We start from the raw sequence: 57,671 nt of genomic DNA, 5'->3' as shown, positions 1-57,671 counted from the left end.
CAAAGTATGCCGATCCGAAAACTGATTGCTGAACTCTCGCCGGCAGGAGGCAACGCTCGAAAAGAAGGACGATCGGGATTGTTGAATCAACTTTTGGAAGGATAAACCAGTATTCAGTCGCAGTTAACAGTATTCAGGGAAAAGGAATACGAGATTAAAAGTATAATTTTAAATGGGGAGAAGCATCCAAAATCTTCTCCCCATTTTTTTATCTTACAAAGCGAATTCTCGGGAAATAGTTTGTTTCTTTTCCTTTATTAATTCTGAAAGTATTAAAAATAATCAACACCAAATTGTATAGATACAAGCCCCCTAAAGAAAGTATTTTGTAAACAGGATTTCCGAGAATAGCCGGGGAAATATCGCCCGATTGTCTTAGACGATAATAAGTACTGGCAATAAACCAGATATAAGTTATCAAAAGCACAATGGTCCAGGTTATTTGAAAATTAAGCACATTTTTTGCTAATTGATCAATTAGTTTGAGTTTACCTTTTTTCGAGATCCACATGATCAGTGGAATAATAATCCCCAGCAATGGAAAGATAATAAAGCCGAGTGAGGAGAGATTCAATGACATTAAGAAACCTTTGTCTTCTTCTATTTTCCATTCCATCAAATCTTCGGGAGCTACATCCAGTGCCTCCGATAGCCGAACCAAAGTATCACCGCGAGGTTCTGTTTCTCCGTTTTCGATTCGTTGTACCGTTCTCAAACTCACTCCCGATTTATCGGCCAGTAATTCCTGCGATATTCCTTTTCTTGTTCTTAAATTCCTGATGTTTTTTGCCAGATTTTGATTTCTCATTTTCTTAAATTTTGATTTTAGCAGCAAATGTATTTTGCAGCAAACCATCTGGTAACGTCAAGCCTGCGTCATTTCTACGTCATATATGCCAAAGCAAAATATCATGAATGGAAACTGCAACTGAACACTGCAAGCTAAACCACCCCGGGCAAACTTATCCCTCTGATTTTCCGGTACAGATCTAGCGCAAATATGTCGGTCATCCCGGCAACAAAATCTACAATCGATTGAATTTTTGAATAAGCTGAATCATCTGCCGGCTGGTACTGATCGGGTAACAACGAAAGAATTTTCCGGCTGTATCCTTCTTTCGGATTCATTATCGCCTCCACAAATTCGTCCAGCAAAGTCCCAATGATTTTATACCCCGCAATTTCAATTTCCACAACGCTCCGGTGATTGTAAACCTCGGCTACCGAAATCTTTTGAACGCGTTTCATTGCCGCATGCTGAATCGCCGGCAAATGATCGATCAGGCTTTTTTCGAAAGTCCCGGCCAGAATTGCCTCTTCATTTTCTTCGAAAATCCGAATGCATTCATAAATAAGCTTCCCAATCACTCCCGCACGCAGGAAACTAATTTGCTCGTTACGGTCGGTTACTTTCAGCAGAGTGCTTTCAATGCGTTCAAGTTGCGATTTTTCAGCATCGGGATCATAAAATCCGAGGAATAAATTGGTGATGGTATCGTAATTCAGGATGCCCAGTTTAAAGGCATCTTCCAAATCCACGATCTGATAACAAATATCGTCGGCAGCTTCCACCAGGTAAACCAGCGGGTGGCGGCAAAAACTTCCGTCTTCCTTTTGCTGAATCGAAAGTGCTTCTGCAATTTTCAGGTAGTTTTCCTTGTCCGATTGAAAAAATCCAAACTTTGATTTTGTGGCTGCCGTTGATTCAAACGGATATTTCACAATGCTTGCCAGCGTGGAATACGTTAAAGCAAATCCACCGTTTCGCTTCCCGTTAAACTGATGAGTTAAAGTTCGAAAGGCATTGGCATTTCCATCAAAATGTGTAAAATCTCTCCACTCTCCGTCGCTCAGCTCTTCCTCAAATTTCTTCCCGTTTCCTTTTAGGAAAAAATTGGAGATGGCTGCCTCGCCCGAGTGTCCAAAAGGAGGATTTCCGAGGTCATGTGCCAGGCAGGCTGTTGAAACGATGCTGCCAATTTCGTGAATCAAATGATTTTCCGGATATTTTTTCACCAAACGTTCCGCCAGAATACTCCCGAGCGACCGCCCCACACTTGCCACTTCCAGACTATGTGTCAAACGGTTATGCACAAAAACATGCTCAGGCAGTGGAAAAACCTGGGTTTTGTTTTGCATCCGTCTGAAGGGAGACGAAAAAATGATACGGTCGTAATCGCGCTGAAACTGTGTCCGGTCCTCATGAGCCGCCAGTGGCTGATGATCTTCCATTCCCAGTCGTTTGGCAGAAAGCAATTGGTTCCAATCCATCGTAATTATTTAAATCACGAAAATAATGAAATTCCACGATCAAGGAGGAAAAATCAAAACTATCAACCACCATACGGGTAAAGTAGAATGAATTTAGTCGCGCCAGAAAGTACGGGTAAAAATAATGATCACACTATAAATCTCCAGACGACCGATCAACATCAGCAAAGCAAGAAAATACTTGGCTCCGGCGGGCAAGTGCATAAAATTGCTCACCGGACCAACCGTTCCGAAACCGGGCCCGATACCCGCCATACTGGTTGCCACCGCACCAAACGAAGTCGCCAGATCCTCGGTCCACAACAACATGATCATGGTTCCCACGATTACGATGAAATAGTAAACAAAAATGAAGGTCATAATCTGTGTAACATGATTCTCTTTTACCCGTTGCCCGTTGTACTGCAATAGGCGAACCGTATTGGGCGAAATGATTTCCTTGAAAGTCAACTTCATTTTCTTAAAAGCAATCACATGGCGAATCACTTTCACTCCGCCCCCGGTCGATCCAGCAGAAGCTCCGATCAGCATCAGCATCCCGATTAAAAGTATGGCCTGAACCGGCCACTGAAGATAATCGGCAGTGGCAAAACCGGTTGCGGTGATTATTGAAACCACCTGAAAGAAAGAACTCCTGAAAGCACTTTCCAATCCGTATTCCTGATGAAGAGAATAAAGAATCAGTGTAATAACTCCACCAACGACCAGAATAATAGCCAGGTACGCCCTTAATTCTTCGTTGTAAAAAACAGATTTGAACCGCCGGCGAAGCATCATAAAATGCACCGTAAAATTCACTCCCGACAATAACATAAAAAGTGTTATCACATACTGAATGTAAGGCGAATACCCGGCGATACTGTCGTTTTTGGTAGAGAATCCACCTGTGGCAATTGTGGCAAAAGAATGACATACACTATCAAACAACGGCATGCCTCCGATACACAGAAAAATAACTTCAGCAAAGGTTAGTCCCATATAAATAAGCCACAGGTTCCGGGCCACTTTGCGAATTCGGGTCGAAATTTTTTCGTTGTCGACATTTGAAGCCTCAGAATAGAAAAGATAGATTCCGTGAATTTTCAGAAAAGGCATAATGGCCACCACCAGAACGATAATTCCCATCCCCCCGATCCAGTGGGTTTCAGAGCGCCAAAACAAAATACTTTTGGGCAGCGCTTCAATATCGGCCAATATAGAAGATCCCGTGGTGGTAAAACCTGAAATCGACTCAAAAAATGCATTGGTGAACGAAGGGATACTGTTGGTGATCTGATAAGGAATGGTACCAACGAGGCCCATCACTACCCAAGCCATACAAACGATCACAAAACTTTCACGAATCGAAGGTTCAATGTAACGTTGCCGGCGGGTACTAACATTCAATGCAACACCCGACACAAAAGTGGTCGCAAACGACAACAACATTTTTAAAGCGATCGCCTCGCGGTAAAAAAATGAAATCCCCACAGCCAGCAACATAAACAGGCTTTCGAATACCATCACGATGGAGATAAAATGCAAAAGAAGCGCAATATTAATCTTCGATCTCTTCATATTGAAATCAGGGAAACAGCGTGGCAGATCATCTTAAAATTAATGCAAGACGATGTACTGCACTATAAATTTAAAGAATTGGATTGAATTGTTAACTCTCAGGTAATTTACGCCATTCTAACGGGAGGGGGAAGATTTGTATAAAAAAATGCATTGATTTGCAGCGTACTGATGTGTTCCCAATACCAAGGCTCCAAACAGACGAAGGTTTGATCGGGTCGCGCATCGCTTATTTCGGAAGCGACCAAAACCGCCTCTTCCTTTTCCTGTATTTCTTCAACAAATGTCGGTTCATCGGCATTTACCGAATAGTCTTCCTGCTCGTATACCAACGTCGAAAGCTCTTCCACACCAATACGAACCGTACCGGCACAAACGGAAAAGATCACGTTCACGGGTAAAAACAGAACAAGTACAATAATCAGTCGAATCACAACCACTTTTCAGAATTTTCGCGACAAATGTAACACAGCCCCATTGAAGTTTTGCTTTTAACAAAATAAAAGACTCTAATATTGACCATTATTTAATTCATTAGCAATCAAAGCCGACCTACCGGAAAAAACACTAGACAACAATCAATTACGAGTTACAGGATATAAGTCGAAAATTTCCGAACCTGCCCGGCAAGTTCTTTGGCACGGTGGCCGGTAATTTCGTCCAGGCGTTGCCAGAATTTTGGCCCGTGATTTTTTACTTCGGTATGAACGAGTTCGTGCAATAAAATATAGTCGATTAAGGCATCCGGAAGTTTCATCATTTGCAGGTTCAAACTAATGTTGTTGGCCGAAGAACAACTGCCCCAGTTGCGCCGGTTGTCGCGAATGGTCACTTTATTATATTGAAAGCCGTGTTGTTTTGCCAGTTCAGCCAAACGGCCGGGTAATATTTGCTTAGCCTCAAAACGATAGATTTCTGTCAGGCATTTTTCGGCAAAAGCTTTTGACTGATCCGAGTCAAAATCAGCCAGCATAATCCGGATCACTTTCCCTTTTCTGCTTACCCGGTTGGCATCCGACTTCAGGAACTGAACCTGGTACAATTTGGTTTTCATCCCGGCTTCCGGATCAATCTTTGTTTTTCGGGCATCCAGCCGCGACTGTTGCTCCAAAATCCAGGCTTCGTTTTTCAAAACAAAATTCACCACTTCCTTTGATGAAACATAAAAAGGATAGGAGACCAATATTGATTTATCGGGTTTAATGCTTAGTTTTATGTTTTTAGAACGACTATTTTTCGAAAAAGTAACTTGACCAATATGTTTTAGTTGAACTACTTGGTTCGGCATCTGTTATTCTAATAAAAATTCGAAACCAAAGATATCAAACATGGACAATAAAAAAACGGAGGTTTTTGTAAACCTCACCAAAAATGACACTCTCGTTGCATTGGATGACAAAATCCTGAAAGGCAGTCTGGTTTTCGACTCTCTGAATCCGTTCCCGGGCTATTACCACGAACTTCCTACCGATGCCAGTTCGATGTATATATACATGGTATTGGGAAAACAATATCCGCTGGAAGAAATCCTTCGTGCAACGCAAAACATCGAAAAACAGTACGACTGGAATTTTGATGCAGGCAAAGCCTATATTACCATTGGGTCTACGAACCTGGATGCGATCAGGCTGAAGCATTTACCCGAACTTGATCTGGTGGAAAAAATACAGGAAGCCTATCTTAAGCAGGGAATTACTTTCCTGATGAACAAAAAACTAAGCGGGAAACTGGAAGCGCGCACCAAAATTGTGAAATTCCTCGTGTTGGAAGAACTGGCATCGGGCATTTACCAAAACGCCGAAGACGATACTTTTGCCTATATTTTTATTTCGCGCTACCTCGACGCTGAAGAATTTATTAAAGTTTCGATGGACGTGAAGTACAATTGGGAAGCCCACGAGTTTGATGCCGCCAGCGCTTCAATTTATTCAGATGGCAAACTTTATGAAGCCGTACGTATCCGCTCCGACAAAATGGATGTTGAATACTTAAGCGACATCCAAAAACTGTATGAACAGAAAATGAAATAAAATTTCAGCAAAATAATAAAACGAAGGTGGTTCTTTGAGCCACCTTTTTCTGTGAAAGTCTCCCTGTAAACGATAGCAGTAATTTTTAAGAAAATAATTTTCTGTCCGTGCTCTATGGCAACAATGATTTGGTCATTCAGTCTGCTATCAGTTTTTTCTGCGGGTTCCAAGACACCAAGAAAAGCTCGACCTATTTGGCTATACGACTTTCATACTGATTTGTGACAAAATATTGTCATGAAGGTTTTTTCTGAAAGTCAAATATTAAAAATATCCCATTCTCAATTTTGAATGTAAAATATTCAACAAAATCCTGAAAATTGGATATTGCGAATTCTACATTGGGTGTTCTGCATTAAAAATTGTAAACAAATCCCCGATAGAAGTAAAAATCTTTACTTTCATACCTGTTGATGATTCCAGAGAATCATGATTGTTTTATTTTCCAAACCTGCACGCAAAGCCTGAAGATTTTTCTTCATTTTTAATACCTTTGCTGATGCTCGGCAGTTAGTATTGATTGAAAACCTTATCCAACATCTCGATGGGAAATAAAACACGTTTCGTCTCGTTAATCTCGGTTACAATTGTTTTAACCGGAATAATTGTCGTTCTGTTAAGTGGGTGCAACAATCATTCGTCAACCCAAAGTCCATCCTACACAACCGACACCATTTCCAGGGGTGAGGTAGTTTCATCGATAAAGGCATTTGGAACGGTGGAATCAGAAAAAGACCGCATGGTTCTTTGTCCCGAAAGAAGCATCATCAAAAAAGTGTACAAAACGCCGGGTAATAAAGTTTCGAAAGGCGAACTGATCCTGGAGCTCGACGGAGAAAGCGTTCAAAATGAAATCGAAAGAATGACTTCTCAACTCGAAGTTAAAATCAATGCAGTGGAAAAGATCCAACTCAATACTGAAAGCACACAACTCGATCTTAAACAAAATGAAGAAGTCAAGAAGAACAGAATTGAGAAACTAAAAACGATGCTGACTGATCAGGAGAACCTGGTAAAAGCAGGCACGCTCACTGAAAACAGGATGGAAAGAACCCGCCAGGAAATTGACCTGGCTGAAAAAGACCTCCAGAAACTGATCGACAAAAATACGCTGCGTATTGCGCAAATGGAAGCAGACATTAACGGCCAGTTACTGCAGGTTGAAACACAGAAAGCCAACCTAAACGATAAAAAAGCACTGCTGAACAAACTCAAAGTTACCGCACCTGTTCCGGGAGTGATACTGGAAGTAGGAGGAGAAAACGGCTCACGGATAGAAGCCGGGAGGATGCTGGTGCGGATGTCGGATCTTTCATCCTTTAAACTGGTTGGAATGATCGACTCGAAATATTCCTTTCAGCTGAAAACAGGCAACAATGTAGTTGTTCATGCTGAAGGAGGCGATTTGAACGGTCAGATCGGAAAAATTATTCCAATTATGGACGAGCGGATGCAATTCGATGTTCATTTAACCGAAAAAAGTGATCCCAAACTTATTCCGGATCAAAACCTCCCACTCGATATAATCATCAGTGACCAGAAAAATGTACTCCGCTTAAAGAAACAGCCGGAATTTGGAAACACGACACGTCAGTCGCTTTATGTGGTGAAGGGCAAAAAAGCGATAAAAACCGAAGTGGTTTTTGGCACTGTTGGCAGCGACTGGTGCGAAATTGTTTCAGGACTAAACGAAGGTGACGTTATAATAACGAATGGTCCTGATCCGATTTTGGGCACCGATGTCATAGATTTAAAATAACCCGCCCGTCGACTGCTTTTCATTTAATACCGAAACTCCCAATCCGGATATTTCGCTTTATAGATTTGCGATCTGTCTGAAATTAAATCCGCACCCTTTCCTTTTTCTCACAATTTTCCTTTAAATTGTACAGAAACAAATGTTTATCACTCATTATTTCACTAAAAATCATTTTCATGAAAAAATTAGTTGCTGAATTTATTGGAACCATGTGGTTGGTAATCGGTGGTTGCGGAAGTGCAGTATTTGCTGCCGCCTATCCCGATCTCGGAATAGGTTTTGCCGGAGTAGCGCTTGCGTTTGGTCTTACAGTATTAACAATGGTATATGCCATCGGCCATGTATCGGGTTGCCATTTGAATCCAGCGGTATCGGTCGGTCTTTGGGCAGGTGGACGGTTTGATGCCAAAAATCTCCTACCCTACATCATTTCCCAGGTTCTGGGAGCAACCCTGGGTGCCGCCATCTTATACATTATTATTACCGGCTCCGGAAAAGAAATTGGCAGTTTTGCCGCCAACGGCTTTGGCGACTACTCCCCCGACGGATACAGTATGCTTTCGGGACTCGTTTCTGAAATCGTAATGACCTTTATGTTTTTGATTGTTATTTTGGGAGCCACTCATTCGAAGGCGCCAAAAGGATTTGCAGGAATTGCGATAGGTTTAGCTCTAACTCTTATCCATCTAATCAGTATTCCAATTACCAACACATCGGTAAACCCTGCAAGAAGCACCAGTCAGGCATTGTTTGTTGGCGATTGGGCGTTGGGTCAACTGTGGCTTTTCTGGGTAGCCCCGATTATTGGTGCATTGATTGCCGGCTTTGTGTACAAACTGGTTTCACCTGAAAAAAAATAGACCCAAAAATAAAGACATAAAAAAAGAGCGGCATTTTATGTCGCTCTTTTTGTGGAGAATATCGGAATCGAACCGATGACCTTTTGACTGCCAGTCAAACGCTCTAGCCAACTGAGCTAATCCCCCGTTTGAGGTTGCAAATATAAAAATATTTTTTTCAAAACATCCAATAAAAATTTGGTAAAGTTTTTGTTGTTCATTCAAACGGACAGATCTTAGATTTATTCATGAACAGTGTTCATTACGGGGAATTACATTCTACATTAAATTAAAGTATTTAGAGCTTGGAAATAAATATTATTTTCTATCTTTAAACCCCGTTTTTAAGGGACTAAAATTCGAATAAAACAAGTAAAAATAGCTAAGTATGGAACTTAAAAAATCGCCGAAAGCTGATCTCGAAGGCCGTAAGAATACTTACTGGTTGTTGGGATTGGTTGTGGCTTTAGGCATCACACTTGTTGCCTTTGAATGGACTACCAAGCCAAGCAAAGCTGATTCGCTGGGACAAGTTCAGGCACAGGAAGTGGAAGAAGAAATCATTCCGATCACTCGTGAACAGCAAGTAAAACCACCGCCACCACCACCACCACCAAAAGTTGTTGAAGTATTGAATATTGTAAGCGACGAGGTGAAAATTGAAGACGAACTCGAGATCGACTCAGAAGCAGACGAAAACACCGTGATCGATGTTGCTCCGGTAATTGAAACTGCTGAAGAAGAAGAAGAAGATGAAGCTCAGGTTTTCCTTATCGTGGAAGACATGCCTGAATTCCCGGGTGGTGACCTGGCATTGCGTAAATACATTGCCAACGCTATCAAATATCCTGTAATCGCTCAGGAAAACGGTATCCAGGGTAAAGTTTATGTAACTTTCGTTGTTGGAAAAGACGGAAAAGTAACCAATGCAAGTATTGCAAGGGGTGTTGACCCGTCGCTCGACAAAGAAGCGCTTCGCGTTGTAAACAGCCTTCCTACATGGAAGCCCGGAAAACAACGTGGCAAACCAGTTAATGTATCGTACACGGTGCCAATTAACTTCGTGTTGCAGTAATAACAGAAAGACAATATCTTTGCACTCCTGTTTCTTATGAAGCAGGAGTTTTTTTGTGATTAAAAATTAGACAATGATAGAAACAGCACCTATAACAGAAAAAGCAGTAATTGTTGGATTAATCAACTCTCAGCAGGACGAACGTCAGGTTAAGGAATATCTGGATGAACTGGAGTTTCTGGCCGACACAGCGGGTGCTGTTGTTTTGAAGAAATTTACCCAGAAAATGGATGTCCCCAACAAAGCCACCTTTGTTGGCCCGGGGAAACTTGAGGAAATTGGCAATTACATTAAAGTAGTGGAAGCCGATACTGTTATTTTCGATGACGAGCTTTCGCCCACGCAGCTTCGGAATATAGAACGCCAGCTGGAATGCAAAATTCTGGACCGGACCAACCTTATTCTGGATATTTTTGCCAAACGAGCACAAACCGCTCATGCAAAAACGCAGGTAGAACTGGCACAATATCAATACCTGCTCCCGCGACTAACAAGAATGTGGACCCACCTTGAGCGTCAGCGGGGAGGTATCGGGATGCGCGGTCCGGGGGAAACTCAGATTGAAACCGACCGCCGTATTATCCTCGAAAAAATTGCCCGGCTAAAGGAACAGCTGATAAAAATCGACAAGCAAAAAGCAACTCAGCGGAAAAACCGCGGGAAGCTGGTTCGGGTTGCTTTGGTCGGATACACCAACGTCGGAAAATCGACGATCATGAATATGATGGCCAAATCAGAAGTGTTTGCCGAAAATAAACTTTTTGCAACCCTCGATACCACCGTCAGAAAAGTAGTTATCGAAAATATTCCTTTTCTGCTGGCCGATACCGTTGGGTTTATCCGCAAACTTCCTCACGGACTGGTTGAATCGTTCAAATCGACCCTCGATGAAGTGCGCGAAGCCGACATTCTCTTGCACATTGTAGACATTTCACATTCCGGTTTTGAAGAACAGATCGAAACTGTTAACAATACCTTAAAGGAAATTGATGCCGGTGATAAACCGCTGATTTACATCTTTAATAAAATTGATGCGTTCTCGCACGAAGAAAAAGATGAAGATGACTTGACACCACGTACAAAGGCCAATTTCACCCTGGATGAATGGAAAAACTCGTGGATGGCAAAAAACAATACTCCTGCTTTGTTTATTTCTGCGATTGAGAAGGAAAACATCGATTCTTTCAAGCAGAATTTATACGAAGCGGTGAAAAAGATACATGTTCAACGTTTTCCGTTCAACGATTATCTGTATGAAATTACAGAGGAGTAATTATTTACTCCTTACAATTTTCATCGCCCTGCTTATTCAGGCAAACCGAATACAAGTCGGTTCTCCTGTCTTTTAAATTACGCACCGCGCCAAAAGAGTGGAGTTCTTTGAGCAGGTCAAGATCAGCATCGGCCACCAGAATCATTTCGGTGTTGGCTGTTGCTTCTGCTTTTATGCCGTTGGCAGGAAACGAAAAATCGCTGGGAGTAAATACCACCGACTGCGCAAACTGAATGTCCATGTTTTCGACCTTGGGTAAATTTCCAACCGAACCGGCAATGGCCACATAGCATTCGTTCTCAATAGCACGGGCACGGGCACAATAACGTACCCGCGAGTATCCGTTTTGTGTATCTGTCAGGAACGGAACAAATAATATATTCATCCCCTGCTGCGCAAGAATTCTTGGAAGTTCGGGAAACTCAACGTCATAACAAATCAACACCCCGATCGGGCCACAATCCGTTTCAAAAACTTCGACGGTGTTTCCTCCCGACAAGCCCCACCATTTTGCCTCGTCGGGTGTGACGTGAATTTTCTCGTACATTTCAGAAGTTCCGTTTCTCCGGCACACAAATCCGACGTTATACAGTTTTTCATCTTTCACCGCCGGCATGCTTCCGGTGATAATATTGATATTGTATGAAATTGCGAGTTTGGTAAAACGCTCTTTGATCTCATCGGTATATTCAGCCAGCTTCCGAATGGCCTTCGCCTCTGAAAGGTGATTGTAGTCGGCCATCAACGGAGCATTAAAAAACTCGGGAAACAAAACAAAGTCACTTTTATAACTCGAAACTGCATCCACAAAATATTCCACCTGGGTGAACAACTCACCAATATCTTTATAAAGCCGCATTTGCCATTGTATCAATCCAATGCGAACGACAGACTTGTGCGCTCCGGCTTTATCCGAAGTTTTCTGGTAATAAATATTGTCCCACTGAAGCAAAACAGCATATTCTTTCGATTCTTTATCACCCGGCATGTAACCCTTCAAAATTTTTTTAACATGGAAATCGTTCGAAAGCTGAAAAGTTAAGGTGGGATCATACAATTCGCGCAACTTCACCTTTTGAATGAATTCCTTCGGAGTTACTTCGCTGGCGTGCAGGTGATAATTTGGGATACGCCCTCCAAACACAATCGCTTTTAAATTGAGGTTTTCACAAAGCTCTTTCCGCGCATCGTACAACCGGCGACCAATACGCAGCCCGCGATAATCGGGACGGATAAAAACATCGATTCCGTAAAGTACATTTCCTTTCGGATTATGGGTGTTGAAAGTGTAATTGCCTGTTATTTCCTGGTAGGTATGATCGTCACCAAACAATTCGTATTTTACGATGATAGAAAGAGCACACCCGACAACTACATCGTTCACCAGCACAGCCAGCTGCCCTTCCGGAAAAATCTTTAACAGCTTTTGAAAATGCAGCTCACCCCAGTAAGCACCCGGCCAATTGGAGTAGGCCTCAATCATCGACTTCTTGAGTTCTTCGTAATCTCCCAGATTTAATTGTCGCAATTCAACGGTGTCAATTGGTTCCATAAATGCCTGTAATTTAGATCCGGTATAATTTACTAAAAATACGGAAGTCTCAAAAACAAAAAAAGTCCGGAGTTACCGGACTTTCTTGTAATATGATATGAGCTAACGTCTTATTTTACTTCTCCTTTGGCCACCAGCCATTCAGCAATTTGTACTGCATTTAAAGCCGCACCTTTTTTAATTTGGTCGCCTACACACCAGAAAGTGATTCCGTTTGGATTGGCAACGTCTTTGCGAATTCTTCCCACATAAACATCGTCTTTACCCGACACAAACAACGGCATCGGATATTGTTTTTCTGCAGGCTTGTCAACAACCGTTAATCCTTCGAAATTTTCGAATGCAGCTTTTACTTCTTCCACCGAAAGTGGTTTTTCGGTTTCCACCCAAACCGCTTCAGAGTGGGCACGGGCTACCGGGATACGCACACAGGTTGCACTCACTTCGGCATCGGTGTGCATAATTTTCTTGGTTTCCCAGTTCATTTTCATCTCTTCCTTGGTATAATCGTTATCCAGGAAAACATCAATTTGCGGGATGATATTCATCGCCAACTGATACGGAAATTTACTGATCGTTGGTTCTTCACCATTGGCTACTTCTTTCACCTGGTTTTCCAATTCGGCAATTCCCTGTGCACCTGCACCGCTCGCTGCCTGATAAGTAGCTACATGAATGCTTTTGATCGGAGAAAGATCTTCAATAGGCTTCAGCGCTACCACCATCTGAATGGTTGAACAGTTTGGATTGGCAATGATATTACGCGGACGATTCAAGGCATCTTCCGGGTTTACTTCGGGCACAACCAATGGTACGTCGTCGTCGTAACGAAATGCGCTCGAATTATCAATCATGATAGCTCCGTGCTTGGTGATGGTTTCAGCATATTCTTTTGAAATACTTGCACCGGCAGAAGTCAAGGCAATATCAATATCTTTAAAATCGTCGCCATGCTTGAGTTCCTTTACAGTAAGCTGTTTACCCTTGAATTCGTAGGTACGGCCGGCACTCCTTGCCGAGCCAAAAATCACGAGCTCGTCCATCGGGAAATTTCTCTCTGCGAGCACTTTCAGGAACTCCTGTCCTACGGCACCGCTCACGCCAACAATTGCAACTCTCATGTTTGAATCTTTTAATAAATTAAAGTCCTTGCTATCAATTAAGTGGGCCAAAGTTAGTATTTTGCAAATAATTGTAATGTTATGAGGCCCAATCTTCCAAAAATATTAACATTCCTCCTTGTCTTTTATAGCCTGCCGGGGCATTCTCAGGAAATATGGAGTGAGCATTTCTCTCTTCCTGAAAAAGGCATTTGGGGATCTGACGACGGGAGCACTGTACTCTCCGATTTTGAAGGCATCACATCCTGGACTTTGGAATACCCCAATGTTTCGCTTTCAAATGCTGACGACTATGCCAAAACAGTTTCCACTTCGGGAGGAAGGTTTGAATGCCGCGACATTAATGGCGAAGTGGTTTGGTACTCTGAAGAAATCGATATTTCGGAATATACCAACGTCAACATTCAGCTCATTGCCAGCGAAACGGGAAGCGGCAAAAACGAAGAGACAAAATATCTGAAAGCCTTTTATCAAATCGATGACGGCCCTGTTTTTCTTTTTGAAAGCAAGGGAGAAAACTATGGAAACTGGGGGCTTGACACTGCCCGCCAAACCAATTTGAATGGAGAAAGGCTGCAGATCGTGGTACAGATGAACAATCATTATGCATCGGATAAAGTGATTTTGGATGAAGTGGTGGTAAGCGGCGAAGAAAAGGATCCGGTGTTTATTGAGCCCGGCGACATACTGATCAGCGAAGTGCTTTTTAACCCGGTTCCGGAAGGCGAAGATTATGTGGAGATTTACAACTATTCGGAAAAGCAAATCCCACTCAATAAACTATACCTGGCCTCGAGAGACACGAAACTGGAACTCACTCAAATTTATTCGCTCACCACCGAAAAACTTTACTTCGAACCCGGCAGTTACCTCGCGCTTACCAAAGATACAAACGGCGTTTTCCCCTGGTTTTCCATCGAGTGCACCGACTGTTTTCTGCAAATGGAAAAATTCCCCTCTTTTAATAATGATGAAGATTACGTGGTTTTGCTCAACAACGAGCTGGAAGTAATCGATGAGTTGCATTACACCGAAGACCTGCATCTTCCAGTGTTTCATGACCGCGAGGGAATTTCGCTCGAACGAATTTCGTTTACCTCTGCTACCAACCAACCAGACAACTGGCACTCGGCCTCATCGTTATCGGGCTACGGCACACCCGGTTATACAAATTCACAAACAGAAAACGACCTCGCTGAAAAGGCAACCGTAAGTTTCGATCCTGAATCGTTCTCACCCAACAGTGACGGTTACAACGACGAGTATTTCATTCACTTTCAACTCGACAAACCCGGTTACCTCTGCAATGTTTGGGTATTTGATGCAGCCGGACGGCAAATAACACAGTTGGCACAAAACAATGTTTTGGGAATATCGGAAAGGCTTTCGTGGAACGGCACCAATGAAAACGGACAAGTCCAAAAATTGGGTGTTTATGTTGTTTTGGTCGAATTGTACGACCTCAACGGAAATATTACCCGCTACAAGGACGGAGTAGTTTTAACCAATGTTTTGAAATAAACTCCCTCTTTCATTCCCAAAAGTGATTCTAAAACATATTGCCTAAGAATCTTAGGTATGAGATTTTTATTACCTTTAGTTCATGCAAAAAAATCAATTGTATAAAGGAAGTCTTTCGACCATTGTGCTGAAACTGTTGAATGATAAAGGGAAAATGTACGGTTACCAGATTACCCGAGAAGTAGAGCAAATAACCACCGGGGAACTCGTGATCACCGAAGGTGCACTTTATCCCACCCTGCACAAACTGGAAGCGAAAGGCCTGCTTAGCGTTGAAATAAAAACGGTAAACAACCGCCCGCGCAAATATTATTTCCTAACCGAAAACGGGAAAGAAGAGACCCTTAACCTGCTAAACGAAATGAAATCCTTTATCCAGAATATGGATGTATTGTTAAACCCAAAACTTGCCTAGGTGAACCGCGCAGTTACAACCGAAGAAACCCAACGGCTTTTTGACTTTTGCCGTGCACAAAATGTAGAACATTACGATCTGCAAATAGAACTGGTCGATCACCTGGCATCGTCAATTGAAGAACAATGGGAGAAATGGCCGGAACTCTCATTTGAATATACACTAACCCAGGCATTCAAAAATTTCGGCAAGAAAGGTTTTACCGAAATTTGTAAGGTCAAAAAGAAAGAACTAAATAAAAAATATACCCACCTTCACATGCAGTTCTTTTATCGTTTTTTCCGTTGGCCGCAAATCTTATTGACTTTTATTCTTACCTATCTGCTATTCGAGATAATTGTATTAACAGGAAGTTTTCGAACAACTTATTTCATTTATTTCGCCATAGCCTTAAGTGCCCTCGCTTTTTTCTATTTATACTGGTTTCCGCGAAAAATAAAATTTGAGTTAAAAGACAACGCAAAGTTTCTAATGCTTGAGTTGCTCAAACAACGTTATCAACATTTTGTACTGTTTGCCTTTCTTCCGCTGAATATATTGAATGTTTTCACAATGGATATTTTTCCAAAAGAAAAATGGACTACACTATCATTCCAAGACCTTAAAGTTCAGCTTACTGTTGTTTTAATGGCTTTTCTAATGGTATGCTTTGCCATTCTAACTTATAGTTTCTCGGTATATGCTACAAAGAAAATTAAGGAGCATTTCCTTGCCCAGTATCCTGAATTTGTAAAATAACCACCTATGAACCGCACCATCACAAACAACGAAACCCAGTTTCTCTTTGAGTTCTGCCGAAAACACTACGTTTATCATTACGATTTACAGGTGGAACTAGTCGATCACCTCGCCTCATCGATTGAGGAGCAATGGATGGAGAAACCTGAGCTTTCATTCGAAAATGCATTATGGAATTCTTTCAGGAAATTTGGCATTTCTGGCTTCAGCAAGATCAAAGAACAAAAGCAAAAAGAACTCAGGAAAAAATACAACCGGCTTTTATGGAAATACCTGTTTGACTTTTTTAGCTGGCCTAAAATTGTAATGACATTTGCTTTTACAACCGTACTTGCCACGCTCTTTAAGTGGATTGAGAACGACCTATGGATTATTGTACCGTACTTTGGCGCAATGACTATTTTCCTTGTGTTTTATTACTACAGAATTTATCCCACACATTACAAAATAGGTAAGATAAATGGTAAAAAATTTATGCTCCTCGAACAATTGCAGGGAGCACAATTCATGACAATGCTTTTTATACAGGTTCCTATTCAAATTCCAAATTTTTGGAACATTTCAAAAGCATCTTTTATTCAAAGCAATGTCGGAATAATCTTTATTTCATTGCTGATAATTGTGTTTACAATTGTGCTATTGGGGCAGTTGCTTTATCTGCCCGAAAAGATAAAAGAACACTTCAGTGAACAATTTCCCGAGTTTGCGGTGTAACTTTAACCACATCTCAAGTACAAACAATAAAACCAAAGTCTCAATACGATAAATCTCAATACTCACTACTCGAATATGAAACGTAATTTCTTCTATTTTGCCTGGAAAGAATTTATCCGGTCGGCCTCGAAAAACAAAAACATGGCTACCAAGGGGATACTTATTTTCCTCGCTTTGTACTTTTCGCTGGTCGGCACCCTAATGGGCTTTCAACTGGCTGAAGAGATGGCTGATCTCCAAAATAAAATGATGGCCTTTAACGCCGCAGTTTTCATCTATGTCGGATTCGACCTCGTGATGCGCATCATGGTACAAAATCTGCCCACTTTTGGATTTCAGCCCTTTATGATCATCCCCCTGAAGCGAAAAAGGATTGCCCGTTATATGCTGAACAAATCGTTACTGCATTTTTTTAATGTACTTCCATTGTTTTTGCTTTTGCCTTTTGCGCTCAGGATCGCACAGAACGAATTGGCTACTCCGGCTTTCGCAGCCTGGCTTTCATCGCTTATCCTGATGATTTTTGTAAACCACTATCTGGCCATTTACATTAAGTGGCGTACCAACGAATCGGATGTTTTGTTTTACGGATTTCTGGCACTGGCTGCTGGAATTGTCGCTTTGCAATATTTCGGCCTTGTAAATATCAACGCGGCCTTCGGAAAAATATTCGATTTTGTAATTGCCCAACCACTGGCAGTCTTTATTTTCCCGCTTCTGATTGCTGCGCTCTATCTTTTGAACCAGAACTACATCAACAACCGGTTCTACCTCGACGAGCTAAGCAAAAAGAAAAAAGAAGGAAAAGCACACGACTTCTCGTGGCTGAACAACGTGGGGAGTTACGGCAAAATGCTGTCGCTCGAAGTAAAAATGATCCTGCGCAACAAACGATCCAAAAGCAGCGCTGTCATGTCTGTTCTGTTTCTGTTTTATGGCCTTATCATCTATAAAGACATAAAACCCGATGGTCCTGATTTTATTCTGGTTTTTGGAGGAATGTTTATGACCGGAATTTTCAGCATGATGTACGGACAGTTTTTTCCGGCCTGGCACGGAAAATATTACCCCTTGCTAATGGCTCAAAACGTAAAAATGAAACAGGTGTTGCAATCGGCCTTTTTCCTGATGGCTGCTACCAATTTTGTACTATATCTGCTGTCGCTCGGCTACATGTACATTACTCCCAAAGTATTATACATACACTTTGTGGTAATGCTTTACAATGTAGGTATAAATTCGTGGGTAATTTTTGCGCTGGGGCTTAACAGCCGCAAAGCTATAGAACTCAATCAACGCGCCGCATTTAATTACCAGGGTGTTGGAGCAACCCAGTGGCTGATGACTTTCCCGGTTCTCTTTGGCCCCATGGCAATCTTCGGACTCCTGTCCTGGGCCTTTGGAAACATTGCCGCCTACTTTATTTTCGGAGCACTGGGATTAATCGGCATCATCTTACATCCTAAACTGATCGATTATTTCACCGGGCAATACCTGAAACGCAAACACAAAATGATTGCAGGGTATAAAGCCACTTAGCAATCAGACATTCAAAATGAAAAATTAGAAATTGAAAAAATAAATATCATGATACAGGCAATTAATTTACAAAAGGATTACAACGGAACTACCGTACTGAATTTACCGGAACTAACCATCGAAAAGGGCGAAGTCTTCGGACTGGTGGGCAATAACGGAGCCGGAAAAACTACCTTCTTTTCGTTGTTACTCGATCTTATTCGAGCCACCCGCGGGAAAGTGATTATTAACGAAATTCAGGTAGCCAAGTCGGAAGACTGGAAAGAGCAGGTTTCGGCCTATATCGACGAATCGTTTACTATCGGCTACCTTACTCCCGACGAGTATTTCAATTTTATCGGAGAATTGCGCAACCTAAACACGACCGACGTAAAAGCCTTTCTTGAAAGGTTTGCCGATTTTTTTAAAGACGAAATTGTGGGCAAAAAGAAATACATCCGCGACCTCTCAAAAGGAAACCAGAAAAAAGTGGGTGTTGTCGGCGCTTTTATGGGTAATCCGGAAGTGATTATTCTGGATGAACCTTTTGCCAACCTCGATCCTTCGTCTCAGTACCAGTTGCGAAACATCATCAAGGAAATAGGTAAACAAAAGGATAAAACCATTCTGATTTCGAGTCACGATCTTGATCACGTAACCGATGTTTGTTCCCGAATTGTGATCCTTGAAAAAGGAGAAGTGGTGCGCGACGTACAAAAAACAGAATCCACGCTGGCCGAACTCGAAGAATTCTTTACTGGGGTGAAAAAAGAGACTTCTTTCATCGATGAATTATAAAACGAGACAAACCCCTATCAACCAACAAAAAAGGTTAGGTTGCAGACGGTTTTTTCTGTAATTTTAACAGAAATTTACCCAAAAATGGAAAGTAGCGAACATAACATCAAACAGGCCTACAGTAAAATGGCTCAGCTATGCAGTCGTTCTGAACAATGCTCAGCTGACATCCGAAAAAAAATAATGGCCTACGAAATCGTAGATGAAATTGTGGATGAAATCATCTCCAAACTGATTGAAGAAAAATTCATCGACGACGAAAGATATGTTCGTGCCTATGTCAACGACAAGTTCAAAATCAACAAGTGGGGAAAGGTAAAAATGCGCCATTACCTGCGCGCTAAAGGACTTTCGGACAGCTTAATTCAGAAAGGCCTTGATAATATTGACGATGAAAAGTACAGAACACTTTTGATTAAAACCATGAAGGAAAAGGCGAAAACGCTCAAAAAGAAAAGCCGCTTCGAAAAAATGGGGCAGGTTATCCGCTACGCCCAAAACCGGGGTTTTGAACCCGAACTGATACACCGCTATATGAATGAAGCAATCGATTAAGCAGACTTACAAGAAATTACCTCTAAACTACTAAATTGGAAAACGGGAAATTCTCCATACTTAAACGCTTGAAAAGCTTTTCATTTGCGTTTAATGGTCTTCAGATACTTTTCAAAGAAGAACACAATTCACGGATTCATTTTGTGGCAGCTATAATTGTAATAATTGCCGGAATCATTTTTCATATTACTGCTTACGAATGGCTGGCCCTGGTTTTTGTAATCGGATTGGTTATTGCAATGGAAGCCATTAATTCAGCGCTCGAAAACCTGGCCGATTTTGTTTCTCCGGGAAAACACGATCAAATCAAAAAAGTAAAAGATCTGGCAGCTGCAGGTGTTTTAATTTCCGCCACAACAGCACTCATAGTAGGATTGATCATTTTTCTGCCGAAAATCCAGGATCTGTTGATCACAAAATAGGTACGAAAAGAAACTTTAAACTCTGAACTTTTCCTGCTACCTTTGCACTCCATCAAAAAACATTAAATAATGATCTTAAAGGAACAGGTAAAAAACCTTGTTGAGCGCCGGGATGCGCTGAGGAGGCATCTTTGACTACGATGCAAAATTAATTGAAGTAGAAGAAGAAGAACTCAAAACACAGGACCCCGATTTTTGGAACAATCCCAAAGAAGCTGAAGCCCAAATGAAAACGATTCGCACCATTAAAGTGTGGACCGATGGTTTTCAGAAAGTAAATCAGGCTGTAGAAGATTTTTTGGTACTTTATGAATTCTTTGAAATGGAAGAAGCCCCGGAAGACGAAGTGGAAAGCTCGTATTCCGAAACGTTGATCCTAATCGAGGAACTGGAAGCCAAAAATATGCTTCGAAGTGAAGAAGATCATCTGGGGGCTGTACTCAAAATAAATGCAGGCGCCGGGGGTACCGAAAGTAACGACTGGGCCGATATGCTTTTCCGCATGTATACCCGCTATGCTGAACAACATGGGTATAAATTAAAAATCGCCGACATGCAACCCGGCGATGAAGCAGGAATAAAAAGTTGCACCATCGAAATTGAGGGAGATTATGCTTACGGCTACCTGAAAAGCGAAAACGGCGTACACCGGCTGGTGCGTTTATCGCCGTTCAACGCGCAAAACAAACGCATGACTTCCTTTACTTCGGTTTATGTAGCTCCGCTGGTCGACGATTCCATTGAAATAGAAATCAATCCTTCCGACATTAGCTGGGATACGTTCAGAAGTGGAGGTGCCGGCGGACAGAACGTAAACAAAGTGGAAACGGGCGTACGACTGCGCCACGCTCCTACCGGAATTACCATTGAGAATACCGAGAGCCGCTCGCAGCTGGGCAACAAGGAAAATGCACTGCGCCTGTTGAAATCGCAGCTTTACGAAATGGAACTCCGCAAACGACGCGAGAAAACCATGGAAATTGAAGCCCAGAAAAAGAAAATTGAATGGGGATCACAGATTCGTTCGTATGTATTGCAGCCCTACAAAATGGTGAAGGACTTGCGCACGGGTTACGAAACCGGGAATGTGAATGCGGTACTCGACGGTGAACTTGATGGATTTATCAAAGCCTACCTGATGGAATTTGGCGGTGAATAATACTAAAATCGTCCTTTTCTCTTTGGAAATTTCAGGGGCTTTTGGCATCTTGTGGCTTTATGTGTTCTAGTGTTCAAACAGGCAAATTTCGCACACATGTATTCAAACGAAAAATTCACAAACAGGGAGATTAGTTGGCTATCGTTTAACGAACGGGTACTTCAGGAAGCGGAAGACCCGGAAACTCCGTTGTTTGAACGAATTCGTTTTATCGGGATTTTTTCCAATAACCTCGACGAGTTTTTCAGGGTACGTGTGGCTACCGTCCGTCGCATGGTCGATTTGGGCGAAGATGAAGAAAACCTGCTCGGAGAAATGACTCCGACCGAGCTGCACAATAAAATTCAAGAAATAGTAAAGGCGCAGCAACAGAAGGTCGATGTCATTATGACCGACATTATCCGTGAGCTGGAAGAAAACAGCATTTTCCTGATCAATGAAAATCAACTAAGTGAAAGTCAGGGTGTTTTTGTCAAAAAATACTTTTACGACAAGGTACTGCCCAACCTGGTGCCCATCATGCTGGGAAAAAACAAGTTCCCCTACCTTCGCGACCGATCGGTGTACCTGGCCATAAAACTTTACCAAAAAGACGATCCGCAGGACAATGCTTATTCGCTGATCCGGATTCCGGGAAGATCGGTACCTCGTTTTCTTGTTTTACCTGAAGAAGACGGAAAACAATTTGTGATGATGCTCGACGACATCATCCGTTTCTGCATGGCCGACATTTTTTTCTATTTCGATTACGATTCATACGACGCTTTCACGATTAAAATTACGCGTGATGCCGAGCTCGACCTCGACGACGATATTTCGAAAAGTTTTATCGAGAAAATGAGTCAGAGTCTGAAAAACAGAAAAAAAGGGAAACCCGTGCGCCTTATTTACGACCGTAAAATGCCTGACGACCTGCTTCAGTTTTTGTTGAAAAAGATGAAGCTGGCCAAAGGCAGCGATGCCGTTCCGGGCGGTCGTTATCACAACCAGAAGGATTTTATGAATTTTCCCGAGATCGGGAAGAAATCGCATTACTATACCAACCTCCCGCCTTCACGCCACAAAGACTTGCCGCCGTTTACCAGTGTGCTCAAAGTATTGCGGCAAAAGGATGTTATGCTGCATTTTCCCTACCAGACATTCAATCATGTAATTGACTTTCTGCGTGAAGCAGCCATCGATCCGCAGGTAAAAGAAATCGGGCTGACCATTTACCGTGTTGCCAGCGATTCGAAAGTGGTAAATGCCTTATTAAACGCGGTTAGAAATGGGAAAAAGGTAACAGTCGTAGTCGAACTACAGGCGCGCTTCGACGAAGAGGCGAACATTTACTGGTCGAATAAATTACAGGAAGAAGGAGCCAATGTGATTAATGGTGTGCCCGGAATGAAGGTGCACAGCAAACTGGCCTGGGTAGCCCGCAAGGAGGAGGATGGGATACGAAACTACGCCTACATCGGGACGGGAAATTTCCACGAAGGAACCGCCCGCGTTTATACCGACAAGGGTTTGCTGACTGCCGATCCGCAACTGGCGGATGAAGTGGAAATGGTATTCCGTTTTTTTAAACAAAACTACCTGCACTTCAACTATGAACACCTGGTGGTAAGCCCGTTTTCGATGCGAAAACATTTTGTAAAAAACATCGACCGCGAAATAAAACTTGCCCAACAAGGAAAACCTGCCTGGATGATTCTGAAGATGAACAGTCTGATTGATCCGGGAATGATGCGGAAGTTATACGAAGCAGCACAAGCAGGAGTAAAAATACAACTCATTGTACGCGGAATTTTCGGGATGCAAATCGGGCTTAACGGCTACAGCGAAAACATTTCTGCTATCAGCATCGTCGACAAATACCTCGAACATTCGCGTCTGTTTCTTTTTGGTGCCGGCGGCGAAGAAAAAATGTACATCTCTTCTGCCGACTGGATGCCACGCAACCTGAACCGAAGGATTGAGGTGGCCTGCCCCATCTACGACGAATCCATAAAGGAAGAATTAAAGGAACAGCTGTACATTCAGTTACGTGACAATTCCAAAGCCAGGATTCTTGATCCTCTGCTCTCAAACGATTATGCCGACGGAAACTCCGACAGAAAATACCGGGCCCAGGAAGATTTCTACAACTACATTAATTCAGTTCAAAACCCGGTAACCGAAGAAAAATAAAAATTATACACGAATGAAAATCTATCATAATCCACGCTGCTCAAAAAGCCGTAACGGGCTGAAATTTTTGGAAGACAAAGGTTGCCAATTTGAAATCGTCAAATACCTCGAAGAAGGGATCAGCGAAAAAGAGCTGACCGAAATTATTGCACTCACCGGAAAGAAACCTTTTGACTTGGTGCGCACACACGAACAGGATTATAAAGACCTGTACAAAGGAAAAGTTCTGAGTGACGAAGAGTGGATTAAAATCTTGGCAAAAAATCCGAAACTGTTGCACCGCCCCATTGTGGTGAACGGCGATAAAGCCGTACTGGGAAATCCGCCGGAGAACATTGACGAAATCCTGTAAGTAAACATAAAACACTGACTCCCCGACAGATACTACGCTTGCAACTTACAGAATCTTTGTATATTTGCAGTCGTATTAACCACGTGTGCTTGATAACCACGTTAAAAACAAGTAAATGAGAACAACAGTTTCAGTAACTTTCATGCTGGCGGGTATTGTTTTTGCAGCCTGCCTTATCCTTTCCAACATTCTTGCAACAAAAATTATGATGATCGGCCCGTGGTCGGCTCCTGCCGGAGTTTTGATCTTTCCGCTGGCCTATATCATTAACGACGTAATTGCCGAAGTGTGGGGCTACCAAAAAGCCCGCCTGATTATCTGGGCCGGTTTTGGCGTAAACATTCTCGCGGCTTTGTTTATCACCCTGGCCATCGCAGCGCCTGCCGCTCCGTTCTGGCAAAATCAGGAAGCTTTTGCAACCACTTTGGGCAGCACTTCGCGTATTGTCGCTGCCAGTTTAATGGCTTATTTGCTCGGGTCTTTTCTGAATGCTTATGTAATGAGCCGTTTCAAAGTAATGACCCGAGGCAAAAATTTTTCATTACGTGCTATTGTATCGACGCTGGCCGGCGAAGGTGCCGATTCACTCATCTTTATTACCGTTGCCTTTGCCGGAGTATTTCCTGTAAATGTTATGCTGACAATGATTCTGACACAGGCCCTGATCAAAACTGTTTATGAGATTTTGGTGCTTCCGCTTACCATTGTTATCGTAAACAAAGTAAAAAAACTGGAAGGCATCGACACCTACGATTACAATATTTCGTACAATCCGTTCCGTTTAAAGCAGGTTTAAAATGATAGCAGAAAAAGCCCTTGTTGTTTTTTCAGGCGGACAGGACTCTACCACTTGTCTGTTCTGGGCAAAGCAAAATTTTTCGGAAGTGCAGGCCATTGCTTTTGATTACGGGCAGAGGCACAAAATTGAACTGGAAGCCGCGAAAAGTATTGCAGAAAAAGCAGGCATCCAACTAAGTATTTTCCGGATGGACCTGTTGGGGCAACTCACGCAAAATGCGCTCACCTCGCAGGAAATGGAAGTGGAAGAAACAAAACCGGAGAATCGGCCACCCAATACGCTGGTGGAAGGAAGAAACATGTTATTTCTGACCTATGCCGCCATTTTTTCCAAAGCCCGCGATATTCATCACTTGGTTACCGGCGTGGGACAAGCCGATTTCAGTGGTTACCCCGATTGCCGGAACGACTTTATACTTTCGCTGAATTCAACCCTCAATTTATCGATGGATTACGAATATACGATCCATACTCCATTGATGTGGAAAGACAAAGCGGCCATCTGGCAACTGGCGAATGAACTCGGAGTACTGGAAATTGTACAAAACGAAACCGTAACCTGTTACAACGGCGTAAAAGGGAGAGGCTGCGGACATTGCCCGGCCTGTATGCTGCGTAACCGCGGACTGGAAAACTATCTAAATTCAAGAAAAGCATGAGCGATTTAAAACACCTCGGAAACGAAACGAACTATCTTTTTGATTACACACCCGGTGTACTGGAAACTTTTGACAACAAACATCCGGAGAATGATTACTGGGTTAAATTCAATGCACCCGAATTTACAAGCCTTTGTCCGATAACCGGGCAGCCCGACTTTGCAACGATTTACATTAGTTATATTCCGGGAGAAAAAATGGTCGAAAGCAAAAGCCTGAAGCTTTACCTGTTTAGCTTTCGCAACCACGGCGCGTTTCACGAAGATTGTATCAACATCATCATGAAAGATCTGATCAAATTGATGGAACCAAAATACATCGAGGTTTGGGGGAAATTTCTGCCACGCGGCGGACTGAGCATCGATCCGTTCAGCAATTATGGCAAACCCGGAACCCGTTACGAAGAACTGGCCTGGTATCGTATGCAGAATCACGATCTGAATCCGGAGAAAATCGACAACCGCTAATATTCTGAATGTCAAAATAAATTCCTGTTTCCTCAAAACAAAATCACCCTCTTGTTTCTTTTAATTAAAATAGTAACAAAGGTGATCATGAAAACAATCGGAATAATTGGATCGGGAAATGTGGGGAAAGCGCTTGCCCATGGATTTTCAGCAAAAGGTTATACAACTATCATTGCCTCGCGCAGTGCAGAAACCCGTAAAAAACTGGATGACGAATTTAACGGGAAAGTTTCAGTCGACACCCCGGAACGAGCAGTAAAGGAAGCCGGAATAATAGTTTTTGCTGTTAAAGGAACAGAGGCAAAAGCCGCTTTAAATAGCCTTGGCATCGAAAATCTTTCCGGCAAAACCATAATCGACACCACCAATCCAATTGCAGATACTCCACCCGAGAACGGAGTGTTGCTCTACACCTCTTCTGTTAATAAAAGTTTGATGGAAGATCTTCAGAATTTGGCGCCCAATGCCAATTTTGTCAAGGCCTTCAGTTGCGTTGGCAGTCTTCATATGGTTGATCCGAAATTCAGCAGCACCCCTACTATGTTTATCTGCGGCAACAACCAGCATGCAAAAACAGAAGTGACGGAAATTCTTGATAAATTCGGGTGGGAAACTGAAGATATGGGAATGGCAGAAGCTGCGCGTGCGATAGAACCTCTCGCTATTCTGTGGTGTATTCCCGGATTTCTGACAAATAGCTGGAACCACGCCTTCAAATTACTTAAAAAGTAATTTTTATTACCGTTCCAGCTTAATCAGCTACCAGGTTTTGGGCTTCGCGAACAACCCGGTTGATCTGTTTTTCCGGCAATCCCATTTCCCTGAGCAAATCGGGTTGTTTTGTTAGCTCACTGCACAGAACAATGCCTTTTCCAAGCAGTTGCTGTTTCTGGGCTTTGCTTAGCGAAATCAGTGAAGTAAGCGGATGTAGCCCCGACCTGTCGATGTAATGTTTCAACCCTTCTCCTTCCGGGAAATCCCAGGATACCATGAAGAGCCCGGCACACGTCCCGTAGCTCACAGCATCCTCACTAAAGCGTGTATTGGTAACCACGCCACCGTGATATTGAAGATCGGTACCGTATTGTTTCTCCCAGCTTGCTTTTACATCAATAAAACGTGAATGAATGTACAAAGGCACCTGCACACCGCTTTTGGTGAGGTTATCGCTGTGAAACTTACATTCGATCATCAGCATTTCTCCGTCTTTTCGGGCCACCACATCCACTTCGTGCTGCACACATTTTCCCTTAACCATCACGCCAGTCTCCACCTGGTACCCCAGGGTTTCGAGCACCCGGCCCACAAATTTCTCAAAAGGGAAACCGGTTGGTCCCAGCTCCATAATCGCATTTTTCAAGCGGTAGCGTCCGGCCATTTTATACGATTCCTTTTTCAGAAGACTAAAGGCCATCTGATAGATCTTCCGGGTCGGAATCCCGTCGTATAACTCTTCCCGGACTTGTCGCAAAATACTTTCCTGCTCCTGTTTTCCTGCTCCCGATGTCTGAAGTGCCTGTTTTAGTTTCCCGGCATCAAACAACACCTTATCTCCGTTTCCCTTTGTAACATGTAAATTCATGGATTCTTGATTTTGCCCCTAATTTAAAGGATATTTTGTACCGAGGACAGATAAAATAAAAGATTCACAATACCCCGGAATCAACAGCAGAAATGAAAGTACTATTGTTCCGAACTTAGCTTGTCTTTTTTAATAGACTCAAAAGGAATTTTCACGCAAAGTGCGCCAAGATTTACGCAAAAGAACGCAAAACGAAAACGAATAGTAGCACTCTTCGGCCTTTGCACTTCTTTTACATCCTTTGCGTGAAACTATTCTACTAATATTTGGATCCTCCAGACGACTGATCTGGATGAGTCTGAATTTTATAATCGTATTTTGTTGTTGATTTTTGAGCGACTTACAGAAAAACAAAAACCGGCTGCCTTTCGACAACCGGTTCATTATTTTTACTCTTCCCTAAATCGGGAGGCTCTACAGTCCTAATTTCTCTTTGATCAAACCCGGAATTTCCGAAGGTTCTTTGGCTACCGGAACACCAGCCGCATTGAACGCCTTGATTTTTTCTTCGGCTGTTCCTGCTCCACTTGAAATGATGGCACCGGCATGACCCATTCTTTTTCCGGGAGGTGCCGATTGTCCGGCGATAAAAGCCACCACCGGTTTAGTCATCTTTTCCTTGATAAATTTCGCAGCCTGTTCTTCAGCGTCACCACCAATTTCACCGATCACCACCACCGCATCCGTTTTCGGATCGTTTTCATACATTTCCAGCAAATCAATAAAATACAAACCGGAAACCGAGTCGCCACCGATTCCCACGCAGGTTGTCTGTCCCAGATCGTTTTCGGTCAGCATATTTACCACTTCGTAGGTCAGCGTACCCGAACGCGAAATCAAACCAACGTTACCGGGCTTAAAGATCATTCCCGGAAGGATTCCGATCAGACATTCACCCGGAGTGATTAACCCGGGACAGTTGGCACCGACTAACTTTGTACCGTTTTTCTCCAATACCGGCATTACCCTGATCATGTCCTGCACAGGTACGTGCTCAGTAATACAAACCACCAGGTCGATTCCGGCATAGCTGGCTTCCAGAATCGCATCTCCGGCAAAAGGCGCAGGAACAAAAATTACGGAAGCGTTGGCACCTGTAGCTTTTACTGCATCTTCAACCGTATTAAAAACAGGGGTTCCTTCCACTTGCTGCCCGGCTTTCCCCGGCGAAATTCCACCAACAATATTGGTACCGTAGGCTTTCATTTTACTGGTATGGAAAGCACCGTCACGCCCGGTAATTCCCTGTACAATTACTTTGGTATCTTTATTTATAAGAATGCTCATTTCTCTAACTTTTTACTTTCAACGTTTCACTTTTTACTTAGCTCAATGGCTTTCTGAGCTGCTTCACTCATGGTTTTCACCACCGGCAGTCCGGTTTTTTCAATAATCTCGAGCCCTTCTTTGGCATTGGTTCCCGAAAGACGAATCACAATCGGAATATCAGTCTTTATCTGATCAAGTGCAGCCACCAAACCGCGAGCCACGTCATCGCAACGGGTAATTCCTCCAAAAATATTGATCATCACCGATTTTACATTCTTGTCGCCCAGCAGGATGTTCATGGCATCGACCACCTTCTGAGGATTCGAAGAACCGCCAATATCAAGGAAGTTGGCCGGTTCGCCACCGTACAATTTAATCATATCCATGGTTGCCATTGCCAGTCCGGCGCCGTTTACCATACAGCCAATGTTTCCATCCAGCTTAATGTATGAAAGCCCTTTGGCGTTGGCTTCCAGTTCTTTCTTCTCGTTTTCGTCGGCTTCGCGCATGGCAATAATTTCCTTTTGACGGAACAAAGCATTGTCATCAAAATTCATTTTACCGTCGATGGCCAAAACCTGTTTATCCGGAGTTAGCACCAACGGATTGATCTCCGCCAGAGAAGCATCCGTCTCGATATAAAGTTTATAGAGTTTTACCAGAATTTCGGCTGCCTGACGCACTTGTTTTGGATCGTTAAACAATTGCAAGGCAACTTTGCGTGCCTGCCAGTCCATCAAACCCATGGTTGGATCGATCGGCATTTTTATAATCTTTTCGGGATTGGTTTTTGCCACTTCCTCAATTTCAACTCCACCTTCAGAACTTGCCATCAAGGTAACCGCCTTTGCATTTCGGTCGTTGATTAAACCAACATAAAATTCTTTTTCGATATCAACGGCATCGGCAACCAGCACTTTCTCAACCGTTATACCTTTGATATCCATTCCCAGGATCAGCTTGGCCTTTTCGATGGCTTCCGATTTGGTAGTTGCCAGTTTTACACCACCGGCCTTACCTCGTCCACCCACCAAAACCTGGGCTTTAACCACTCTCAGTTTATCTTTGTCTGAGATTTTCTTTTTAACCTCGTCTACCGAATGGCACAACTCTCCATCCGGCACAGGAATCCCGTACTTCCTGAATAAATCTCGGGCTTGATATTCATGAATTTTCATGCGCTTAAATTGTTTTTCGCCGGGTTACGAAATCAAATCCCAGAAACCTGTCTGATACGGCTTTAATTCAAAGGTTTTGATCGTCGTTAATTTCCGGCTTGTTACGGTTGAAAATGTTATCGTTAAATTTATCAATTATTTAACCCTGAAAGACCTAAATTGTTTTCTTTTTTTTATGACCTATAACACATTTCGAGTGTAACTTTTATCACATGTTTTAAAAATATACCGGTAGAGGAGCGACATACTGGGTGACTTCCGAATTTTCGTTAGTTTTGTTCCCTCAATTTCTTTTCTTATGAAGGATATAATTAAACAGGTTATAGAAGACGAAGCGCAAGCGGTTCGCAATATTCCGGTAACCGACGGAATGATAAAAGCCATTGAACTCATTTATGAACGGGTTCATCAGAAAAAGGGAAAACTGGTCACCAGCGGAATGGGGAAAGCCGGGCAGATTGCCCTGAACATTTCTACCACATTCAGCTCCACCGGAACTCCATCTGTGTTTTTACACCCCAGCGAGTCGCAACACGGCGATTTGGGGATATTACAGGAAAACGATGTGTTGCTGGTGATCTCCAACTCGGGCAAAACCCGTGAAATTGTTGAGCTGATTGATCTGGCTGAAAATCTCCACGAAGGCTTGCCGCTGATCGTGATTTCGAGTAATCCGGAGGGCGCGCTGGCCCAAAATGCCGACGCATTTATTTACACCGGCAACCCGAAGGAAGTTTGCCCGCTGGGTTTGTCGCCTACAACTTCCACTACCGTAATGACCGTAATTGGTGATGCGCTGGTAGTTTCGATGATGAAAAAAATAGGATTCACCAACGAGGAGTACGCCAAACGGCACCATGGAGGTTACCTGGGCGATAAATCGAGGAAGCAGGCGCAAACCGAAAGAAAGTAAGCACCTTACATTTAAAAGGAGGAATTCAGAAAGACATTTTCAAAGGAATTCCACAAAATGAAAACCAATGAGAATTACCAAAGAAGATACCATCGGATTGATTATCGACATTCAGGAGCGCTTGCTCCCGGCTATGCATGATAAAGATACCTTACTCAAGAATTGTAAAATCCTCGTCGAGGGACTCAAGCAACTCAGCATACCTCTGATGGTTTCGCAACAATACACCAAAGGCCTGGGCGAAACATTAACCGAAATTAGCTCGCTGGTGCCTGAATTTGAATATTTCGAGAAAAAGGATTTTAGCTGCTTCGACGTTCCTGAGATTCGGGAAAAACTCATCTCTCTCAACGCTAAAAAAATAATTATCTGTGGAATAGAATCGCATGTTTGTGTGTTGCAAACAGCAGTCGACCTGAAAGAGGCCGGACTAAATCCGATCGTAGTAATGGATTGTGTTTCGTCGCGTAGCCCCGAAAATCTGGAACTCGCAAAAGAACGTTTCCGCCACGAAGGAATAATGATGACTTCGTACGAATCGATTCTTTTTGAATTAACCCGGGCAGCAGGATCCGACGAATTCAAAGCAATATCAAAATTGGTAAAGTAACTCAATCAAAAAACATAGGGTAAAAGCAGGACTTGTCCTGCTTTTTTTGTGTTGTAATTCAAGGCTTTTCGTATTTTTAGCCAACTGAACCAATTTGAACTTCATACAACATGAACAAAACAATCCTTTCTACACTGCTCTTTTTGATTTCCGTGTCAACTTTTGCACAAAACCTTCCCGCCCCCACAGGCTTACTGGTTGAACTGCTTCGCGAACCCGATAAAGCGGTAATTACCGACCCGTCTCCCGAATTTGGATGGATCTTTCCGCAGGAAGGAATACAACAAACGGCCTGTCAAATTCTGGTGGCTTCTGCGCCTGACCTTCTGACAGAAGAAAAAGCTGATTTATGGAACAGCAATAAGATCAATACTTCCGCTTCGATCAATGTACCGTACAAGGGCAAAAGTTTGCTTCCGCATTCAACCTACTGGTGGAAAGTAAAGGTGTGGGACAAGAAAGGAAACGTGAGTGCTTACAGCGTTGCTCAGCAATTTAATACCGGCAACTTCGATCGGAGCACCGATGAATGGGCCGGCAAAAGCAACTGGGTGGAACTAAGCCCCAACAACTGGGTTGCCGAAGACCGACAAATGGCAACATTCAGTCCAAAAGAACCGGTTTTGTTCAAAAAAGTAAAAGAAGGAAGTTGGTTTGCCGACTTTGGGAAAGCTGCCTTTGCTACGCTTGACTTTACCGTTTCTGCTGAAAAAGGAGGCGACAGCATCACCGTTTTCCTGGGCGAACGCAAAAACAACGATCTGTCAGTAAATAAAAATCCCGGCATTTCAAATATTGGTTTTTTCAAAACAGAAATTCAATTAAAAAAAGGAACGCATACCTACCAGGTTGAAATTCCGCGCCATGATGCCCGCTATCCGCACAGCCAGAAAATGGCACCTTTTTATCCCGAAGTTCTTCCCTTCCGCTATGTTGAAATCGTAAGCAAGGATAAACCAGATGTAAAAAGCATGATCCAGCAGGCGCTTTATTACCTGTTCGACGACTCTCAATCGGCATTTAACTGTCCCAACGAAAATCTCGGCAAAGTCTGGAACTTGTGCAAATACACACTGAAAGCCACACCATTTTTGGGTGTATACTGCGACGGCAACCGCGAACGCATGCCTTACGAAGCCGACGCTTACATTCAGCAACTGGGGCATTATTCGGTTGACCGCGAATTTTCAGCAGCCCGATACACCATTGCATTTTTGGTTTCGCATGCCAGCTGGCCCACCGAGTGGCAAATGCACACGGTGATGATGGCCCGCGAGCATTACATGTACACCGGCGATACCGAATTTCTGGCCATGATTTACGATGACCTGAAAAAGAAAACACTGATCGACCTGGAACGGGAAGATGGCCTCATCAGCACAACAACAGGAAAAGTTACGCCTGATTTTCTGAAAAGCATCCATTTTGAGGGAAGAGGGTTCAGAGATATTGTCGACTGGCCCGCAGGAACTCCGGCAGGACAAAACCGAGCCTCAAATGCAGGAGCAAATCCGGAAGGAGAACGAGATGGTTATGTTTTTACCGATTATAACACGGTGGTAAATGCCTTTCATTTTTATGCGCTAAAATGCATGTCTGAAATTGCAGCTGCCCTTGGGAAAACGGAAGATAAGACACTGTTTAAAATGCGTTCAGAAAAAGTAAAGGAAAGTGTTTTGAAATTCATGTTCGATGCTGAAAAAGGATATTTTAAGGATGGCATCGACACCGATCATGCAAGTTTGCATGCCAATATGTTACCGCTGGCTTTTAACATGGTGCCTGAAGAAAACATCAAATCGGTTGCCGACCACATAAAAACCCGGGGAATGGCCTGCAGCGTTTACGGAGCCCAATACCTGCTGGAAGCCTTATACAATGCAGGAGAAGCTGAATATGCGTTGAAACTGATGACATCGGAAGACAAACGGAGCTGGATGAACATGCTCAAGGTTGGCTCCACCATGACCACCGAAGCCTGGGACGAAATTTATAAACCCAACCTTACATGGAACCATGCCTGGGGCGCGGCTCCGGCCAATATTATTCCCCGCCGTTTAATGGGTATTCAACCGCTAGATCCCGGCTTTAAAACCTTTACGGTAAACCCGCAGCCTACCGGGCTTGAGAATATCGAGCTGACTATTCCAAGCATTCGTGGTTCGATCATCTGCAAGCTGAATAGTAACGCGGAAGAATGGAAAATGGAACTTTCTGTCCCCGGGAACAGCGAAGCCTTGGTACTTTTACCATCAGAGCTTCCGAATGTAAAGGTTAACGGGGAAAAAGCAGAAGTCAATTCAACAATCGAATACCTGGGCATGTCCAGATATTTATATAAACTGCCTGGCGGAACGTATTATATTTCAGCAAAAAAATAGATCTTTGCAGCCGAAAAGAACTGAATATGCTTGAGATTTGTGCCATTGCTTCCGGAAGTAACGGGAACTGTTATTACATTGGGAACCGCGCCGATGCTGTTTTGATTGACGCAGGAATTTCCACCAAACAGATTTTGTTGCGAATGAAGGAACGCGGGTTGAATCCTGCAAAAATTAAGGCGCTTTTTATTACACATGAACACAGTGACCACATGCGGGGAGCCCGTGTTTTTGGGAAAAAGCTTCAGGTTCCGGTATATATGACCGCCAAAACCTACAACAGTTCGTATAAAAATCTGCGCCCCGATTATCCCAAATTTTTCTCGCCTGAAGAAACGATTGAAGTCGGTGATTTTTCGATTCATCCGGTATTAAAAAACCACGATGCAGCCGAACCCTGTTCTTTCAGGATTGAATACCGAAACCGGAACATTGGCGTTTTCACCGATATAGGAGAAGCCTGCAACAATGTAAAAACGCACCTTCAACTGTGCGACAGCTTGTTTCTGGAATCAAATTACGACGAAAAAATGCTGTGGGAAGGAAATTATCCGTGGCACCTGAAAAAAAGGGTAGCGTCGGAAGTCGGACACCTTTCGAATACGCAAGCGTATGATTTGCTTCACCAGCATGCCGGCGATAAATTGCAATGCGTATTTTTGAGTCATATTTCAAAAGAAAACAACACTCCTGAAATTGCGCTCACCACCATGCAGCCCCTCACCGAACGTTTTACGGTTAAACTGGCATCGCGATACGAAGCTTCCGAAGTTTTTCAGCTTCAATGATATCAAAAAAATCCCGAATCGATTTTACAACCAATCCGGGACTATATCGTTTTTTAAAATTCTAATTGTGGTTCAACAGATGGTCGCTTAATGCCTGCAAAGTTTTTACTTTTTGCGAAGTAGGCACCAGTACCGAAATGTTGTAACGGCTTCCGCCATACGAAATCATTCGGATCGGAATTCCGTCAAGCGCATGAAAAACCTTGGATGCAAAACCTTTTTCCTCTTGGATAATATCACCAACAATACAAACAATTGACATATCCTCGTCGATTTCCACCGAACCAAATTTATTTAGTTCTTCGCGAATGGCATCGAGATTTTGAACCTGATCGATTGAAAGCGAAACCGCCACCTCAGAAGTGGAGATCATATCGATAGGCGTACGGTATTTTTCAAAAATCTCGAAAACGCTTTTCAGAAAACCATAAGCCATCAGCATTCGTCCTGAACGAATTTTAATCGCTGTAATTCCGTCTTTTGCAGCCACTGCTTTTATTCCTTTCCCGTCTGATTCTGCAGTTATCAATGTGCCTTCGTCCGAAGGGTTCATTGTATTTTTCAAACGCACCGGAATGTTCTGAACCCGCGCCGGCAAAACGGTTTGCGGATGCAGAATCTTTGCTCCAAAATATGCTAACTCGGCTGCCTCGTTAAACGACAATTGCTCAATTTTCCGGGTATTCTCGACGTAACGCGGATCGTTGTTATGAAAACCGTCAATATCGGTCCAAATCTGAATTTCGTCTGCATCAATGGCTGCGCCGATTAAAGAAGCCGTATAATCACTACCTCCCCGTTGCAGATTATTCACATTACCGTCGGCATCCAGACAGATAAATCCCTGGGTGATATAATAGTCAGCCTCGCCCACTTTTTCAATTACAGGTTTGATGTGTTCGCGAATGTAAACCATGTCAGCTGCCTTGTCTTCGTCTATTTTCATAAATTCCAGGGCCGGCAATAGTTTGGTATTGTAACCGTTTTCATTCATCAAAACAGTAACCAGCTGTGTTGAAATAATTTCTCCCTGAGCCAAAATAGTATTTTCGCCCACCTCTGTAAAATCACCAACTGTAAACGATTTAATGGTATCAAAACTGGATTTAATAATCTCGAGCCCGACGTTTTTGTTTTCTTCCGATTCAAACAATTCGTCGATCACCTGTTTATATTTGGCTTCCAGTTTCCCAATGGCAATGTTCGCATTGTCTTTGTTCTTTTTATGCAGGAAATTTGAGATTTCAACCAATGAATTGGTCGTTCCCGACATCGCCGAAAGTACCACTATTTTTTTCTCGCCATCCGTCACCTGGTTCATTACTGCCCGCATATTTTCGGGCGATCCAACAGATGTTCCTCCAAATTTTAAAACCTTCATACCTATAAATTTTCGATCTATTTTTTCTTAACGATTAAACTGATTTTTTGTTAACGTCCAACCTGTTTTTCAATGCATTATCAGAAGAGAAGCATATTTCCGGATAATAATCGTCCGACTTTTACCGCCTTGACTCTAACCGATTTACACTGAATATTTTGGAGCGCAAATATGAATATTTTTAAGCGATAAAAAAAGTGTTTTATCTTACTTGCCTGTTACTTAAAAATACCCAAAGCAGAACCCGTTTATTTTCGAAGTTTCTCCAGAAAAAACTCTACCATTCCAACACCTGATTCATCTTCAATTCCAAGGGCAGGAGCATAAACCACGGCTTTCACACCCAGTTGATCAGCTCTGTCTTTTAGTGCCTTGGCGTGCAGAGGATGATGATTCAATGCATCTTCCGTCGTGGGAATACCGGCTTCCGCTTTGTTAAACACAAAAAACGGAGGCGCGTTTTTATCCATCTTACCCTTAAAATCCAGTTCCTGACGAATCGCGGTTTGTCCATACAGATCCAACCCTTCCGCCGATTTGAAACCAAATGCCCGGGCAATCACCAACTGATCATGCGGGCTGTTCATTTCCGGCAATCCAAGTATTCCAGGCCATTGCAGAATATCATACGTTGCCTGTGTGGCAAAAGCGCCGGCACATACCAAACGGGTCGACTCGCGCAGCACAGGATCAGCATTTTGCGGATCGGCCATCTCCGCCGAAAAGGCCAGCCACAGACTGGTTCCGGCACCGGCAGATCCTCCGGAACAGGCAATCCGCTTTTTATCCACATTGTACTTTTCGGCATGATAGCGAATGTATTGCAAACAACGTTTTGAATCAGACATACATCCCAGAATCCCATACGGGGGCTCGTTCAAATAGCGATAATTAATGGTGGCTACCGAAACTCCAGCCTCCAGAAGTCTGGGCCAGTCAACTGAATCGTAATATTTCGACTTATCACCCCCGACAAATCCTCCTCCGTGAATAAATATAACCAGCGGAGTCGGTTCATCCGAATCGGCCAGCCAGATATCAAAAGTATTTTTCTCGTGATTGCCGTAACGTTCGTTACAAAAAGTAGCGCGTACCCCCGCTGCATTAACGGGATCTATCACTTGCTGCTGTTCCATCATAGATTTCAAAATAGGCGAACAAATGTAGGAATATTGCCTACACCAGCCAACGACCGTAAAAATTATTTAAGAGGAATAAGCTCAGGCAAAGTCCATTTCGCCTAGAAAGTCCCAAATATGGCGTGCTTCTCCGAGTTAAAATAGATAGTCGAATAAATATGAAAATCTTCTTTATTGGTGGTTAGCTTTCGTTCCATATACAATACCGGCTGGCCAGGCTTGAGATGCAACAACTGCCTGATTTTTACCGTTGGTTTTACCGCCTTCAGCTTTTGCTCACCCCCAGTTATTTCGATTTGGTAATTCTGCCGCAAAATCTCGAACAACGATTTGTTTTCAAACGAACGTTGCGCGATCCGCGGAAGGTAAATATTGGGAAGATGGTTGACATCATAAAAAACCGGCTCGTCTTCCACATAACGCAGGCGTTCCATATAAATACACCCCGATTCGTGTTCCAGCTCGGTTAGTTCAAACGGAAAATCCTCGGGCCAGGTTTGCACAACCGGCTTCTGCAGAATATCAGTCTTCAGGTAACGCACACCCACCGCGGAGGCAGTACCTGCAATCGAAAGAATACCAATATTCTGAGGAGGTTTCCGCACAATACTTCCCTTGCCCTGTTTTTTTAGAATGAGCCCGTCTTTAACCAGGGTTTCCAAAGCATGGCGAACAGTAGGGCGTGTCATTTCGTAAACCGCACATAATTCATTCTCCGAAGGCAGGAGATCTCCTTCCAAATACACTCCGGTCAGAATTCGCTTCCGAAGCACCTCGTACAGTTTCCGATATTGCGGTAAATTTTCCATTGTGATCCCAAAGTTAAAAATTTTCCAAAAATCACCAAGACAACTTGTAAATACAAGTTATAAAATATATTTTTACGTCCACATTTTTAAATATTTTTATTTCTTTGATTTTCTGATATTTAAAAATACAAGCTAACAATATTTGTATTTACAAGTAGCATAATTAATAAAACTAACAAATATGGCAACACCCGTAATGATGCCAAGACAAGGACAATCAGTTGAATCATGCATCCTTGGACAATGGTATAAAGAAGTAGGAGAAGACGTCAACGAAGGCGACATTCTGTTCTCCTACGAAACCGACAAAGCCTCGTTTGAAGAAGAAGCCAAAGAAGCCGGCACCTTACTGGCCAGGTTCTTTGAAGAGGGAGATGAAATCCCTGTATTGACCAATGTGGCGGTAATCGGCAAAAAGGGAGAATCTATCGATGAATTCAAACCCGGCGCATCAGCAGGCGACGAAGAAAACACTCCTGAAACGCCTGCAGAAGAAGCTCCCAAAGTTTTCGAATTTGAAGTGGAAGAAGAACAGTCGGGAGCACGACTAAGGATTTCGCCGCTGGCCCGAAACATGGCCGAAAAAATGGGTGTTGAGATCCAAACACTCAAAGGTACCGGCCCGCACGGAAGAATTATTGCCCGCGACGTAGAAGAAGCTGCTCAAAAACCTGCTGCTGCAAAAACTGTTGTTGAAAAACCGGCTCCAAAAGCAGTTCCGGTAAGCAAACCTGCACCAGCTGCCGTTATCGAGTCCGGCGATGATTTTGAAGTAAAATCCATCCCGAATATCCGTAAACTCATCGCCAATGCAATGCATCAGTCGCTGCAGAACTCGGCACAGCTTACCCACCACATGAGTGCCGATGCCCGTCAGTTAATGAAACTGCGCAAGAAATTCAAAGCTCAGCTCGAAGCCGGCGAAATTAAACAAAACGTTACGATCAACGACCTGGTTTGCTACGCGGTTATCCGTGCTTTGGAAAAATACCCGCAGGCAAATACACATTTCCTGGGCGATAAAATGAAATGGTTTAAAAAAGTTCACCTTGGATTAGCCGTTGACACAGAGCGTGGCTTGATGGTCCCTGCGTTAAAAAATGCCGATGATCTTTCCATAACCGGTCTTTCAAGCCAGTTAAAACAACTGTCAACTGCAGCCCGTGCCGGAAATGTAAACCCTGATTTACTTAGCCCTGCCGCTGCAACATTCACCGTTTCGAACCTCGGAAATTACGGAGTTGAAATGTTTACGCCGGTTATCAACCTGCCACAAACAGCCATTTTGGGAGTCTGCACCATTGTACCTCGCCCAAAAGAGCTGGAAGAAGGTGTTTACGGCTTTGTTCCGATGATGGGACTCTCGCTGACATACGACCACCAGGCACTCGACGGCGGAGAGGCTACACTTTTCCTAGCTGAAATCAAAAATCAAATCGAGAATTTACAAGTTTAGAGTTCAGGGTTCAAAGTTTAAAGTGCTTTACTCTGAACACTGAACTTTAAACGCCGAACTATCTGTTAGAATTTTGAAAAACATTTAAATCAGAAAAAATGCCAAAAGTACAATATATAAATCCGGATGAAGTACGTAAAGCCGGTCAGATTGAATTCAAACCAATCCCGGTAAACCAGTACAACAAAACTGTTGAAGAAGAGAAAGAAAATTTCTCGAACGACGACCTGATTCGCATTTTCCACGATATGGTGGTTATCCGCGAATTTGAAACCATGCTAAACCTGATTAAAACACGGGGGGAATACAACGAAGTTCCTTACAACCACCCTGGCCCTGCGCACCTTTCCATCGGCCAGGAAGCTGCGGCAGTTGGTATGGCTTACACGCTGGGAGTGGAAGATTTCATTTTCGGGTCTCACCGCAGCCATGGCGAAATTCTTGCCAAAGGCCTTTCTGCCATTTCCAAACTCAGCGACGAGCAACTGGAAAAAATCATGGACTCGCATTTTGATGGAATTACTGCTGCCCCGGTAAAAGCCGGCCATACAGGAACCACCAAAGAATTGGCCATTAAATTCCTGATTTACGGAACGCTGGCTGAAGTTTTTGCACGCGAAACCGGCTTCAACAGAGGACTCGGCGGTTCGATGCACGCATTCTTTACGCCCTTTGGCGTTTATCCCAACAACGCCATCGTTGGAGGTTCGGGCGACATTTCTGTGGGTGCGGCGCTTTACAAAAAAGTAAACCGCAAACCGGGTATCGTAGTTGCTAACATCGGTGATGCTTCAATGGCTTGCGGTCCCGTCTGGGAAGGCCTCGCTTTTGCTACCATGGATCAGTTTACCGAACTGTGGGAAGGCGATATGAAAGGTGGGCTTCCGCTGATCATCAACATCATGAACAACCAGTACGGAATGGGCGGACAAACCTGTGGTGAAACCATGGGATACAACATTGCAGCCCGAATTGGCGCCGGATTGAACCAGGACCAAATGCATGCTGAGCGTGTGGATGGTTACAACCCGCTGGCAGTGATCGACGCCTACAAACGCAAGAAAAAGATCCTGGAAGAAAAACGCGGTCCGGTGTTGCTCGACGTGCTGACTTACCGCTACAGCGGCCACTCGCCTTCCGATGCCTCATCGTACAGATCAAAAGAAGAAGTGGAAGCATGGGAAGCCCAGGATTCGATTATGTGGTTTGGGAAAGAGCTGGTAAAAGCAGGCGTTGCATCCGAAGAACAACTGGAAGCCATCAAAGCTGAAACTACCGAGTTGATTACTTATGCGCTGAAACTAGCCATCGATGATGAAGTTTCTCCTCATATGAACATGAAAAAATACCCGAACCTGATCGGCGAAATGATGTTCAGCAATCAGTCGGTGGATAAAATGGAAGACCGCCCTGTGGAAGTGAACCATCCTATGGAAGAAAATCCACGCGTTCAGCAACTGGCAAAAAAAGAGCGTTTTATGTTTGATGAAAACGGTAAACCTCATTCAAAAATAAAAACCTACGGATTACGCGATGGTATATTTGAAGCTATTGTTGACCGCTTCTACAAAGACCCGACTTTAATTGCTTACGGAGAAGAAAACCGCGACTGGGGTGGCGCGTTCGCCGTGTATCGCGGATTAACCGAAGCTCTGCCTTACCACCGCTTGTTTAACTCACCTATTTCGGAAGCATCTATCGTTGGAACTGCCATTGGTTATGCCATGTGCGGAGGCCGCGTTATTCCGGAAATCATGTACTGCGACTTCCTGGGCCGTGCCGGTGACGAAGTTTTCAACCAGCTTCCAAAATGGCAGGCCATGAGTGGTAACGTACTAAAAATGCCGGTGGTAATCCGCGTGTCTGTAGGATCAAAATATGGCGCTCAGCACTCGCAGGACTGGACAGCACTGGCTGCTCACATCCCGGGATTAAAAGTAGTTTTCCCGGTAACTCCTTACGATGCCAAAGGTCTGATGAACACCGCCCTTCAGGGAACAGACCCGGTAATTTTCTTTGAAAGTCAGCGCCTGTACGATATTGGCGAGCAGTTCCATAAAGAAGGTGTTCCGGCTGAATATTACGAAATTGCCATGGGTGAACCTGATGTCAAAAAAGAAGGTAGCGATGTTACTATTCTGACCATCGGAGCCACTTTATACCGTGCCCTGGATGCCGCAAAAACATTGGAAGAAAAATACGGAGTATCGGCAGAAGTGATTGACGCCCGTTCGCTGGTTCCTTTTAATTACGAACCAGTGATTGAATCCATCAAGAAAACCGGAAGGATCGTTATTTCGGGCGATGCATCGGCACGCGGATCGTTCCTGCGCGACCTGGCATCGAACATTACCGAGCTGGCCTTCGATTACCTTGATGCACCACCGGTAGTGGTGGGTTCACGTAACTGGATCACTCCTGCACACGAACTGGAAGACTATTTCTTCCCGCAACCCGAATGGATCATCGATGCCATTCACGAAAGAATTGTCCCCTTAAAAGGACATGTATGTATGAATGATTTTACCGAGGCAGAACAATTGGACAGGAATGCCAGAGGTATTTAATTTCATAGTTGGGATGCTCTAGCAAGTCGAAAGCATCCAAGTTTTGGTTTTTATTAGAATTAAATCCGGTTTCAGAGGAGACCGGATTTTCTATTTGACTTATCCAGAAGTTCAAACTATAGTTACAACTGCGTCTTTCTTCTTAGACGGTATGTATAAATCAGACTAAATCCGACATAAGCATTTGTAATACTGCTGTCAAAATGAATCGGAAAATTACCGACTTCGGCATTCAACTCCTTAACAGCATCGCCAAATGGAATATTGCTGTTACCAAGATATAATTTCATAGCCCAATGATTCGAAAAGTTTCCCCATACCCCGAACTCAAAACCATGAAAAAAATGCCCTTTATTTTCTGACGATGCTTCTACGGCCTGATTCGTTTCGAAGAACTCCAGTTTCCCAACTGTAGAAATAGCGCTTACAAGCCCACCTTTAACAGCAACAAAACCCTGGATGCGGGTAACATAATCATCATCGCGCCAAAGGGGCAAATAAGCAGTGATTTTTGCCCTTGCCAATTGAAAACTCCCATTTATTTCCCGCGAATACAATTTCAAGTTACTTCCGGAAGCAACTGAAGTTGTTTGCAGATCATTACCGCCCAACCATCCAAAGCCACCTCCCAAGTCAAATCCGAGATAAGGAATTGGTTTCCATTCATGCGCCAATTCTATCACACCAAAATGATTATCATCTTTTGAAAAACTTGTCCATCCGTTAATTGCAAAACTATTTTCATCAGCAGGAGCTTGCGCTTTTGCAAAAACCAATAAAAACAAGAAAGAAACTGTAAATAAATATCTGAGGTCAAACATAATTTGGAGTTTAAAGTGACACCAAGCTATAAATTAAACTATCAACTATCTCCCTTTTGCATCAAACCGGTAAAAAGGCTCATTACAGCCCAACAACAGCACCTGTTCTTCCATCCTGATTTTCAGATCTCATGTACTACTGCAAGGTCCATTTCAGATGATAAATATAAACGACATTTTCAAAAAAACACCGGAGTAATGGTTTTTCCCTGAGCTGGGGATATTTTAGAATTATTCCAGGAATATCAACTAAATCCATTAATTGACAGCCTAAACCTCGACGATGATTTTAATACATTTTCAGGGGTTGTCCGATCTGCAATACCGAGTTTTCGGTAATGTTATTCAGCCGGCAAAGATCTTTAATCGGAGTTTTAAATTTACGCGAGATCACCCAAAGCGAATCACCCGACCGTACTTTGTAATATTCGGGGATGGCCGCGTTATTGGAATATCCTTTGGGTTTTAAGGTGCGGTGCAAAGCTACCAGGTTTTCGAAATTAAGGGCATCTTCCCTGATTTCCTGCCGACCAAAATCAAACACCAGTTCCGGGTCAAAGGCACGACCTTCTTCGCGAATCTCGAAATGCAAATGAGAGCCACGCGCACGCCCCGTGCTACCGGCCAGAGCAATCGCCTCACCTTTTTTCACATATTCTCCTTCTTTCATTAAAAACTTGGAAAGATGAGCATAATATGTTTCGATGTTATTCGCGTGTTGTATAATCATAATATTTCCGAAACCGCTTCCCCAGCCCGCACGCGTAATACTTCCGTCGTTAACCGCAAAAACGGTATCGCCACGTTCCATTTTGATATCGGTGCCATAGTGCATTCTTCCTGAGCGGGGGCCAAAATCACTGATCACTTTCCCTCCGTTACCGGGAACAAGAAAACCAGCCAAAAAGCTTTGATATTGTTCGTTCTGCTGCTTTTGAATTTTACCGTACTCCGCCAAAGAAACAGGTTCTTCCTTTCCGGGTACAATCACCAGTTCATCGGTATTTACATATTGTGCATTACTCTGAAAAACAACAACAAAAGAAACGATCAACAGCAAAAAAAATACTTTCATAAAAATAATTATCGGGTCAATTTCACGCAATAGTAGTGAAAAATAAGATTCAGGCGACTTCTGCCGGGAGCTTTTAGAAACTCTAACAATTCATTTACGAAACATTAACAAAAAACTAAACCGGGAATTTTTTCCAGGCTGCCAGTATTAATAAAATCCATCCGGCAATAAAACTTAATCCACCAAGCGGCGTAATTGCACCTAAAATTTTAATGCCCGACAGGGATAAAACATACAAACTGCCCGAAAACAAAACAATACCGGCAAAAATTAAAATGGCCGACCACTTCAGATAAATCGAAGGCATAAAAAAAGCCAAAACGCCAATCAGTAACAACCCCAGAGCATGGTAAAAATGATATTTCACCCCCGTTTCCCACGTTTGTAACATTTCGGAAGAAAGATGCGTTTTTAAAGCGTGTGCACCAAAAGCGCCCAATACAACTGCCAGGGCCAGTAAAACAGCCGACAACATGATTATAAATCTGCTCATATAAACTCTGTTAATTTACGCTTGAACAACAGAAAACAACGTGGAAAGTTTCCGGAATCGGAATTCTTTTAAAAACAGGATACTAAAGGACACATGAATTATTGCAGTTGTATTTCTTTGCAGCAAAATTCAGATCAGCATTTTATGATAGCAACAAAAAGCATATTTACCACCTTTCCCGGTCCCGACGACTTGCTGAAGTGGTACAAAACTCAACCTCAAAACGTGGTGCCCAACATTAACGGGCACATTCACACTCCGCATTCGTTTAGCGCCTTTTCAAACATTGAACAACCTTTTGAGATGGCAAAATCAGAAGCGGTTTCTGTTTTGGGCATCAACGACTTTTATACAACGGATGGGTACAACGAATTTGCGGAAATGGCTCAAAAACATAAAATTTTCCCGCTGTTCAACATTGAGTTTATGGCGCTGCAGAAAGATCTGCAGGAAGCCGGCGTACGGGTGAACGACCCCAGCAATCCCGGACGGACTTACTTTAGCGGGAAAGGACTTTGTCAGCCCGCGAAAATGAGTGAGGCTTCGTTTCAAAAAATCAGTAACCTGCAAACTGAAAGCAACCGCCAGACTTACGAAATGGTGGAAAAACTAAATGCTTTCCTGGCCGAAAACGATATCGATCTTCAATTCGATGCTGACGAACTGCAAAGCCGCCTGGCTAAAAACCTGTTTCGCGAACGCCACATTGCTCAGGCTATCCGGATTGCGGTTTTTGAAAAAGCCGAAACCGATCTGGGTCGCGCTCAGCTTTTCAACGCCATTTTTGGAGGGAAAGATGTAAAATCAGCCATCGATGATGTGGCAGGACTGGAAAACGAGATCCGCAATAATTTGTTAAAGGCCGGTGGTGCAGCCTTTGTTCCCGAAGATCCGAAAGCCTTTCTTTCGCTGGAAGAAGTAAAAGAACTGATCATTGATGCAGGTGGAATTCCATGTTATCCGGTTTTACTCGATTTTGGCAACGCTAATTTCACCGATTACGAAGCCGACAAAGAAAAATTGCTGGCCGAGCTAAAGAGCAAAAATGTATTTAGCATTGAGTTGATTCCGGGGAGAAATAACTTCCAAATTTTCAAGAACTTTGTACTGTTTTTTCACCAAAACGGCTTTGTGATTACTTTCGGAAGTGAGCACAATACCCCGCAACTCGATCCGATCAAACTAAGTTGTGGCGGTGGCATCGATTTGGATGAAGAGCTCAAGCAAATCAATTACGAAGGCACTGCTGTTGTTGCGGCTCACCAGTATTTGATCGCCAACGGAAAAGAAGGGTATTTAAAAGGACAAATTGCCAAAACCGACGAAAAAGCCGCCTTTGTTGAATTAGGAAAAGCAGTAATTGCAAAATTTCTAAGTATGTAATTCAAGCTCTGTGTGAGACTCTGTGATCTCGGTGGTTTATTCAAATTTTTACCACACAGGACACAAAGAAGACACAGAGAACCACAAAGAAATAACAACCATGAACCAGGGAATTAAAGATCTAATTGAAGTTTCGCGCAGCTACGGAAGTAAAAAAGAATATGTGATTGCAGGCGGAGGAAACACTTCGTTTAAAACCGACGATCAGCTTTGGATTAAAGCCAGCGGATTTGCCTTGTCGACTATAGGCGAAGAAGGTTTTGCCGTGATGGACCGCAGCAAGCTGGCTAAAATTTCGGAAAATGAATACAGCTCCGATCCTTTTAAGCGCGAAAGTCAGATTAAAGATGATTTAGCGGACGCGACAATAACAAAAGATAAACGCCCGTCGGTGGAAACCTCGTTTCACAACGCCATCAACTACAAATTTGTGGTTCACCTGCACCCGACCGCCGTTAACGGGATTATGTGCAGCAACAAGGCAGAAGAGTTGGTAAAACCGGTGTTTGGCGACGAAGCAATTTACATTCCTTATATTGACCCCGGTTACATTTTATTTAAAGCAGTTGAAACCAAAATCATAGCGTTCAGGACAGAAAAGGGATACGATCCGAAAGTTATTTTACTCCAGAACCATGGCATTTTTGTAAGCGCCGACACCGTTCAGGAGATCACTGAAATTTACGACGGGATTATTGCCAACATCGAAAAAGCGGTTTCAACTCCGGTTGACGAAACGGTACTTCCGGTGGCAGAACACGTAACGCAGGTTGTACCGGCCATTCGCGCCATTGTTTCGCAGCAAGGTTTGAAAACGATCAAAGTGACGAACTCTGTACTAGTAGAGAAATTCAACGCAAGTGCCGCAGCTTTCGAGAAAGTGAATTATCCATTCACTCCCGATCTGATTGTTTATTGCAAATCGAAATACATTTATATCGATGAAGTTGCCTCTCCTGAAGCAACAATCGCAGCCTTCAAAACAAAATATGAAGCTTTTATTGCTGATTATGGATTTGCTCCAAAGGTTGTGTTTATTAAGGGCATCGGAATGCTTTCGATTGGCGACAACGCAGCACAGTCGAATATCATAAAAGAGGTTTTCGAAGATGCCATGAAGATTTCATGGCTGTCGGAATCGTTCGGCGGTCAGCATTTTATGACGCCAGAGCAAATCAACTTTATCGACACCTGGGAAGTTGAAAACTACCGCCGTAAAGTTTCGGCAGGAGCTGCTGCCGGACGCGTTGAAAACAAAATTTCGATTGTTACCGGTGCAGCTCAGGGATTTGGCGAAGGCATTGCCCGGGTAATGAAAGAAAACGGTTCGAACATCGTAGTGGCCGACCTCAACGAAACGGTTGGTAAAGCTACAGTTGAATCGTTCAACGAAATAAAAAACAGCAGCCACGCTGTGTTCATTCAAACCAACGTTGCTGATCAGGAATCGCTAAAGAACCTGATGCACCAAACCGTTTGCGAATTTGGAGGGCTGGATGTATTTGTAAGCAATGCCGGTATTTTACGCGCCGGAGGTTTGGAAGAAATGACACCGGAGAATTTCGACCTGGTTACAAAAATCAATTATAACGCCTATTTCTATTGCACGAAGGCGGCAACACCAATTATGAAACTTCAGAACAAATACAACGCTTCGTTGTATGCCGATGTAATTCAAATTAACTCAAAATCGGGTTTGGCCGGAAGCAAGAAAAACTTTGCTTACGCGGGTGGAAAATTTGGAGGAATTGGTTTGACCCAGTCGTTTGCCCTGGAGTTGGCCCCCGATAGAATCAAAGTGAATTCCATCTGCCCGGGTAACTTTTACGAAGGTCCGCTTTGGAGTGATCCTGAAAACGGATTGTTTGTACAATACCTGAATGCCGGAAAAGTTCCGGGGGCAAAAACCGTTGACGATGTAAAAGCGTTTTACCTGGCGCAGGTTCCGCTTGGTAAAGGCTGTTCTCCGGTTGATGTGGCAAAAGCAGTTTTTTATGCCATCGATCAGGAAAACGAAACAGGACAGGCCATTCCGGTTAGTGGCGGACAAATTATGCTGAATTAGTAATGCCCGTAAAAGCGATCATATTCGATTTAGACGGCACGCTGCTCCATTCAATTGTGGATATTGCAGATGCCTGTAATCATGTATTGGAGCAGAACAATCTGCCAACACATGACACGGAATCGTATGTTTCGTGGATTGGAAACGGGGCTGCCAAACTGGTGGAGCGGGCGCTTCCCGATCACATAAAAAGTGATCCAGAAAAACTGGAATATTTCATTCAGGAATACAAAGATTATTACCTCGCGCATTTGATGATTAAAAGCCATTTGTACGATGGAATCGATGAAGTACTTGCCTTCCTGAAACAACATAAAATCCCCTTTGCGGTAAATACGAATAAACCACACAGCCAAACTGTGCCGATCGTAGAAAATTACATGAAAGATTTTCTTCCTGATCAGGTATTCGGTCAACAAGATCATATTCCGAAAAAACCGGATCCGTTTGCAGCCAAGCTGATTGCAAAAAATTTTGAGGTCGAAAATCAGGAAGTTTTGTTTGTTGGCGATTCTTATGTCGATATAAAAACAGGTAAAGCTGCCGGGATGCAAACATTGGGCGTTACCTGGGGATATGGCAAGCTTGAACCGATGAAAGAAGCAGGTTGTTCTGATTTTATAGCAACAACAAGCGAATTAATGGAGTTTCTAAAACTCAAAATTGAAGAATAAAATAAAAAACAGATATGAAGACAAAAGCAGTTAGATTATACGGCAAAAAAGATTTGCGTTTGGAAGAGTTTGATCTTCCGCAAATTAAAGAAGACGAAATTCTGGCAAAAGTGGTGAGCGACAGCATTTGCATGTCGAGCTACAAAGCTGCCACACAGGCAACTGACCACAAGCGCGTTCCTAATAACATTGCAGAAAAACCGATTATGATCGGTCACGAATTTTCAGGCGAAATCGTGGAGGTGGGCGCCAAATGGCAGGATAAATTCAAACCCGGTCAGAAATATTCGATCCAGCCGGCCATTTATTACAAAGACGGCCCGGTGGGAATTCTGAGTGCTCCGGGTTATTCTTACCAATATATTGGCGGTGATGCCACTTATGTAATCATCCCGAAAGATGTGCTGGAGCAGGATTGTTTGCTGGCCTACGACGGCCCCGGATTTTACCCGGCATCGCTTTCAGAACCACTGAGTTGCGTTATCGGTGCGATGCATGCCAACTACCATACTACACCGGGATCGTATGTTCACGATATGGAAATTGTGGAAGGTGGGAAAATGGCCATCCTCGCGGGTGTAGGTCCGATGGGACTGGCAGCCATTAATTATGTAATTAACCGCGAAGACCGCAAACCATCGTTGTTGGTAGTAACTGATATTGCACAGGATCGTTTGGACCGTGCATCTGAAATTTTCCCGGTGGAATGGGCAAAAGAAAAAGGCATCGAGTTGATTTACCTGAATACCGGAAATGTGGAAGATCCGGTGAAAGCTTTGAAAGATGTTTCGGGTGGCGAAGGTTATAATGATGTATTTGTTTTTGCTCCGGTAGCTCCGGTAGTTGAGCAAGGTGACGCTATTCTGGCCCACGACGGCTGTCTGAACTTTTTTGCGGGACCGTCGAATACTGAATTCTCGGCCAAACTGAACTTCTACAACGTTCACTATGCCTACACGCACATTGTGGGAACTTCAGGCGGTAACAACGACGACATGCTGGAAGCGCTCGATGTGATGAGCAAAGGACTCGATCCTGCCGGATTGATCACCCACGTTGGCGGATTAAATGCGGTAGCCGAAACAACGTTAAATCTTCCGAATATCCCGGGTGGAAAGAAGTTGATCTACACGCATAAAAACCTTCCGCTGGTTGCCATTTCTGATTTTGCTGAGTTAGGCAAAAACGATCCATTTTATGCTGAATTAGCCAAACTGGTAGCCGAAACCAAAGGATTGTGGAATGTAAAAGCTGAAGAATATCTACTGGCGAACGCGCCGGAAATCTAAATATTATTGGACAGGCAGATTTAATAAGGTCTGCCTGTCCCCCATTACAATCATAGGACGGCAAGCAGGATCGAGCCATTTCAGAACCTGCACCATATCCTTCTCCGAAACCGCCACACAGCCCGAAGTTGTTTCGGTATCGCTTTCCCGCAAATGAAAAAAGATGGCGCTCCCCTTGCCTTTTACAACCGGATCAGTGTTGTATTCAATCACCATACAATATTTGTAGTAGTTGCTTTTCAGTTTCAGATTTTCGTATGATTTTGCGGTAGTTTCGCCTCTCACATGTTTGTTGTAATCCTCCGATTCAGGATCGTCAATCCACTTGTCGCCATCAGTAGAAAGGGTAAAAGGCATTTTTGTTTCGACGGTATCAGCATAGGTAAACAAGTGTCCTAAATAAAAAATGCCCGATGGAGATTTTCCGTCGCCTTCCATTTTCTCGCCCATTGCGGCAAAACCATTTCGGCCAATTCCTGCAGCAAAAGGACCGGACTTAATCTCCCATTTTTCATCTGCTTTTTCAAGAGCAAATAGGTTGACCTGAGCATTTCCGGACTGTTCAGCAATTACTACCAACAACTGACTGACATTAGCCGGAATGGAAGATTCCTGCACTTTTAAAATTTGCTCCATCTGTTCCGTTTCTGATTTGGGAGAGGAACACGCCCAAAGCAGCAGGAAAATAAAACCCAGGTTTTTCAAATATTTGAAAGAATCGTTTCGCATACCGCGAAAGATAGTGAATATCAAAAACAATCTTTGTTATTGAAGTACAACTTGCAAACGAACAGGACCATCAAACGCAAAAAATAACGTACTCTTACTTTTTACAACGGGTTCACGCAAAGGTTATGACGAAGCGCAGAGTGCGCAAAGGATTAACTTACACACAAGAACAATTTGCGTTCTTGCGATCACCTTGGCGTTCTTCGCGTGAACTTGATTTTTTAACCAAATACACAACGAAAAATATCTCGCTAGCGTTTTGCCTCCAACTCCCGCAAGTGCTCCATCTTTTTACGTTGTAAAAACTCACGGATGCTTTCTTCGTATTCTTTTACGCGTTTATTTCCGAACTCATACACTTTATGCACCAATCCATCCAGAAAATCGCGGTCGTGCGACACAAGAATCAAGGTCCCGTCGAATTCCATCAGCGCCTGTTTCAGGATGTCCTTGGTGCGAATATCAAGGTGATTGGTAGGCTCATCGAGAATCAGCAGGTTCACCGGCTCCAGCAACAATTTGATCATCGCCAGACGCGTACGTTCTCCTCCGGAAAGAACACTTACCTGTTTGTCCCAGCTATCGCCGCCAAACATAAACGCCCCCAGAATATCTTTGATTCTGGTACGAATATCGCCTTTTGCCACATCGTCGATGGTTTGAAAAACGGTTAGCTTTTCGTCCAGCAACGAAGCTTCGTTTTGAGAAAAATAGCCGATCATCGAATTGTGTCCGAGACTTAAGGTTCCGCCGTATTCCAGCTCGCCCATAATGGCTTTAACCAGTGTGGTTTTCCCTTCACCGTTCTTGCCGACAAACGCCACTTTATCGCCGCGATGAATGGTAAAAGTTGCCCCGGAGAACACCAAATGATCGCCGTACGATTTTTCCACCTGATCGGCAATTACCGGGAAATTACCCGAACGCGGCGACGGAGGAAAGCGAAGTTTCAGGTGCGAGGTGTCCATTTCGTCCACTTCCACCAGTTCCAGTTTTTCCAACATTTTTACGCGCGACTGCACCTGCAGTGTTTTTGAATACGTTCCTTTGAAACGCTCGATAAACTGCTCGGTTTCGGCAATCATTTTTTGCTGATCGTCGTATGCTTTTTGCTGCTGTTCGCGGCGTTCTTTCCGCAATTCCAGGTAGTGCGTGTAATTCACCTTGTAATCGTAAATACGCCCCATGGTTACTTCAATCGTGCGGGTAGTAATGTTATCGACAAAGGCGCGGTCGTGTGAAATAACGATCACCGCTCTGGCCTCGTTCACCAGGAATTCTTCGAGCCACTGCACCGATTCAATATCGAGGTGGTTGGTAGGCTCATCAAGCAAAATAAGGTCGGGCTTTTTCAGCAGAATTTTGGCGAGCTCGATTCGCATCCGCCAGCCCCCGCTAAATTCGGAAGTGGGCCGCTGAAAATCTTCCCGCAAAAATCCCAGTCCCAGCAAAATCTTTTCAACTTCAGCATCAAAATTTATTTCACCCTGGCTGTACAATTTCTCGCTTAAATCCGATACTTCCTCAATAATTTTGCTGTATTCATCCGATTCGTAATCGGTTCTGACGGTAAGCTCATGGTTCAACTCTTCCAGTTTTTGCTGCATGTTCAGCACATCGGCAAAAGCCTGCGAAGCCTCGTCGAATAAACTACGGCTGTTATCCACCAGCAAATGCTGCGGGAGGTAAGCAATTACAGCATCTTTGGGCGCCGACACCTTGCCTGCGGAGGGAGTTTGAACACCAGCAATAATTTTCAGCAAAGTTGATTTACCGGCACCGTTTTTCCCCATCAAGGCAATACGATCTTTATCGTTCACGACAAAATTGATGTCTTTAAACAAAGTTGTTCCGCTAAATGTAACCGCCAATCCGTCAATCGAAATCATAATTATTTTCTGAATTTGAGGCGGCAAAGATAATCATCCGCCCGGTAAGTTTTCTATTGAATTGATTTTGTCGTTTCCTTTTAACAAATCAGATTATTTTACCCCGACAAACCCCCGGTCAAATTGAAATGTTTATACTTGCAATTCAAATAACATAAGTCATGAAAGCATTTTATACCGTCTTTGTTTTACTCATTGGTTTTTTGCTTGCGATACAGGGAAGCATCAATACCCAGCTCACCACATTTTTAAAACATCCGATCCAGGGTGCGCTGGTTAATTTTATGGTTGGATTCATTTGTTTGCTGGCCCTTAACCTTGTTTTCAGAACCCAAATTCCTGACTGGGGGCATGTAAAAACTGCGCCGTGGTATTTGCTGGCGGGCGGAATGCTGGGTGCCATTTTTGTTTCGTCGGTGATCTTTTTCATCCCCAAAATTGGAGTGAGCACGGTACTGGCAGCTTCCATTGCCGGGCAACTAATCGCAGCTTCGGTTATCGATCACTTTGGCTTTTTCGGATTAAACGTTCACCAGATTTCTGCCGGTCGTATTGCGGGGATTTTGCTACTGATTAGTGGAATCTTTTTGATACAGAAGTACTAGTATCCACTTTCCCCTGGTGTCTTTGTGCTTAATCTTTCCGTGATTCCAGATAACTCAAGCCTATCCGCAGATCGCCATAGCTGAATTCATTTCCTAGAGCTTCGCGTGCAGGTGTCAAATTGCGTTCCTTCGTATTTTTGAAATACGCCGCAATTTTTTCAAGCTTCTCTTTCGAGAGAAATTGAAACACGTCCAACTCGCCCGTTCTTACAAAATGAGCGAGATGCCCTTCTATCGTGTTTTCGGTATAGCCGCGCTCTTTCGCAATTTCAGTAACCGTTTTTCCCGAAAGGAACATTTTCAGACTTACTTTTTTTGTATCCGGCTTTGGCTCCTTCTTTTTCTTTGGCTCATCTTTCAGCGGAATTTCTCCCTTATCAATTTCATGTTCTTCGCAATACTCGCGGATTAAAGCGGCAATGTCTTTTCCGTAACGATCGATCTTGCGTTTACCCAATCCATTAATTTTCTGAAGTTCGGATAGATTCACGGGCAAATAGGTGACCAGCTCAACCAGCGCTTTTTGTGCAAAAATCATATAGGCAGGAATCGACTGTTCGATTGCCTTCTCGTTTCGCCACGACCGTAGCAGATTGTACAATTCGGGGTGAGGAATATTGGCGTAGTTTTCAATTTCGCGGGCTTTTTGCTTTTTAGGCTTTGTTTCGCCGCTGTCGATCATTGCCTTGGCACGCGCCTCCATAACTTCCTTCACCGAAAAACCTTTACTACAAATTTCGTAAGCCGCCAGTTTGGTTTTTGCTTCGTCCGCCAGGTCGCTTATCCGCTGTTTGATTTGTTTTTTCACCTCGCGGTTATCAATGTCCCAGTCAACCTGCTCCAATCTATCAACCAAAATTTCCTGCACCTTCTCCGAAAAATAAGTGGCCGCCTGCTTTATCCGTTCCGTAAGCTGCGGATTATTCTCCACATCCGGTTCCTGTTTCAACAGCTTATTAATTTGCACCTGAAATTTCTCCCCCACCTCATCCAGATCGTTTTTGAGACCGTCCCTGATTTTTCGGTAGTGTGCCGTTATGAGGTCGGTAAAACTTCCCGGGTTTTCATCCATAATTTTACCGATTGAATTGACAAGATAAACAGCGCGGTAAAATCGAAAAAGCTCCAGAAGCTGTTCGCGCTGAAAAGCCTGTTTGGCCAGACTCAATTCTGTTTCTCCCGGCTGGTTTTCCTCTACCTGCTGTATAAAACTGTCGACGGTTTGGTCGGTAATAATACTGTTTTTTGAGAGTGGTGTTTTCAATACCATGCCTTCCAGCGTTTTACAACGGCTAAGCGCCACATATACCTGCCCGTGTGCAAACGAAGCCCCGGCATCGATAATGGCCCGCTCGAAAGTAAGCCCCTGACTTTTGTGAATGGTAATGGCCCACGCGAGTTTTAAAGGTACCTGGCTAAACGAACCTTCCACCTCTTCTTTGATCTCCGAAGTTTCTTTATCGATCGTATATTTTACATTCTCCCACAAAAGAGTGGTCACTTCAATTTCCTCATCTTCGCCCGGGCATTGCACAAAAATACTGGTATCGTCAAAGGCCGTAATCTGGCCTATTTTACCGTTAAAAAAGCGTTTCGCCAGATCGGGATCGTTTTTCACAAACATAACCTGAGCCCCTTTTTTCAAATGCAGCTCAGCCTCGGTAGGAAACGAATATTGCGGGAAATTTCCTTCTACGGTGGCTTTGAAAACCCTGGCTTTCGAGGATAACTTTTCCAGTTTCGATTCATTCATGCGCTGTGCCTGCACATTGTGGGTACACAGCGTAATGTAACCTTCTTCGTCGCCCGGATCAAAATCAGGATTGTAGCGGGCATTCAGCTCTGTCTGGGCTTTTTCGTCGAGTACATTGTCGCGCACTTTGTTGAGGATCGAGATAAAACGGTCGTCCTGCTGCCGGAACACCTGGGTAAGTTCGATACTTACATACGATGTTTGTTTTAACGCTTTACTGCTAAAGAAAAAGGCGGTTTCGTATTCGGATCTAAGCAATTGCCACTCCTCGCGCTTTACCACAGGAGCCAGCTGCTGCAAATCGCCAATCATCAGCAACTGCGCACCACCAAAAGGTTTGCGCCCATTTTTAAACCGGCGCATCACCCGGTCGATCGCATCCAACACATCGGCACGAACCATACTGATTTCATCAATTACCAGCAAATCGAGGGTTCGAATGATGTTGATCTTTTCTTTGTTGAAACGCATTTGGCGATTCTGTTCGTTTGTTTCGCCAACCTGTGGCCCAAACGACAACTGGAAAAAAGAATGAATGGTAACACCACCGGCATTAATCGCCGCCACACCCGTTGGCGCCACCACGATCATGCGTTTCGGAGATTCCTTTTTTAAGTTTTTCAGAAAAGTAGTCTTCCCGGTTCCCGCCTTTCCGGTCAGAAAAATATTTTGCCCCGTGTATTGAATAAAGTTCCAGGCGAGTTCGAGTTGTTTGTTGGTTTGCATGAAGTAAACTGACATTTTAACTGCCTAAAGATAACAATTTAGCCCGACAGTAATTTTCGGTATTTTTTCTTCCTGGCCCATCCGTGACTATATAAAAGAGGCTGACTCAGCAGCCAGCCTCTCTTTTAAATCCCATTGAGTTGTTACCTCAACCTAAAGCAGAACACTTTAGTTTTATAGTTGATAAAAAATAAGGGTGCCATTACCAGCTACTCCCTGTAGATAATTCTTCCAATCTGGGTTCTTCCATCCAGATCGAGTTTATACAGGTAAATACCCGTTGCATCGTTAGTAGGTTGATATTCGATCCTGTTCATTTCTCCACTCAGTACCTGGCGGTCCAGAATTCTGGCCACACGTTGTCCTGTAATGTTGTAAATTTCAAGGACTCCATAAGCATCTACTCCCGAAACAAATTCGAAGGTCACTTTTTCGGTGAACGGATTCGGGTAAACCTTCAGACTGCTTTGAGACAGCGTTACATTTTGTGTTGAAGATGATTTTATTTCAACCACAGGCGGCAGTGGATCTCCGCAGTAAACAGCGTGAATAACAATATAACCTCCTGTAAATGGAATATTATCTCCTTCAGCGTAATCCCATTGTCCTGGTGCGATTTTATCCGGGAACCACTCTGATCCGGTTGCTACCCAGATGTGAGTTTGATCCAAAGTATAATCGTACAGTTCCAGGTAGTCAACAGTGATATGAGTACCGTCAAATATTACCAGAACACTGTCTACAAGATGGCTATCCCATACCGGCGACGGATCGCAGGTTGGTGCTCCGGCATACATTGGGAACTTATATTCACCCGGTTCGGTAATCGCGAATGACCAGCCCCAGTTGCTCCACATACCTCCTTCATTACATTCTGTCAAGAAGCTTTTACTGATATCATCTCCACCATACGCATATGCTGTGTTACAAACATCGCATTGGTCTGAATAGATCATGACATCACAGTCAGAAGGACATTCGTTAGCATCTTTAACGTTAATTGTATGAAGAGTACCTGCATCGCTTCCGCTTAATCCGCTGATTACATAATATCCTCCAACATCCCACGTCAATGTAGTAACATCAACAAATGGACCTCCATCAACACTGACATAAATTGGAGCTGTTCCTCCGCTGACGGTAAACTCAGCCCATCCATCAGCTACATCACAACTTGAATTGTGTCCAACTGTTGAACAGGTAAGTTCTTCAGGTTGAAGAATTTCGTCTCCACAATATGTTTCTCTTGATGCTATCAAAGAATTTCCAAGGTCAACTATTGTTGCCTGGTATACACCGGCATAGAGATTAGGAACATTTACCATTGTTTCAAAATCATCTCCTGAGCCACCTTTTGCTACCTGTTGAGGTCCCCAAACCGTAGTCAAAGTCGGAGGTGTAGTTGATGCATCCAACGTATCCAGTTGAATCATAAAATCACCTATTCCCTTAACATAAATATCCATGCTTCCGGTATTGGTTCCAAAACACAAAGGTTCGTGTGGAACTACCCTGCAACTCGGAGCCTGAGGAATCCAATCAATAGTTGCACAACATTCATGTTGACAAATAACTCCTCCGCCATGATCCTCTTTAACAACCAAACAATATTCTCCGTCACTCAGGCCGGTTACCTGAATTCCGGGAGTAATTGCATCTTCGTCTGCTGGTAAACCTACCGGAATAACAGCCCCGGGCAGATACCATTCATACGTACGATTGACAATATCTACATTGGTTGTAGTAATTGTAATTGTTAAAGCGCCATTGTTATTGTCATAATTTGTAGAGTTTGCATCTACTGTAATATCGCAATCCGGTTCTTCGTAAACCGTAATCTGAATGGTGGTACTGTTGTAGCAGCCAAACTCATCGGTCACAGTTAACCCTATTGTATGTGTTCCAACGCTAAATATATGTGAAGCCGTTGCAATTACAGTGGTTTCATCGATACTTCCGTTGTTGTCCCAATCCCATCCATAAGTAGCGATTGGCATGCCGTTGGTTCCGGCGGTACTTCCCGAAGCATCAAAATCAATTTCGGCACTGCCATCAACCTCACATTCAGGATCTGCATCCAGATCAGCTACAGGATTGTCGTAAACTGTAAACTGAGTGGTGGTACTGTTGTAGCAGCCAAACTCATCGGTTACGGTTACGTCTACCGTATGCGTTCCTACTGCAAAACTGTGCGAAGCCATGGCGCTTACGGTCGTTTCATCGATACTTCCGTTGTTGTCCCAATCCCATCCATAAGTGGCGATTGGCATGCCGTTGGTTCCGGCTGTACTTCCTGAAGCATCAAAATCAACAACTGCATTGCCCAGACCA

The 57,671-nt window shown here is 43.5% G+C and carries 52 protein-coding genes and 1 tRNA gene (1 of these 53 only partly in view); 32 read left to right on the top strand and 21 right to left on the bottom strand.

Annotation, left to right across the window (positions count from 1 at the left end; all coding sequences use genetic code 11):
• On the top strand, window positions 1–105 hold the end of the coding sequence (locus MR764_RS01500; RefSeq protein WP_247977612.1) for a TIGR00266 family protein. Its footprint begins 666 nt before the window's first position; the window shows 105 of its 771 coding nt (coding positions 667–771); its start codon lies beyond the left edge, outside the window; its stop codon occupies window positions 103–105.
• A gap of 103 nt (window positions 106–208) precedes the next feature.
• Here the strand turns inward: MR764_RS01500 and MR764_RS01495 are convergent, their stop codons facing one another.
• The 5 genes from MR764_RS01495 to MR764_RS01475 form a co-directional block, all read right to left on the bottom strand.
• Window positions 209–808 carry a helix-turn-helix domain-containing protein gene (locus MR764_RS01495; protein ID WP_247977611.1) on the bottom strand — a complete coding sequence of 200 codons (600 nt, stop codon included), beginning with the start codon at window positions 806–808 and terminating at the stop codon, window positions 209–211.
• Between the two features lie 134 nt (window positions 809–942).
• Window positions 943–2,271: a deoxyguanosinetriphosphate triphosphohydrolase gene (locus MR764_RS01490; RefSeq protein WP_247977610.1), complete on the bottom strand. Its 1,329-nt coding sequence runs from the start codon at window positions 2,269–2,271 to the stop codon at window positions 943–945.
• A 93-nt stretch (window positions 2,272–2,364) separates the two neighbouring features.
• Window positions 2,365–3,828: a TrkH family potassium uptake protein gene (locus MR764_RS01485; protein ID WP_247977609.1), complete on the bottom strand. Its 1,464-nt coding sequence runs from the start codon at window positions 3,826–3,828 to the stop codon at window positions 2,365–2,367.
• A 107-nt stretch (window positions 3,829–3,935) separates the two neighbouring features.
• Window positions 3,936–4,268, bottom strand: coding sequence for a hypothetical protein (locus MR764_RS01480; protein ID WP_247977608.1), 333 nt, complete (start codon window positions 4,266–4,268; stop codon window positions 3,936–3,938).
• A gap of 149 nt (window positions 4,269–4,417) precedes the next feature.
• Window positions 4,418–5,116, bottom strand: a complete 699-nt coding sequence (locus MR764_RS01475; RefSeq protein WP_247977607.1) for a SprT family zinc-dependent metalloprotease — start codon at window positions 5,114–5,116, stop codon at window positions 4,418–4,420.
• Between the two features lie 40 nt (window positions 5,117–5,156).
• Here MR764_RS01475 and MR764_RS01470 point away from each other — a divergent pair, with 40 nt between their 5' ends.
• The 3 genes from MR764_RS01470 to aqpZ all read left to right on the top strand — a co-directional run bounded on the left by MR764_RS01470 (window position 5,157) and on the right by aqpZ (window position 8,477).
• Entirely contained in the window at window positions 5,157–5,858 is a 702-nt protein-coding gene (locus MR764_RS01470; protein ID WP_247977606.1) for a hypothetical protein, read from the top strand.
• A gap of 544 nt (window positions 5,859–6,402) precedes the next feature.
• A complete protein-coding gene (locus MR764_RS01465) occupies window positions 6,403–7,617 on the top strand; it encodes an efflux RND transporter periplasmic adaptor subunit (RefSeq protein ID WP_247977605.1) in 1,215 nt (404 codons plus the stop codon).
• 176 nt (window positions 7,618–7,793) lie between these two features.
• Complete coding sequence (gene aqpZ, locus MR764_RS01460; protein WP_247977604.1) at window positions 7,794–8,477, top strand: aquaporin Z; 684 nt, start codon at window positions 7,794–7,796, stop codon at window positions 8,475–8,477.
• A gap of 52 nt (window positions 8,478–8,529) precedes the next feature.
• Here aqpZ and MR764_RS01455 read toward each other — a convergent pair.
• Window positions 8,530–8,603, bottom strand: a tRNA-Ala gene (locus MR764_RS01455).
• 241 nt (window positions 8,604–8,844) lie between these two features.
• Between MR764_RS01455 and MR764_RS01450 the strand changes: the two genes are divergently transcribed.
• Window positions 8,845–9,531, top strand: coding sequence for an energy transducer TonB (locus MR764_RS01450; protein ID WP_247977603.1), 687 nt, complete (start codon window positions 8,845–8,847; stop codon window positions 9,529–9,531).
• Between the two features lie 73 nt (window positions 9,532–9,604).
• Window positions 9,605–10,804: a GTPase HflX gene (gene hflX, locus MR764_RS01445; protein ID WP_247977602.1), complete on the top strand. Its 1,200-nt coding sequence runs from the start codon at window positions 9,605–9,607 to the stop codon at window positions 10,802–10,804.
• Window positions 10,805–10,808: 4 nt separating this feature from the next.
• Here the strand turns inward: hflX and MR764_RS01440 are convergent, their stop codons facing one another.
• Window positions 10,809–12,356, bottom strand: a complete 1,548-nt coding sequence (locus MR764_RS01440; protein ID WP_247977601.1) for a bifunctional GNAT family N-acetyltransferase/carbon-nitrogen hydrolase family protein — start codon at window positions 12,354–12,356, stop codon at window positions 10,809–10,811.
• A gap of 110 nt (window positions 12,357–12,466) precedes the next feature.
• Window positions 12,467–13,477 (bottom strand): aspartate-semialdehyde dehydrogenase, encoded by a 1,011-nt coding sequence (locus MR764_RS01435; RefSeq protein ID WP_247977600.1) that lies wholly within the window; start codon window positions 13,475–13,477, stop codon window positions 12,467–12,469.
• An 81-nt stretch (window positions 13,478–13,558) separates the two neighbouring features.
• On the opposite strand from MR764_RS01435, the gene MR764_RS01430 reads away from it, so the two are divergent.
• From MR764_RS01430 to MR764_RS01360, 15 genes are all read left to right on the top strand, one after another.
• The gene (locus MR764_RS01430; protein WP_247977599.1) at window positions 13,559–14,998 is read left to right on the top strand and encodes a lamin tail domain-containing protein; all 1,440 of its coding nucleotides are present in this window, start codon (window positions 13,559–13,561) and stop codon (window positions 14,996–14,998) included.
• 82 nt (window positions 14,999–15,080) lie between these two features.
• A complete protein-coding gene (locus MR764_RS01425) occupies window positions 15,081–15,413 on the top strand; it encodes a PadR family transcriptional regulator (RefSeq protein ID WP_247977598.1) in 333 nt (110 codons plus the stop codon).
• Window positions 15,414–16,151: a hypothetical protein gene (locus MR764_RS01420; protein WP_247977597.1), complete on the top strand. Its 738-nt coding sequence runs from the start codon at window positions 15,414–15,416 to the stop codon at window positions 16,149–16,151.
• Window positions 16,152–16,157: 6 nt separating this feature from the next.
• Window positions 16,158–16,865 (top strand): hypothetical protein, encoded by a 708-nt coding sequence (locus MR764_RS01415; protein ID WP_247977596.1) that lies wholly within the window; start codon window positions 16,158–16,160, stop codon window positions 16,863–16,865.
• A 75-nt stretch (window positions 16,866–16,940) separates the two neighbouring features.
• Window positions 16,941–18,404, top strand: a complete 1,464-nt coding sequence (locus MR764_RS01410; protein ID WP_247977595.1) for a DUF5687 family protein — start codon at window positions 16,941–16,943, stop codon at window positions 18,402–18,404.
• Between the two features lie 48 nt (window positions 18,405–18,452).
• The gene (locus MR764_RS01405) at window positions 18,453–19,181 is read left to right on the top strand and encodes an ABC transporter ATP-binding protein (RefSeq protein ID WP_247977594.1); all 729 of its coding nucleotides are present in this window, start codon (window positions 18,453–18,455) and stop codon (window positions 19,179–19,181) included.
• An 84-nt stretch (window positions 19,182–19,265) separates the two neighbouring features.
• Window positions 19,266–19,736, top strand: coding sequence for a regulatory protein RecX (locus MR764_RS01400; protein WP_247977593.1), 471 nt, complete (start codon window positions 19,266–19,268; stop codon window positions 19,734–19,736).
• A gap of 68 nt (window positions 19,737–19,804) precedes the next feature.
• Window positions 19,805–20,158 (top strand): diacylglycerol kinase family protein, encoded by a 354-nt coding sequence (locus MR764_RS01395; protein WP_247977592.1) that lies wholly within the window; start codon window positions 19,805–19,807, stop codon window positions 20,156–20,158.
• Window positions 20,159–20,227: 69 nt separating this feature from the next.
• Window positions 20,228–21,317, top strand: a protein-coding gene (gene prfB / locus MR764_RS01390; protein WP_247977591.1) for a peptide chain release factor 2 whose coding sequence is annotated in 2 segments (ribosomal slippage) — window positions 20,228–20,290 and window positions 20,292–21,317 — 1,089 coding nt in all. Because the reading frame shifts where the segments join, the coding sequence is not laid out codon by codon here.
• Window positions 21,318–21,413: 96 nt separating this feature from the next.
• Window positions 21,414–23,489, top strand: coding sequence for a polyphosphate kinase 1 (ppk1, locus tag MR764_RS01385; RefSeq protein ID WP_247977590.1), 2,076 nt, complete (start codon window positions 21,414–21,416; stop codon window positions 23,487–23,489).
• A 13-nt stretch (window positions 23,490–23,502) separates the two neighbouring features.
• Window positions 23,503–23,841, top strand: coding sequence for an arsenate reductase (glutaredoxin) (gene arsC / locus MR764_RS01380; RefSeq protein ID WP_247977589.1), 339 nt, complete (start codon window positions 23,503–23,505; stop codon window positions 23,839–23,841).
• Window positions 23,842–23,956: 115 nt separating this feature from the next.
• Window positions 23,957–24,637 (top strand): queuosine precursor transporter, encoded by a 681-nt coding sequence (locus MR764_RS01375; protein WP_247977588.1) that lies wholly within the window; start codon window positions 23,957–23,959, stop codon window positions 24,635–24,637.
• Window position 24,638: 1 nt separating this feature from the next.
• Complete coding sequence (gene queC / locus MR764_RS01370) at window positions 24,639–25,298, top strand: 7-cyano-7-deazaguanine synthase QueC (protein WP_247977587.1); 660 nt, start codon at window positions 24,639–24,641, stop codon at window positions 25,296–25,298.
• Entirely contained in the window at window positions 25,295–25,765 is a 471-nt protein-coding gene (gene queF / locus MR764_RS01365) for a preQ(1) synthase (protein WP_247977586.1), read from the top strand. The genes queC and queF overlap by 4 nt, the downstream gene beginning before the upstream one ends.
• Before the next feature lie 81 nt (window positions 25,766–25,846).
• Window positions 25,847–26,497: an NAD(P)-binding domain-containing protein gene (locus tag MR764_RS01360; RefSeq protein ID WP_348773065.1), complete on the top strand. Its 651-nt coding sequence runs from the start codon at window positions 25,847–25,849 to the stop codon at window positions 26,495–26,497.
• Window positions 26,498–26,516: 19 nt separating this feature from the next.
• Here the strand turns inward: MR764_RS01360 and MR764_RS01355 are convergent, their stop codons facing one another.
• From MR764_RS01355 to sucC, 3 genes are all read right to left on the bottom strand, one after another.
• Window positions 26,517–27,347: an ATP cone domain-containing protein gene (locus MR764_RS01355; RefSeq protein ID WP_247977584.1), complete on the bottom strand. Its 831-nt coding sequence runs from the start codon at window positions 27,345–27,347 to the stop codon at window positions 26,517–26,519.
• 414 nt (window positions 27,348–27,761) lie between these two features.
• Window positions 27,762–28,634: a succinate--CoA ligase subunit alpha gene (sucD, locus tag MR764_RS01350; protein ID WP_247977583.1), complete on the bottom strand. Its 873-nt coding sequence runs from the start codon at window positions 28,632–28,634 to the stop codon at window positions 27,762–27,764.
• Window positions 28,635–28,660: 26 nt separating this feature from the next.
• Window positions 28,661–29,794: an ADP-forming succinate--CoA ligase subunit beta gene (gene sucC / locus MR764_RS01345; protein WP_247977582.1), complete on the bottom strand. Its 1,134-nt coding sequence runs from the start codon at window positions 29,792–29,794 to the stop codon at window positions 28,661–28,663.
• Between the two features lie 298 nt (window positions 29,795–30,092).
• On the opposite strand from sucC, the gene MR764_RS01340 reads away from it, so the two are divergent.
• The 4 genes from MR764_RS01340 to MR764_RS01325 all read left to right on the top strand — a co-directional run bounded on the left by MR764_RS01340 (window position 30,093) and on the right by MR764_RS01325 (window position 34,486).
• The gene (locus MR764_RS01340) at window positions 30,093–30,707 is read left to right on the top strand and encodes an SIS domain-containing protein (protein ID WP_247977581.1); all 615 of its coding nucleotides are present in this window, start codon (window positions 30,093–30,095) and stop codon (window positions 30,705–30,707) included.
• Window positions 30,708–30,774: 67 nt separating this feature from the next.
• Window positions 30,775–31,317, top strand: coding sequence for an isochorismatase family protein (locus tag MR764_RS01335; RefSeq protein ID WP_247977580.1), 543 nt, complete (start codon window positions 30,775–30,777; stop codon window positions 31,315–31,317).
• A gap of 110 nt (window positions 31,318–31,427) precedes the next feature.
• Window positions 31,428–33,698 (top strand): alpha-L-rhamnosidase C-terminal domain-containing protein, encoded by a 2,271-nt coding sequence (locus MR764_RS01330; protein WP_247977579.1) that lies wholly within the window; start codon window positions 31,428–31,430, stop codon window positions 33,696–33,698.
• Between the two features lie 26 nt (window positions 33,699–33,724).
• The gene (locus MR764_RS01325; protein ID WP_247977578.1) at window positions 33,725–34,486 is read left to right on the top strand and encodes an MBL fold metallo-hydrolase; all 762 of its coding nucleotides are present in this window, start codon (window positions 33,725–33,727) and stop codon (window positions 34,484–34,486) included.
• Window positions 34,487–34,547: 61 nt separating this feature from the next.
• On the opposite strand, the gene MR764_RS01320 is transcribed toward MR764_RS01325, so the two are convergent.
• The 3 genes from MR764_RS01320 to MR764_RS01310 all read right to left on the bottom strand — a co-directional run bounded on the left by MR764_RS01320 (window position 34,548) and on the right by MR764_RS01310 (window position 37,815).
• On the bottom strand, window positions 34,548–35,867 hold the full coding sequence (locus tag MR764_RS01320; protein ID WP_247977577.1) for an aspartate kinase: 1,320 nt from the start codon (window positions 35,865–35,867) through the stop codon (window positions 34,548–34,550).
• Between the two features lie 248 nt (window positions 35,868–36,115).
• The gene (locus tag MR764_RS01315; protein WP_247977576.1) at window positions 36,116–37,006 is read right to left on the bottom strand and encodes an alpha/beta hydrolase; all 891 of its coding nucleotides are present in this window, start codon (window positions 37,004–37,006) and stop codon (window positions 36,116–36,118) included.
• A 101-nt stretch (window positions 37,007–37,107) separates the two neighbouring features.
• Entirely contained in the window at window positions 37,108–37,815 is a 708-nt protein-coding gene (locus tag MR764_RS01310) for a GntR family transcriptional regulator (RefSeq protein WP_247977575.1), read from the bottom strand.
• A gap of 181 nt (window positions 37,816–37,996) precedes the next feature.
• On the opposite strand from MR764_RS01310, the gene MR764_RS01305 reads away from it, so the two are divergent.
• Both MR764_RS01305 and MR764_RS01300 read left to right on the top strand, forming a co-directional pair.
• Window positions 37,997–39,271 (top strand): dihydrolipoamide acetyltransferase family protein, encoded by a 1,275-nt coding sequence (locus MR764_RS01305; protein ID WP_247977574.1) that lies wholly within the window; start codon window positions 37,997–37,999, stop codon window positions 39,269–39,271.
• A gap of 98 nt (window positions 39,272–39,369) precedes the next feature.
• Window positions 39,370–41,838: an alpha-ketoacid dehydrogenase subunit alpha/beta gene (locus tag MR764_RS01300; protein ID WP_247977573.1), complete on the top strand. Its 2,469-nt coding sequence runs from the start codon at window positions 39,370–39,372 to the stop codon at window positions 41,836–41,838.
• Window positions 41,839–41,960: 122 nt separating this feature from the next.
• On the opposite strand, the gene MR764_RS01295 is transcribed toward MR764_RS01300, so the two are convergent.
• The 3 genes from MR764_RS01295 to MR764_RS01285 form a co-directional block, all read right to left on the bottom strand.
• Window positions 41,961–42,659, bottom strand: coding sequence for a hypothetical protein (locus MR764_RS01295; RefSeq protein WP_247977572.1), 699 nt, complete (start codon window positions 42,657–42,659; stop codon window positions 41,961–41,963).
• Window positions 42,660–42,948: 289 nt separating this feature from the next.
• A complete protein-coding gene (locus MR764_RS01290; protein WP_247977571.1) occupies window positions 42,949–43,734 on the bottom strand; it encodes a M23 family metallopeptidase in 786 nt (261 codons plus the stop codon).
• 115 nt (window positions 43,735–43,849) lie between these two features.
• Window positions 43,850–44,227 (bottom strand): DUF423 domain-containing protein, encoded by a 378-nt coding sequence (locus MR764_RS01285; protein WP_247977570.1) that lies wholly within the window; start codon window positions 44,225–44,227, stop codon window positions 43,850–43,852.
• A 144-nt stretch (window positions 44,228–44,371) separates the two neighbouring features.
• On the opposite strand from MR764_RS01285, the gene MR764_RS01280 reads away from it, so the two are divergent.
• The 4 genes from MR764_RS01280 to MR764_RS01265 all read left to right on the top strand — a co-directional run bounded on the left by MR764_RS01280 (window position 44,372) and on the right by MR764_RS01265 (window position 49,638).
• Window positions 44,372–45,610 (top strand): hypothetical protein, encoded by a 1,239-nt coding sequence (locus tag MR764_RS01280; RefSeq protein ID WP_247977569.1) that lies wholly within the window; start codon window positions 44,372–44,374, stop codon window positions 45,608–45,610.
• A gap of 100 nt (window positions 45,611–45,710) precedes the next feature.
• Window positions 45,711–47,675 carry an SDR family NAD(P)-dependent oxidoreductase gene (locus MR764_RS01275; protein ID WP_247977568.1) on the top strand — a complete coding sequence of 655 codons (1,965 nt, stop codon included), beginning with the start codon at window positions 45,711–45,713 and terminating at the stop codon, window positions 47,673–47,675.
• Between the two features lie 2 nt (window positions 47,676–47,677).
• Window positions 47,678–48,349 (top strand): HAD-IA family hydrolase, encoded by a 672-nt coding sequence (locus MR764_RS01270; protein ID WP_247977567.1) that lies wholly within the window; start codon window positions 47,678–47,680, stop codon window positions 48,347–48,349.
• Between the two features lie 14 nt (window positions 48,350–48,363).
• Window positions 48,364–49,638: a zinc-binding dehydrogenase gene (locus tag MR764_RS01265; RefSeq protein WP_247977566.1), complete on the top strand. Its 1,275-nt coding sequence runs from the start codon at window positions 48,364–48,366 to the stop codon at window positions 49,636–49,638.
• 3 nt (window positions 49,639–49,641) lie between these two features.
• Here MR764_RS01265 and MR764_RS01260 read toward each other — a convergent pair whose 3' ends face one another.
• Together MR764_RS01260 and MR764_RS01255 are read right to left on the bottom strand one after the other, a co-directional pair.
• Complete coding sequence (locus MR764_RS01260; protein ID WP_247977565.1) at window positions 49,642–50,274, bottom strand: L,D-transpeptidase family protein; 633 nt, start codon at window positions 50,272–50,274, stop codon at window positions 49,642–49,644.
• 344 nt (window positions 50,275–50,618) lie between these two features.
• The gene (locus MR764_RS01255) at window positions 50,619–52,256 is read right to left on the bottom strand and encodes an ABC-F family ATP-binding cassette domain-containing protein (RefSeq protein ID WP_247977564.1); all 1,638 of its coding nucleotides are present in this window, start codon (window positions 52,254–52,256) and stop codon (window positions 50,619–50,621) included.
• A 161-nt stretch (window positions 52,257–52,417) separates the two neighbouring features.
• On the opposite strand from MR764_RS01255, the gene MR764_RS01250 reads away from it, so the two are divergent.
• Window positions 52,418–52,861, top strand: a complete 444-nt coding sequence (locus MR764_RS01250) for a DMT family transporter (protein WP_247977563.1) — start codon at window positions 52,418–52,420, stop codon at window positions 52,859–52,861.
• A gap of 28 nt (window positions 52,862–52,889) precedes the next feature.
• On the opposite strand, the gene MR764_RS20185 is transcribed toward MR764_RS01250, so the two are convergent.
• Both MR764_RS20185 and MR764_RS01230 read right to left on the bottom strand, forming a co-directional pair.
• A complete protein-coding gene (locus tag MR764_RS20185) occupies window positions 52,890–55,340 on the bottom strand; it encodes a helix-turn-helix domain-containing protein (protein ID WP_282189090.1) in 2,451 nt (816 codons plus the stop codon).
• Window positions 55,341–55,549: 209 nt separating this feature from the next.
• A partial coding sequence (locus tag MR764_RS01230; protein ID WP_247977562.1) for a PKD domain-containing protein occupies window positions 55,550–57,671 on the bottom strand: 2,122 nt, incomplete at its 5' end.

The sequence above is a fragment of the Maribellus sp. YY47 genome (assembly GCF_023111095.1).
In the GTDB taxonomy this organism is placed as follows: domain Bacteria; phylum Bacteroidota; class Bacteroidia; order Bacteroidales; family Prolixibacteraceae; genus Draconibacterium.
The sequence above is the reverse complement of the archived record's forward strand: the minus strand, read 5'-3'. Positions and strand labels throughout refer to the sequence as shown.

Bases quoted from the DNA above. Each gene is read 5' to 3' on its own strand.
- MR764_RS01465 (WP_247977605.1), top strand. From the start codon at position 6,403: ATGGGAAATAAAACACGTTTCGTCTCGTTAATCTCGGTTACAATTGTT.
- MR764_RS01305 (WP_247977574.1), top strand. From the start codon at position 37,997: ATGGCAACACCCGTAATGATGCCAAGACAAGGACAATCAGTTGAATCA.
- MR764_RS01470 (WP_247977606.1), top strand. From the start codon at position 5,157: ATGGACAATAAAAAAACGGAGGTTTTTGTAAACCTCACCAAAAATGAC.
- MR764_RS01330 (WP_247977579.1), top strand. From the start codon at position 31,428: ATGAACAAAACAATCCTTTCTACACTGCTCTTTTTGATTTCCGTGTCA.
- MR764_RS01270 (WP_247977567.1), top strand. From the start codon at position 47,678: ATGCCCGTAAAAGCGATCATATTCGATTTAGACGGCACGCTGCTCCAT.
- hflX (WP_247977602.1), top strand. From the start codon at position 9,605: ATGATAGAAACAGCACCTATAACAGAAAAAGCAGTAATTGTTGGATTA.
- MR764_RS01405 (WP_247977594.1), top strand. From the start codon at position 18,453: ATGATACAGGCAATTAATTTACAAAAGGATTACAACGGAACTACCGTA.
- MR764_RS01375 (WP_247977588.1), top strand. From the start codon at position 23,957: ATGAGAACAACAGTTTCAGTAACTTTCATGCTGGCGGGTATTGTTTTT.
- MR764_RS01400 (WP_247977593.1), top strand. From the start codon at position 19,266: ATGGAAAGTAGCGAACATAACATCAAACAGGCCTACAGTAAAATGGCT.
- MR764_RS01300 (WP_247977573.1), top strand. From the start codon at position 39,370: ATGCCAAAAGTACAATATATAAATCCGGATGAAGTACGTAAAGCCGGT.
- MR764_RS01425 (WP_247977598.1), top strand. From the start codon at position 15,081: ATGCAAAAAAATCAATTGTATAAAGGAAGTCTTTCGACCATTGTGCTG.
- MR764_RS01495 (WP_247977611.1), bottom strand. From the start codon at position 808: ATGAGAAATCAAAATCTGGCAAAAAACATCAGGAATTTAAGAACAAGA.
- MR764_RS01355 (WP_247977584.1), bottom strand. From the start codon at position 27,347: ATGAATTTACATGTTACAAAGGGAAACGGAGATAAGGTGTTGTTTGAT.
- MR764_RS01410 (WP_247977595.1), top strand. From the start codon at position 16,941: ATGAAACGTAATTTCTTCTATTTTGCCTGGAAAGAATTTATCCGGTCG.
- MR764_RS01325 (WP_247977578.1), top strand. From the start codon at position 33,725: ATGCTTGAGATTTGTGCCATTGCTTCCGGAAGTAACGGGAACTGTTAT.
- MR764_RS01440 (WP_247977601.1), bottom strand. From the start codon at position 12,356: ATGGAACCAATTGACACCGTTGAATTGCGACAATTAAATCTGGGAGAT.
- MR764_RS01485 (WP_247977609.1), bottom strand. From the start codon at position 3,828: ATGAAGAGATCGAAGATTAATATTGCGCTTCTTTTGCATTTTATCTCC.
- MR764_RS01265 (WP_247977566.1), top strand. From the start codon at position 48,364: ATGAAGACAAAAGCAGTTAGATTATACGGCAAAAAAGATTTGCGTTTG.
- MR764_RS01450 (WP_247977603.1), top strand. From the start codon at position 8,845: ATGGAACTTAAAAAATCGCCGAAAGCTGATCTCGAAGGCCGTAAGAAT.
- MR764_RS01290 (WP_247977571.1), bottom strand. From the start codon at position 43,734: ATGAAAGTATTTTTTTTGCTGTTGATCGTTTCTTTTGTTGTTGTTTTT.
- MR764_RS01275 (WP_247977568.1), top strand. From the start codon at position 45,711: ATGAACCAGGGAATTAAAGATCTAATTGAAGTTTCGCGCAGCTACGGA.
- MR764_RS01435 (WP_247977600.1), bottom strand. From the start codon at position 13,477: ATGAGAGTTGCAATTGTTGGCGTGAGCGGTGCCGTAGGACAGGAGTTC.
- MR764_RS01285 (WP_247977570.1), bottom strand. From the start codon at position 44,227: ATGAGCAGATTTATAATCATGTTGTCGGCTGTTTTACTGGCCCTGGCA.
- MR764_RS01310 (WP_247977575.1), bottom strand. From the start codon at position 37,815: ATGGAAAATTTACCGCAATATCGGAAACTGTACGAGGTGCTTCGGAAG.
- ppk1 (WP_247977590.1), top strand. From the start codon at position 21,414: ATGTATTCAAACGAAAAATTCACAAACAGGGAGATTAGTTGGCTATCG.
- MR764_RS01340 (WP_247977581.1), top strand. From the start codon at position 30,093: ATGAAGGATATAATTAAACAGGTTATAGAAGACGAAGCGCAAGCGGTT.
- queF (WP_247977586.1), top strand. From the start codon at position 25,295: ATGAGCGATTTAAAACACCTCGGAAACGAAACGAACTATCTTTTTGAT.
- MR764_RS01250 (WP_247977563.1), top strand. From the start codon at position 52,418: ATGAAAGCATTTTATACCGTCTTTGTTTTACTCATTGGTTTTTTGCTT.
- queC (WP_247977587.1), top strand. From the start codon at position 24,639: ATGATAGCAGAAAAAGCCCTTGTTGTTTTTTCAGGCGGACAGGACTCT.
- MR764_RS01260 (WP_247977565.1), bottom strand. From the start codon at position 50,274: ATGGAGCAAATTTTAAAAGTGCAGGAATCTTCCATTCCGGCTAATGTC.
- MR764_RS01335 (WP_247977580.1), top strand. From the start codon at position 30,775: ATGAGAATTACCAAAGAAGATACCATCGGATTGATTATCGACATTCAG.
- MR764_RS01295 (WP_247977572.1), bottom strand. From the start codon at position 42,659: ATGTTTGACCTCAGATATTTATTTACAGTTTCTTTCTTGTTTTTATTG.
- MR764_RS01280 (WP_247977569.1), top strand. From the start codon at position 44,372: ATGATAGCAACAAAAAGCATATTTACCACCTTTCCCGGTCCCGACGAC.
- sucC (WP_247977582.1), bottom strand. From the start codon at position 29,794: ATGAAAATTCATGAATATCAAGCCCGAGATTTATTCAGGAAGTACGGG.
- sucD (WP_247977583.1), bottom strand. From the start codon at position 28,634: ATGAGCATTCTTATAAATAAAGATACCAAAGTAATTGTACAGGGAATT.
- MR764_RS01475 (WP_247977607.1), bottom strand. From the start codon at position 5,116: ATGCCGAACCAAGTAGTTCAACTAAAACATATTGGTCAAGTTACTTTT.
- MR764_RS01320 (WP_247977577.1), bottom strand. From the start codon at position 35,867: ATGAAGGTTTTAAAATTTGGAGGAACATCTGTTGGATCGCCCGAAAAT.
- aqpZ (WP_247977604.1), top strand. From the start codon at position 7,794: ATGAAAAAATTAGTTGCTGAATTTATTGGAACCATGTGGTTGGTAATC.
- MR764_RS01315 (WP_247977576.1), bottom strand. From the start codon at position 37,006: ATGATGGAACAGCAGCAAGTGATAGATCCCGTTAATGCAGCGGGGGTA.
- MR764_RS01430 (WP_247977599.1), top strand. From the start codon at position 13,559: ATGAGGCCCAATCTTCCAAAAATATTAACATTCCTCCTTGTCTTTTAT.
- MR764_RS01490 (WP_247977610.1), bottom strand. From the start codon at position 2,271: ATGGATTGGAACCAATTGCTTTCTGCCAAACGACTGGGAATGGAAGAT.
- MR764_RS01255 (WP_247977564.1), bottom strand. From the start codon at position 52,256: ATGATTTCGATTGACGGATTGGCGGTTACATTTAGCGGAACAACTTTG.
- MR764_RS20185 (WP_282189090.1), bottom strand. From the start codon at position 55,340: ATGCAAACCAACAAACAACTCGAACTCGCCTGGAACTTTATTCAATAC.
- MR764_RS01415 (WP_247977596.1), top strand. From the start codon at position 16,158: ATGAACCGCACCATCACAAACAACGAAACCCAGTTTCTCTTTGAGTTC.
- arsC (WP_247977589.1), top strand. From the start codon at position 23,503: ATGAAAATCTATCATAATCCACGCTGCTCAAAAAGCCGTAACGGGCTG.